We start from the raw sequence: 57,671 nt of genomic DNA on the forward strand, positions 1-57,671 counted from the left end.
ATCTGTATTAAGGACGCTAAAGTAAGAAATTTTTAACACTTCCCCCCAAGAATTCAGCGTGATCCATTTAAGGATTGGCGGGATCATGCTCATCTTTTAATTCTTCCTTTCCTGGTTTAAGACAAACATCAAAAATCAAAGATCATCTTTTCTTATTAATTCTTCCCTTACAAGGAAAAACAGGGCGCAAAAAAAGGCGCCTTATCGGCGCCCAACTCTAATATCTAATATCTAACGGTCTAATATCTAATTTGACTCTTCCTCATCTTCATAGAACTCCAGAAGGGATTCCACATAGGTTTCTGTCCATCCGGCTACAATATCATCATAAGCTTCGTCAGGGATGTTGATATGGTTAACTTCGAAGGAAGTGCCTTTTTTATGCTCATGTAGTTTTAGGGTCACTATGGATGGCTCCTCCTGTTCTCCAAAATACCATTGCTGTACGATTTTACTGAATGGTTCTAAAGCGATGAACTTTCCTTCTATTGCGCCGTCCCATAAAGAGAATTCTCCGCCTACTGTTGGATCGATTGTGACAAGGTCTCCGGTCCATAATCGTATGGTTATTTCGGTCGTCAAGGCACGATAGAGCTCCTCAGGGCTAGCCGGGATAATATAATATTTCTTAAAATCTTTCATTGTTGTTTTGAAAAAAGACAATTTCCGTAAATTTACGCAGATTTATTAGCAAAGCATGAGTAATTTCCTCCCAAATTCACTGATACAACGACTTGGGGTCAATCCGACCTTCGACAAAGACGCGTTTATTGCTGCCCACGAAGATGGAAACCAAATAACTTCCATCCGATTAAATCCATTCAAACCTACTGAATTGGATTTTTATCTTTCAGAGCAGGTTCAATGGTGCGATAGCGGATATTATTTGGCGAATAGGCCACAGTTTACTTTAGATCCGCTCTTCCATGCCGGCGCATATTATGTGCAGGAAGCTTCTTCGATGTTTATTGCACATATTATTCAAACTTTGGGTTTAGATAAGGAAGCCCTGTTTGCTGCGGATGTCTGTGCGGCCCCCGGAGGGAAGTCCACCTTGCTCAATTCTTATTTGCACCCGGATAGTTTGCTCCTATCGAACGAAATCATAAAAAGCCGATCAATTATACTGCAGGAGAATTTAACGCGCTGGGGACCTTCAAATGTTGTTGTTAGTAATAATGATCCTTCAGCATTTAGACGTTTGCCTGGCTTTTTTGATCTCTTGCTTGTGGACGCGCCTTGTTCGGGGTCTGGCATGTTCAGAAAAGACGAGGATGCTATTGATGAATGGTCTGAAGCGAATGTCAAGCTATGTAGCGAGCGTCAGCAACGTATTCTATCTGAAGTGCTGACAGCGCTTAAAACGAATGGCTATCTGATCTATTCTACTTGTTCCTATTCGGAAGAGGAAAATGAAGATATTCTCGATTGGCTGATGGATGAATTTGAAATGGAAACGGTAGACGTGGAATTGAAAGAGGAATGGGGAATCGTAAAGTCCAACTCACCGAAGCATCAAGCCACAGGCTTTCGGTTTTACCCACATCGCGTGAAAGGAGAGGGGTTTTTTGTTGCTGTGCTGCGCATGAAGCAAGTTCAGCCTTCATTCTCCCTCAAGAAATTGAAAGTGGAGAAGGCACCTCTACCAAAAGATGCGTTAAAGGGCTGGGTAAAAGATTATGCGGGCTTCGCAACACTAGTTCATCATGATACGATCCATATATTTGCTAAGGAACATGAATTAGCCATCAAAGCTTTCCAGCAAGTTCTTTATTTAAAGAATGCCGGCACAGCAGTAGGGAAATGGTTGGGAAAAGAGTTGGTCCCTAATCATGATTTAGCCTTGAGCATACATCTTGATGAGGCGATAAATTCTATCGATCTTACTTTAGATTTAGCACAGGACTATTTGAGAAAAGAAGCCATGCCTCAGGAGCTTTTTGAGGGCGTGAAGAAAGGCTGGTGCATAGTAAAGTATAATAACTTACCGATTGGTTGGATCAAAATCTTAGAAAATAGGGTGAATAACTACTATCCAAAGGGAGTTCGGATAGCCAATTTATAGGCGAAGGGCCTATTTGAGCTCTCGGATGACTAGGTTGCAGATATCTGTTGCAACTTCATCCTTTGATTTCAGTTCGAAACTTTCGATATCGCCATTACGGCTTATTACTGTTACTTTATTGGTGTCGTGGGCAAAACCAGCACCCTTATCTTGCATAGAATTTAATACAATAAAGTCTAGATTTTTACGCTGTAGCTTATTTTTCGCATGCTCGATTTCATTATTAGTTTCGAGTGCAAATCCGATCAGTAGTTGATCCTCTTTCTTAGAACCGCCAAGTGTGGCTAGAATATCGGTCGTTTTTGTCAATGGAATAGAGAAGTGTTCCTCTTTCTTCTTGATTTTTTGTGGGGCTACTTCTTCAGGCGTGTAGTCGGCCACGGCAGCACTCATCACTGTAATATCCGCAGCAGGAAAATAGTGCTCGCAAGCGTCTAACATTTGTTTTGCGGAGGTGACATCCACTCGTTGTACTCCCTGAGGCGTAGATAAAGCCGTAGGACCACTTACTAATGTAACTTCGGCACCTAGCTCCTGTAATCTTTTAGCGATCGCATAACCCATCTTACCACTAGAATGATTTCCGATAAATCGTACCGGATCTATAGCCTCATAAGTAGGACCGGCAGACACTAAGGCTTTCTTCCCGGATAGCGGTTTAGGCAGTTCAAGATTTTGCTGGATAAACAGTAAGATGTCTTCCGGTTCAGCTAAACGTCCTTCTCCAATTAGACCACTCGCCAGTTCTCCATTTCCTGGGGGAATAATCTGATGACCATATTGTTTCAAAAGTGAAATATTATGCTGAACAGCCGGATGCTTCCACATATCTAGATCCATCGCAGGTGCGAAATATACAGGGCCCGTAGCCGATAAGTAGGTGGCAAGGAGAATATTATCGCATAACCCTAGGGCACACTTAGATAAAGTATTCGCCGAAGCTGGAGCGATTAAGATCAGGTCGGCCGACTCGGCAAGATGGACATGGTTATTCCATTCCCCGCTGTTTTCGTCGTAATAGTCGACTAAAACGGGGTTATTGGATAAAGTGGAAAGAGTGAGCGGAGTAATAAATGAGGTTGCTTCTTCGGTCATTATGACTTGTACAGAAGCGTTTTCCTTGCGAAGCAATCGTACTAAAGTTGCAATCTTGTAAGCGGCAATACTGCCGCTTACACCAATTACAATATGTTTTCCTTGCAAGGACATGGGATAAACCTATTTTTGCTCTTTAGAAGGGTTTCTAAAGTATACTTTATCGTGTAAGAATTCATCAATCGCTACTAGTGTAGGCTTAGGCATACGCTCGTAGTGTTTTGAGATTTCAATTTGCTCACGGTTTTCAAATACTTCCTCCAAATTGTCATTGCTGCTAGCAAATTCTGATAGCTTTTGGTTCAATTCTTCTTTAATATCAACCGCAATTTGATTTGCACGCTTGCTGATTACCACGATTGACTCGTATAGGTTGTCAGTACCTTTATCCAAATCTCTTAAATCGCGTGTTACCGTACTATTTGGAACTGAATTGTTATTTTGGCTCATATTTAAAATGATATTATGTACAAAGATGATTAATTGTTTGCTTTACTTTCTTCAGACTCGGTTTCTCCAGTTGTAGATGTAGAAATACCTAACTCTTCCTCTTGTTGTTTTCTTAGCTTTTTATCTGCTTCAACGCGCTTAATAGCAATGGCTATCTTACGTTCTGCACTAGATCTTAAACCTTTAAGCTCGTTGCCATACTTACTCTCCGGGAAGTGCTCTGCAAATGTCTCATAATAGTCCAACATTTGGTTGAAACGTTCTTCCTGGCGATGCGGATAGCTATTATCGGCAAATAGATACTGCGACTTGATTAGAAGATATTCTACGTCTTCTGCATGTTTTGTATCCGGATATTGTCTCAATACGTTCTCCAAGGCGATTACAGCAGCGCGGTAATCATCAGGAAGCCCCATGTTGTAATATAACTTCGCATTATCGAATGCTTTTTTCTCTAGTTTGTCGCGCAGATTTTGAATAAGGTCCGATGCCTCTTTTGCTCGCTCCGACTCTGGATAAAGATTCACGAATAATTGTAACTCTTCGATTGCCTTACGCGTATTTTCTTGATCTAAATTCGATCTTGGCGAATCTAGGTAGAAACAGTAAGCCGACATGAATCGACATTCTTCGGCACGCTGACTATTCGGATAATTTAATGCAAACTGTTTGAAGTGGTATCGAGCAGAGATATAATCCTTTAGTCGATAACTTGCATAGGCAGTATAGTAAGCAAGGTCTTCTGCATCAGAAGTACCTCGATAACGAGTTAACAGGTCTTCAAATAAAGTCAGTGCTTTTGAATACTTCTCGTTTTCGTAGTATTTGATAGCTTCCTGATACTTCATTTGTATATTATTGCTGGCGCGTAATTTCTCGAACTTGCTTTTGCAACTACCAAAAACAAATAATAAAGAAGCACCGACAATTAGGCTAAATACATGATTCTTTAAAAACATCCCACAAAGATACGTCAATTAAAACTAATTTTCAATTATATTTCCGCGCTAAAATACTGGAATTCGACGTAGAAGATGCTTTGTTTTCACGGTTTTAACAATCTTTAACTAAGAATATGCTTAAGTCAGTGAAATGTTGAAATCTCGGGCTTCCCCAATCTTTTGTGGAAAAAATACCTATATTTACTAATAAATTTTATTAGCTATTTAAAAATGACCTTATTAGAGAGAGTAGAGCAGGCTTTGGATTCAATCAGACCGTATTTGGAAACTGATGGAGGAAACGTTTCTATAGAGGAAATTACACCAGACAATGTAGTGAAGTTGAAGCTTCTTGGAACTTGCGCAAACTGTTCCATGAGCATCATGACCTTTAAAGCAGGGTTAGAACAAGCTATAAAGAAGGCTGTTCCTGAAATCGTATCTGTGGAGGCTATCAACCTAACAGACATTAATGATCCAAACGCCATTACTCCAAACCAATTGTAATTAAAATGATAGAAGCAGTTAACACAATTTAACAGCATCTTTTTCTCATTTTCGTTAGTTTTGTGAGTAAATGAAAGTATATCTGAAAATTTTAAGCATATGTATTCTTCTGTGTGTTAGTCTGTCGACTTTTGCGCAGCAGAAACGTATTGTACAATTTTCAGGAATTATCACTGCCGCAAATACCGACGTCGCGGTTCCTTACGTAACATTACGTAATACTTCTTATGCAAATGAAACCTTCACCGCGAACCATGAGGGGTATTTTACTTTTGTAGCCCATGTAGGCGATGAGATCGAACTCTCTTCCATTGGATATGCTAATATAAAGATTACCATTCCGCAAGTTGCTAGTGACAAATACACATTAAATATCGAGATGACCCCATTGGTGAAGGAATTGCCGGTCGTAACGATTGGTAGACCGCTGCCTTGGGCGAGTATTGAGGAGTTTAATAGAGAGTTTCTAGCGATGAATGTTGGAAATGACGATATTCTTTCGGCTCAGCGGAATCTTTCTCCGCAGGCGTTAGCTGCATTGTCGAAAGTAGTGCCTAGAAGCGCTGAAGAGATCCAGGCTTTTAATAATTTCCAGCGACATATCAATATGTCTAATAAAGCGATCAATCAGAATTTTGCTAATCCATTGTTGAACCCATTTGCTTGGGGTCAGCTTATCAATCAAATTAAAAGGGGAGACTTTAGTCGCGAGCGCCTGAAATACTAATTTGAGTCTAATTCCTCAACTTTCTTAAATCCTTGGATACTTAGTTTTGAGGCCACATAGGAAACTATGATGGAGACTAATAGTACCGTTAAGAAGATGATCAAGATGTCAGAATAGCGTATATCTACGGGATAGGCATCGAATAAGGATCCTTCGTTCGTTTGTACAAAGCCGTACTTTTCTTGCAATACGCAGAATCCCAAACCTAATGCACCGCCCACTATACTTCCGATAAGAGCAATCAATACACCCTGATAAAAGAAGATATTCTGTATAAGACTTTTGTTGGCTCCTAAGCTGTTCAATACCACCATATCCTGCTTCTTATCGATAACCAACATCGTTAGTGACCCAATGATATTGAAAATAGCGATTATCCCTATAATCGTCACGATAAAAAAGACGATCCACTTTTCAGAACGAACAGTTTTATAGAGCGTTGGATTTTGCTGCTCACGATTTTTTACAATATAGTCTGAACCCACCAATTCCTGGATTTCCTTTTGTAAGGCTGTTGAATTATCGTTCGCACCATAGAGCTCTATGGCAGAAATATGTTCGTATTCGTTCAAGAGATCCTTTGCAAAGTCAATGGGCACTAAAATGAGATCATCGAAACCCGGTTGGAACTTCAAAATGGCACTGGGGGGGATATTTCTAGTGCGGATATCATCCAATGGATTAATACTGCTCGCGGAGGCATTCTTATCAGGTATATGGAGGCTTAATAGGTTGTCATATCCTTGAAGTGGCACTTGCAGATTGGCTTGCACCTGCGCTCCTAAAATAGCGTAATCGGCGCTATCAAGTCTAACATCGAGTTTTCCTGCAAAGAGCATGTCTTGGGAGGCATGGCTATGGATGCTTTCAGGCTCAATGCCTTTGATACGACCGATAAACTGCTGGTGATTATATTCTACGAGAATTTTGTCTTCCAGTACTTCGGTATAGGAGTTGATTTTCGGGTTAGTGCGTAAGGTTTTGAACGCCTCACTTTTCGTTGAGAATACTTTGCCCTTTGCCGGCTCGATACGCAGCTCAGGAGAAAAGATACTATATTGTGAGAGGATAAACTTTTCTAATCCATTGTAGAAGGATAGCACGATAACCAACGCCGCTGTACTCACTAAAACTCCGATAACACTAATAGACGAGATAATGTTAATCGCATTAACGGATTTTTTAGAAAACAGATAACGTTTGGCGAAGAATAGTGCTAATCTCATGAATTTATCCTCTAATAAATGGATTACTTTGCTTCTCTTCCTTAATAGTCGTCGTCGGACCGTGGCCAGGATAAACTACGGTGTCTTCTGGTAGGGTATAGATATTCGTAGCGATACTGTTTAGAAGCTGTTGGTGATTTCCACCTGGTAAGTCCGTACGGCCGATACTTCCTTTAAACAATACATCGCCTCCGATTAGGAAGTTGTTGCTTTTGCTGTACAAGCAAAGATGTGCAGGGGAATGTCCTGGAGCCAATATTAGACGTATAGTCTCGTCACCCATTGTAATGGTATCATTCTCTGTAAGAAAGGTCTCCGGAATAGGAGATGGCTCATAACGAATGCCCATCTGTGGAGCATAATTTTGAACCTGTATAACCAGAGGCAGCTCCCCTTCATGAAATTGTGGGGTTAATCCATAAGTGTCAGCAACATATTTGTTCCCTAAAACATGGTCAATATGGCCATGGGTATTGATTAAATAAATAGGTTTTAAATTATGTTCTGCTATATAATCCGAAAACTGCTTCTCTTCAATATAATTATGCATACCTGGATCAACGATCATACAATCCTTGTTTTCATCAATGATGAGGTATGTGTTCTCCTGATAGGGATTAAATACAAAGGTTTTGATTTGCAACATGGTCAAAAATAGAAATTATTTCCATTTTACGCTATGTATTAAATGTTTTATATCAGACTTGATGAACTCAAGAACGGGTTGAATGGAGTCTAGGTGCGGTTTTTCGTTAAAATATAATGCACCCCGAAGATAATGCTCTGTGCTATCTGAAACAAAAAATTGATAGTTAGATGCTGTGTTTCCACCTATTAAATATTGAATCCCATAAACTTCATGTTCTGGGATACTTATACGCGATTGGTCTATTGCAGTCGCTTTTGTAGTATGTTTAAATGCGAAAGTTCGCGCATCTTCTGTCAGTTGTTGAAAGCTTGTGGATTTATTTATCGGGAAATAACTGAGATGTAAAGTCGCATTGAATTGTGGGAAATAGAGATTTTTCCAACATTCTTTGGCGTCTTCATTTGGGTCATCCAGCATTTGGGAGTATGAGGGTATTTCTAAGATAAAGGGACAACCAGTTTGTGCTTCCTGATAAGACTTAGTAGGAAAGTCAATGCGGAAAAAGCCCCGCGGCTTAGGGCTATAGTCTTGCTGTTGACATCCGACGATAGCTAGAAGAAGAATTATGACAAATACATACCTCATCGGTTCCAGATTTTCCAGTTTTCCTCAGCCTGCAGAATGAGCATTTCTAAGCCGTTTTTTATTGCGGCCCCACGTTCTCTACCTTTCTTTAGAAAAAGTGTTTCGGTAGGATTGTAAATGACATCATATAGCAAATGGGTATTGCCAATACCATCATAGGGAATATCCGGACACTGCTCGATATTCGGAGCAGTTCCTACCGGGGAACAGTTGATGATCAGCTTATGAGCCCGAATCAGATCAGTGTTTAAGTCTTCGTATGTGATATTCTTTTCCGACTTTGAACGGCTAACAATTTGATAAGCGACGCCCAGTTTCTCCAATGCATAGCATACAGCCTTTGTTGCCCCTCCATTTCCGAGGATTAAAGCAAGTTTGTGATCTTCAGTCAGCAATGGCGTTAAGGAGTTCATGAATCCAATAACGTCTGTATTATGACCGATCAAATAAGGCGCTTCTCCTGGCGTTTGAATAATCTGAATACAATTTACAGCTCCGATTGCTGCAGCTTCCGGAGAGAGTTCATCCAAATAAGGGATAACAGCCTGTTTATAGGGAATCGTAACATTGACACCATAAAACGCGGAGTCAGTAGTATATAATTCAGGGAATTCTTCAATAGTAGAAATAGGGTATAGATCGTAATCTATACCCTGTATATTTTCATTCTTGAATTTTTCTAAATAATATTTCTTGGAAAAGGAATGTCCGAGTGGATATCCTATTAATCCTAGTTTCTTCATTATTTTTCAGTGAATTTCTTAATGATATCTAAGATTACTTTGTTTCCTTGTAGCTGCGGAAGATACTCAAACAAGATATGATGTTTATCCGGATCGCTATCTAAGGCCACTTCTAGAAAATTTAAAGCTTCGTTGTATTGTCCCGCCGCGAATAGATAGGCAACAAGTCGATAATACAATAATGCTTCATCGGGGTTGCATTTAATAGCTTCAGAGATAACTTCGATGGCTTCGTTTAGTTTTGACTGCTCATACAATAGCGACGAGTAGTCCAACCAAGCCTCGATGTCGGTACTATTCAACTCCACAACTTTAGAATAAGCCTCTATCGACTCATCAAACTGCTTCAATTTATAGCGCGCATCTGCGATTGCAAACCAATAATCAGCATTCTCATCATCGATTTCTAAAGCCTTTTTATAGAAATGCAAAGATTCAAAGTATCGTTCTTCAAAATCTAAAGTAACTCCAATTCCAAACCAAGCATCGCTTTGGTTCGCATCTAGCTTTACCGCCTTTTTGTAATATTGGCGCGCTTCATCCATACGCTCAAGCTTTTCATAGCATTCTCCGATAGCACAATACGTGTCTGCGGTAGGAGGTTCATACTCGAATGTCTGCTTGTACACGTCGATTGCTTCATGATATCGATCCAGATTTACCAAGGCATTCCCTTTATTAAAATAGGCAGATGAGAAATTTTCCTTAATCAAAATAGAATAATCGTATGCATCGATAGCTGCATCGAATTGCTCTAACTTATGATAGGCATTTCCCAAGTTGTACCACGCTGTAAATGAATAGGGATCTGAGTCGATGTACTTGTTATAAAACGCGACGCTCTCTTCCTGTTTCTCTAAAACATCATAACAAAATGCGATCTCGTATAATGCATCTTGGTTTTCATGATTTAATGCTAAACATTTTTGAAGGTAATCAATAGCCTTTTGGTAGGACCCTTGCATTTGGTATAGACCAGCAATTTGATAATAGATCTCATCAGGACTATCGCTTAATTCTAGCGCTTTAAAAAAATTCTCTTCAGCAAGACTATGATCTTGTAAAGATGACAGAATCGTGCCTCTAATTAGATAGATGTCTGCTTCTGATGGTTCCAATAACTCGGCCTTTGATAGTGCTTCCAATGCCGGTTCGAACTGCATCGTACTGGCAAGAAGTTGTGCCTTCTTCAATAAGAACATCGTTTCGAATGGATGTTGTGCAGCGGCGAATTCTACTACCTGTAGGGCTTTTATTGGATCATTTTTAGTGATATAATAGTCGATGATGCTTTCAAATGCTTTAGCGTCGAAAAAATATTGGTCCTCATTCCGCAGCATTTCTTCATAACGATCAACAGAAATCTTTTGTTCTTCTGGTGATCCAAATTCAAAATCTTCTTCCATTATACTCCTCTCTTTATATTATTCAACCAATTACCACTAATCAATGATGAAAATAATGTTTTTTAACATCAATGGTTTAAATTATTTTCAACATATCCACATACATTGGACTTAATTAGTTAGCAAAGGTAATCTTATAATTGTTAAATGTGTGTAAAATAGAAAAGCCGATCCAAAGGATCGGCTTTCTTTATCGTCTAAATAACTGTTATTAACAATTATTTTTTGATCTCAACACGACGGTTTTGAACACGACCTTCTTCAGTATCATTTGACGCTACTGGGTTAGACTCGCCATTACCGTTAGCTGTGATGCTTGATGCAGATACTCCAGCGTTAACTAAGTATTGTTTTACTGCATTAGCACGGTCTTTAGATAAGTTTAAGTTGTAAGCTTCAGTACCTTCTGCAGATGCATAACCGTCTAAAGTTACAGATGCGTTGTTGTCACGCAATTCTTTAGCTAATTTATCTAAAGTTGAGTAAGATTCAGTTTTTAATACTGAGCTATCAAATTCGAATTGAATTGGAGCGTAGTAACCTGAACCATTTTCAGTTAAGTGTTGTGCTTCTGGGAATTTGATTGGACATCCTGAACCATCAACTACAGTACCTGCAGGAGTTCCTGGACATTTGTCAAATTTATCAGATACACCGTCACCATCAGAGTCTTTGCTTAATTGATCAACAGTACCTTCTAAAGTAGATACGCGTTGTTTCAATGCTTCAACTTCGTTACGTAATGAAGGATCTTTTAACTCATCATATAAAGTAGCAACTGGGTTTGTGAAAGTTAAGCTTTCTTTATCACGTGAGCCTAGAGTGAACTCTAAACCACCGTATACGTTAGAGAATTTACCTTTGTAGTCAGATCTAGCTGGTCCGTACAATAAGTTATCATCAGTGAAGTTCATTGTGTAACCTAAGTTCAAGGCAACAACTTCAGATAATTTAAATTTAACACCTACACCAACTGGAATAAATCCTGTTAAGCGGTTGTCACGATCTCCAGTAGCTTCGCGATCTCCGAAGATTTCTTCACCCCATTGTCCTTCTCTGTTGAAAACTTCATTACCTGTGAAGTCGTTATTCGAGAACTGAACTGGGTTGTGAGCCATAACACCTAAACCAACTTTAGCGTAGAAGTTAACAGCGTTTTCTCTTCTCATGAAGTCGATAGTACCTAATTGGAATACACCATTTAAGCTAGCAGCCCAGTTAACTGAAGTTTCAGCTGACTTAGCTCCTAATGAATTTTCAACACCACCGTTAGGCGCTAATTCATGGTTGTAAGTCTTGATACGACCACGGTTACCTTCTAATTCTAAACCGAATAAGTGAGAGAATTGTTTACGAATAGTTAAACCGTAGTACTCACCTACTTTATTTTGGAAGTAACCAACTTTTTGACCAAATGCGTTAGAACCGCCTAAAATTGTGTTAGGCGTAGTGATACCACCTTGAACACCGATTGACCAAGTTCTGTATTGTGATCTACCACCAAATACAGTTGGGGTTTGTGCTTGTGCAGTCTCTGCGAAACCTAAAGCGGCTACTAAAGAAGCTGCAACAGCTGTTTTTTTAATTGTAGAATAGTTCATACTCTTTTTTTTAAGGTTATTAAAATTTTTAATTGTTTCTAGTTATAAAATCAATTTAACAAAACTTAACAATAACGATGCCAAAAAATGTTAACTTGGTAAAACCTTGATTTTGTACACTTAAAACCTCAGTTTAGACGCGTAAAAATACTTATAAACTACTTATCACGCAAATTTTTTGTTAATTCTTTATTATTTAACAATAAATAGCATGCGATGTAGGGAATTCACTACAGAATGTAATGGATAATAGCTAACGTAAGCCCGCCCAATACCGCACTAACAGGGATTGTTAAAATCCAAGCCCATAGTAAGCTGATGGTTACACCCCAACGAACAGCCGATACACGCTTCACAACACCAACCCCGATAATCGATCCGGTAATCGTATGTGTCGTAGATGCTGGAATACCGAAATGTTCGGTGATACCCAAAGTAATCGCGCCTGCAGTCTCAGCACTCACACCTTCCAAAGGCGTCACTTTCGTAATTTTAGTTCCCATTGTTTTAACGATTTTCCAACCCCCGCTCATCGTACCTGCTGCAATCGCTACGTAACATGCTAGTGGAACCCACTCAGGCATCGCCTCAAAGTTTGGAATCACATTCTCTGCGATCAACGCAGTAGCGATAATACCCATTACCTTTTGCGCGTCATTACCACCATGCGCGAAACTTAATCCTGCAGAAGATATCAACTGTAAGATCTTGAACCATTTTTCAGCAATGCTTGGACGTGACTTCTTACAGATGTTGATAATAATCAACGTGATGATAATCGCGATGGTCATACCAATGATCGGCGCAAGAACGATAAAAGATAAAATCTTTAATGTCGCATTGATGTTAATTGCATCAATCGGATTTGTACCCATAAATAAAGCGTATGCCATACCGGAACCAGCGAAACCACCAATTAAGGTGTGACTCGAACTAGAAGGTATACCATAATACCAAGTAAATAAATTCCAAGAAATTGCGGCGACTAACCCCGCAAAGATGACCTCGAGGGTTATATATTCTTCAATGACCGTTTTTGCAATCGTGTTGGCGACTTTATGGTCAGTGAAAACGAAATATGCTACGAAGTTGAACAAGGCTGCCCATAAAACGGCCATAAATGGCGTTAGTACTTTCGTAGATACGATCGTTGCAATTGAGTTGGCGGCATCGTGGAATCCATTGATGTAATCAAAGGCAATTGCCAAAACAACAACAACAATCAATAATGTTGAAATTGAATCCATATGTTATAATATGTGTTGGAAGAATCGCGATTATGCGTTCTTAACTAATATACTTTCCAATACGTTCGCAACATCCTCACATTTGTCTGTTGCATCTTCCATGGCAGATAAAACCTCTTTGTATTTAATAAGGTTGATCGCATCCTTCTCAAACTCAAATAATTCTGCAACCGCTTTATCGAAAATATAATCAGCTTTATTTTCTACACTATTAATTCGTACACAGGAGTCCGTAATATTACGAATGTTCTTAAGATCTTTAAGCTCGTACAATGCTTTAGCAACATGTTCCGTAGCTTCTAGAATTAAACTAGAGATCTCCTTCATAGGTTCGCTAGTTTCAATGACTTTGTACAGTTCCATACGGTTTGAAGCACCGTGGATGAAATCTGCAACATCGTCTAATGAGCTCGCTAACGCGTGAATATCCTCTCTATCAAAAGGAGTGATGAAATTTTTCCCTAGTTCTAGGTGTATTTGGTGAGTTAGGTTGTCGCCTTTATGTTCCAAATCTTCCAACAATTTTGAATTGTTCTTTCTCAATTGTAAATCCGATGTATGAACACTTTCCTTCAAGAGCTTGGCCATCTCTATTAAATTTGAGCCAGCTTGCTCAAATAAAGGAAAGAATTTTTTGTCCTTAGGGACAAAATACTGAAAAATGCTGTTCAAAGACATATACTTTTAATTTTAGTAGCGCAAAAATATGGACTTAATGTTAAGTTAATGTTAAGTTTTCTGCAACAGCTCTTTCTTAGGCTTTCTCTAAGGTAAATGAAAACGTCGTTCCGATCCCTTCGGTGCTTCGCACATGGACGTTTTGTTGGTGGGCTTCTATAATATGTTTAACAATTGCAAGTCCTAAACCAGAACCTCCGATATCGCGTGATCGGCTTTTGTCGGTACGGAAAAACCGCTCAAATACGCGCGGAAGGTTTTTTTCTTCGATGCCTTGACCGTTATCGGTTATTTCGATAAGAATCTGATCAATTAAAGGGATGGTGCTAATTTGTGTTTCGCCTCCTTTATTGCCATACTTTATCGAGTTATCAATTAAATTTACTAAAACTTGCTGAATTTTTTTTCGATCCGCTTTCACCAGTATCGGATTGTTGTTCTTCGGCTGGAACTTTAAGGCGATATTGTTCTCTAGCGCTTTATCCTCCAAGTAATCAATTGTTTCGCGAACCAAAGTCTGAATATCGAACTTTTCCTTGCTCACGATCACTTGTCCAGACTCCAGTTTTGCAATTTCATCGAGGTCGTGAATCAAATAGCTCAACCGATCTAAGTTCCGAGCTGCTTTGTTTAGAAAAGACACCGCCATCTCTGGATTGTCATCGATCATACCGTCTTGAAGAGTCTCAATATAGCCTTGAATAGCAAATAGGGGAGTCTTAAATTCATGGGAGATATTCGATAAAAATTCCTTCCTGAACTTTTCTTGTGCTTTAAGCTGATTGATCTCGAAAGTTTTTTGTTTCGCCCAATCGCGAACTTCCTTTTCCGCGTCCCCAATTGGATCGTCAGATTTATGATCGCCGAGCGCATCTTTCAGCTCTTTGCCAAGTTTTAGGTTATGTATCAATTTATATACAGCTTTGATGCGCTCATAGACAAACTTCTGGAATACATAATTTAGGAGAGAAAATGAAAGAACAAAACTGATAATAGCGATAAAGGCGAACGTTGGTAAATGACGTTCATAATAATAATTCATCCCTGCTAACAACAGGGAGAATATTAAACTTATAATCAGTATCAGGGTGCGGAAATTCATAAGGAGCGCACGAATAAATGTTGAATGCTTATTTTAAATTTTTGCAAGAACCGACTTGCCGGAAATTACTTGGTCGCCTTTCTTTGCCATTAACAGCGCCGAAGCAGGTAAAATTACATCCACGCGACAACCAAACTTAACAAAGCCAAGTTCTTGACCTTGTTGGATTTCTTGCTTATCCCCTTTATCAAAAAAAACTGGGCCAGCGAAAATTCCACCATGTTGCCACAGCGTAATTTCAGCCCCGTCTTTGTTTTGGATGGATAAACCGTTTCCCTGCTGACCAATTGCATGAGAAAAAGAAGTCGTCTGACTCGCATTGATTAATCTTCCTTTTCCGGTTATCGGAGCTTTAGTCGATCGGATATTTAAAGGAGATACAGCTATGGACAATTTAACTCTTCTTTCTTCGCCGGATCCCATTTGATTTGTTTCTTCAATCTGATTAATTGTCCCATCAACGGGTGAGTAGACTTGAGCGCTGTCGAGCGTTATTACGCGAGAGGGGCTACGAAAGAAAAACAGTACAAATAATAGTAATAAGCCAGATACACAATAGATCAAGCCTTTAACAAAAGCACTTGCATCATAATAGTGTGCAAAGGCACTTAAAACGAAAAAGAACAAAACGACTATTGCTAAACTCGTATACCCTTCTTTATGAAATCTCATATATATGTATTTACGCAAATATATAATCTGGAAATCAAGTCTCCTAAACTCAATCAGATTAATTCTATTTCTTTAATTCATTCTCTCGATCAATGGTCAGCGAATGAAATCCAAGCGTTTTATCTTCAGCAATCGCGATTTTACCATTTATCGTTAATTTATCGGCAATATATTCACCATCCTTAAAAGATGCCGGATAATATGCTAAAGAAGAAACGACTTCTTCAAAAGCTTTGGCCATTTCCGTATTCGAAAGGAATGGATTCTCGATTACCAAGCTCTTCTTCTTCACACCATCATGCGTCAAATCGACCTCGTAGCTAAAATTCAATTCTTCTGACGCCGAAAATTGAATATTTGCAAATGAGTTATTGAAATAATCAATCAGATAAATAAGGAAACCAGAGAAATCATCATAATTACATTGCTTGGAAACGATGGCTTCCGCTCGCGTGAATTGTACGATTGGAATAATAGGAAACCGTTGAACAGCATAACGTTCGCCGGTATAATAATCTTCAGCACGCACCAGTCGATTGTTGTGATATTCTTCAACTGCCGCTAACTCGCTATTCTTCTCGTTTTCATAAAAAACGCTCCACAATCCATTCGGAATACCTGCTTTAAATTTCCCTTTAAAACGAATGAACGGGAAACCGTAGGGGTTGTATCCAGGATAGGGGACACGAAAGTTATAATTTCCATCACCGTCTTTCACACGCTGCACACCCCGCTGGTCATAGTAATGAACCATTTTTGAGCCGGCGCTACTATAATTAACAGTCATCAAAGGCTTGCCATCAGGATAGTAATACTCCCAATTCCCTTGAGGCGTATTATTAACAAAGGTCGCACGCCACTTAATCTGCATATTGGGATGATACGCTGTAAACACGCCCTCTTTGCTACCATCTTGATAGGAGCCTTCCAACATACGATGGCCATTAGGATAGTAATCTACAAACTTACCGACGAATTTACTTGTTCGCGCATCAAATGCCGCAACACGTTCGATGTTCTTAAATTCACAATTCTTATCAACAAGATAATAGTTCATATCGTAGTAAAAACGAATCAGACTATCATTACTGCGCTCAAAATACACGGGCTTAGTCTCTGTTTCTTGCGCAGCGACCATTAAGCCCTGAATTGTAAATAATAAAACAAGCAAATACTTCATGAATATCAATTAGTGTGCTTCTAGCCAGTTATTTCCTTGACCAATCTCAATTTCAATAGGAACGTTTAATTTCATTGCATTTTTCATTCTATTTGCAATAATTTCTTTAAACTGTCCAACCTCATGCTCAGGAACGTCAAAAACAAGCTCATCATGAACCTGCATAATCATCTTTCCTTCTAAGCCTTGCGCTTCTATATCCTTCTGTATATTGATCATCGCAATCTTGATCAAATCAGCGGCAGAACCCTGTATTGGCGCATTAATCGCATTTCGCTCCGCAAATCCTCGAACGGTCATATTCGCTGAATTGATATCTCGTAAGTAACGTCTGCGTTTCAATAAAGTTTCCACATAACCACGCTCCTTCGCAAAATCGATAATATCGCCCATATACTTGCGAATACCCGTGTACTGCGCAAAATATTGATCGATAATAGCTGCAGCCTCTTTTCGAGGGATTCCTAAACTTTGAGAAAGACCAAATGCCGATTGACCATAGATAATCCCAAAATTCACAGCCTTCGCATTTCTACGCATATCTGATGTAACCTCTTCGAGTTCCACGCCATAAACTCTTGCTGCGGTGGCGCGGTGAATATCTAAACCCTTTTGGAAAGCATCCAACATGTTCTCATCCTGGCTTAACTCGGCAATCAAACGTAATTCGATCTGGGAATAATCGGCAGATAGTAAGGTCCATCCCGCTTGGCGCGGAATAAATGCCTTGCGCACCTCGCGGCCTCGCTCCGTACGAATAGGAATATTCTGCAGGTTCGGATTCGTCGAACTTAAACGCCCCGTTGCTGCAACAGCCTGATTATAGGATGTGTGGATTAATCCTGTTGCAGGATTTACCAAGCTCGGAAGTGCATCGACATAGGTCGATTTCAACTTTTGCAACTGTCTGTAATCTAAAATATCTTTAACGATATCTGATTTATTGGCCAATGCCAACAAAACATCCTCGCCGGTCTTATATTGACCTGTCTTTGTCTTTTTCGCTTTAGGATCTAATTGCAGTTTATCGAAAAGAACTTCCCCCAGCTGTTTTGGCGAGGCGATATTAAACACTACACCTGCTTTTTCATAAATCGTCGACTCCAGCTTCGAAACCTCCGCTTCAATATCAACAGAAAACTGTCTTAGCGTCTGTTCATCAATCTTTACCCCATTCTTCTCAATCTCTGCCAATACATAAACTAACGGAAACTCTACCTCTTCAGCAAGCTTTAAAGTCTCCGTAGAAGTCAATAAAGGCTGAAAAACTTGTTTCAGTTGTAAGGTAATATCCGCGTCTTCACCCGCATACTCCTTTATTTTCTCCAACTCCACATCACGCATATTTCCTTGGTTCTTACCCTTGGCGCCGATCAGTTCCGTGATAGAAACGGGTGTATATTTCAAATAGGTCTCCGCAAGGATATCCATATTATGACGTGTATCAGGATCAATCAGATAATGCGCAAGCATCGTGTCGAACAATGGTCCTGCGACCTTAACCCCATAACGCGCTAAGATTAATAAATCGTACTTCAGATTTTGCCCAATCTTTTGCACAGAAGTGTTTTCTAATGCCGGCTTAAACAGATCAACTGTAACTTGTGCCTCCTCGCGAATGGCTGAAACAGGGACATAGTAAGCTTCAAAGGGACTAATAGAAAAGGACATGCCCACTAATTCGGCAGTCATGGCATCTAACCCTGTAGATTCGGTGTCAAAACAAAAAGACTCGGCTTGATTGAGTTTCTCTACCAGTTCTTTTTGTTGTTCAATCTGATCAACTAATATATATTGATGCTGAACGGTAGAAATCGTATTCAATGTGGTTGGAACTTCCTCAACAGTAGCCTGGCCTAAAGAAAGCTCATTCTCCGGAAGTGGGGCAAATAAATCCATCTGTGCTGATTTGGATACCGGCGATTCACCAATCGAGAAATCGTCGCCAAATACACGCTTGCCTAGTGTTCTAAACTCCAATTCGGCAAATAAAGATTCCAAAACCTCGCGGTTCGGATCTACTAGCTCTAGCGCCTTCTCGTCTAAATCAACTGGCACATCCAATAAAATCGTTGCAAGTTTCTTGGAGATTAAGCCCTGCTCGGCAAAATTTTCCACGTTTTCTTTTAGCTTCCCTTTTAGTTTGTCGGTGCTCTGGATTAAATTTTCTATGGAACCAAATTCCTGGATAAGTTTCTTCGCTGTTTTTTCACCAATACCAGGGATACCAGGGATATTATCCACGGCGTCCCCCCAAAGGCCTAAAATGTCTATAACCTCATGCACATTATTTATTTCCCATTTTTCTAAAATCTCCGGCACACCTAAGACCTCCGCACTGTTGCCCATGCGCGCAGGTTTGTATATGAAGATATTATCCGATACTAATTGTCCGAAATCCTTGTCTGGGGTCATGCAATAGACTGTGAAGCCCTCTTTCTCTCCTTTTTTTGCAAGGGTACCGATGATGTCGTCGGCCTCAAATCCATCCATCGTGATGATGGGAATGTTGAACCCTTCGATCAGTCGATTGATATAGGGGATGGAAGCGGCTAAGTCTTCAGGCATCTGCTCCCGCTGTGCCTTATAGCTCTCAAATTCTAAATGTCGGTTGGTGGGAGCTGCTGTATCAAAAACAACAGCGATATGCGTGGGCTTTTGGTTTTTTAAAACATCCAATAAGGTATTCGTAAATCCCATTATAGCGCCTGTATTCAATCCATATGACGTTAATCGCGGTGTTTTGCTCAACGCAAAATACGCACGGTATATTAATGCCATTCCATCTAAAAGGAATAATTTCTTCAAAATCGTTTTTTATTTATGCTCTAACAACAAAGTTAACAAATTCAAATAGACGTAAAGATTAATAAATTTTTTCCATTTTTGCGTAGAATAATGACAGATTTAACAGGAAAGAGGGATTTTGTATGCGCGGTTTAGTAACTAAATCTACAGGCAGTTGGTATCAGGTTCTAGGACCCGATAATGTACGTTATGAATGTAGAATTAAAGGTAAATTTAGAACACATGGTATAAAAAGTACCAATCCTGTTGCCGTGGGCGATTGGGTAGAATTTGAATTGGAACCTGGACAACAAAACGGCGTAATCAACGAATTAGAACCGCGAAAAAATTATATAATTCGAAAATCTGTCAATTTATCCAAACAGACACAAATAATCGGTGCAAACCTCGATCAGGCAATTCTCGTTGTTACATTGGCCTCGCCAGCAACCTCCACCGGATTTATTGATCGGTTCTTGGTTACTGCGGAAGCTTATGGCATCCCGGCTGTTCTGATATTTAATAAACTCGATCTATTTAGCGAGGAAGGATTAGAGCTGCTGGCCGAATTTATGGCACTCTATGAAGACCTTGGATACCCTTGTTATGCCGTTTCGGCTCTAGAAGGCGAGCATATTGAGGAAGTGAGAGCCTTATTAAAAGATAAGACGACCTTAGTTTCAGGCCACTCGGGCGTAGGAAAATCAACTTTTGTGAATGCTGTAGTTCCTGATGCAGATTTGAAAACGGGAGAAATATCAGACTGGTCAGACAAAGGCAAACATACCACGACCTTTGCCGAAATGATCGATCTCCCTTTCGGAGGCAAGTTGATTGATACCCCTGGGATACGAGAACTCGGAATAGTCGATATAGAACCCCAGGAATTGTCGCATTTCTTCCCCGAAATGCGCGCCCTTATGAATCAGTGTAAGTTCCACAACTGTAGACACATAAACGAACCTGGATGTGCCGTGCTGCAGGCCGTGGAAGAAGGAGAAATTGAACCATCGCGTTACGACAGCTATATCAGTATCTATAACAACGAAAATAATCGCAATTAACTAAACATCTTTACTATATTGTTGTTTCTGCTTAAGGATATTATGGTAAAAACCGTATAGAGAAATATGAAACCTGTTTGGAAATGGATTATTGGAGTGTTGCTTGCGCTGATACTGATAGTATTGGGCGTGGCTTGGTATTATAGCAGAAATTGGAAACCTATCGTTGAAACTAAACTCAAGGAAACTGTAACAAATGCGACAAATGGTTTGTATTCACTACGGTACGACGATCTGGATTTGAATGTCGCCTTAGGAAATGTAACGCTCAAAAATGCGGAACTGATCCCCGATTCCGCTGTCTATAGGCAGATGGTTGCCAATAAACTCGCCCCCAATAGTCGTTACCATATCAAGCTGGCCTCTTTAAAAGTTAGAAGCTTTAACCTTTGGGATGTTATAAAAAATAGAACCCTCTTTATCAAGACCATTAACTTTGAGTCGCCGGATATTCATATGATACAGGAGTATCACGCTTACAATGATACCATTGTCGATCAGAAATCAAAAACACTATACGATAATATTAAAGATGTCTTTAGCGCTGTCAATGTAAGAGATATTAAGATCGAAAACGTCAAGTTTAAATTTTCTAAGATCGAACAAGGAAAGTCGAGTGACATCGTATTGGATAGTATCGGTATTAATGTTCATGACGTATTAGTCGATGAAACCTCAATTGATGACTCGACCCGCTTGTTCTATACCAAAATGGTGGAAATTGATGTGCCTGGATTTACCTACGATTTGTCGAACGGAATCTACAAAGCGAAGTTCGATCGGTTAAAGATCAATACGCAGGAAGAGAATGTCCTCTTGACGAAAGTGGAGTATTCTCCAAAGATGAGCAAAGCGGCATACTTCAAAACAAGGGGTCAAAATGTGACCATGGCAGTCCTGAAATTTGATACGCTTCGTTTTGAAAAGCTCAATTTTAAGCAGCTCATTGATGATCAGCAGACCATCGCCAAGCATGTGCAGATCAAAAACGGATCCGTATCCCTGTATAACGATAAGCGATATCCGAAGAAGACCGTATCCAAGGTCGGAAGCTCGCCCCATCAGCAACTGATGAAAGTGCAAAAGCTCATTCGTATTGATACGGTATTTGTTGATAATATCGACGTCCTTTACGGTGAACATAGTGCAAAATTTAATAGAGAAGGGGTGATTACGTTCAACAACGCTAAAGGTACAATCACCAACTTGACCAATGATAGCTTACATTTACAGCAACAAAAGCAAATGAAGGCGAATCTTTCGGCGAAGATCATGAATGCCGGTAGTCTGAATGTACAATTTGGGTTTGATATGCTAAGCAAGGATGGTGCACATACTTACAAAGGGACATTAGGACCTATGCAAGCCACTTCTTTCAATAGAATTTTAAAACCACTATTAAATGTGGAAATCGCTTCGGGCAATATCCGGAAGGTTAGCTTCAATATGTCGGCAAATGATCACCGTAACTGGGGTGATTTTAGATTCGATTACGACCATCTAAAAATTAGCCTGCTCAATGCGCCAGGTTCGGATAACGAGAAAAAAGGTATCGCGTCATTCTTAGTTAACCAAATTCTGATCAACGACAGTAATCCGGATGCCAACGAAAAGTATCATATAGGAAAAGTAAACTACCGTCGTGTACCTGAGCATACTTTCTTTAAAACACTTTGGCAGAGTTTGCTAGAAGGCATAAAACAGTGTGCCGGAATTAGCAAAGAAAGAGAAGCTAAATTGATGGGGACAGCCGAGGGAGCGAAGAATATCGTGGATGCATCCAAAAACGTCATTAAGAAAACAGGAAATTTCTTTAAGGGTATCTTCAAGAAAAAAGATAAGGACCAGAAAAAAGAGAATTAGTTTCACGTGAAAAGGGAGCGTGTATTTCAATGCTTATTCCTAAGTTTGTAGCGAATGGATTCTGTTTTTAGTTTTCTTAGATTCGTATTTAGGTACCACAACAAAGCGGTAGATCAAGTCTTGTTCTACGTGAGTTTGATCTGCGCTATTACTATGGTGGTTCACGTAGGATACATAACCGATCCTGCGATCGCGGAAATCACTAAAGAGGTTGTTGTATTCATGTATTATGGTCTGTTTCTATTCGAAACCATTCGAACCGTATCTTCCATATTGGTAACGCGTAAGATCAATGTTTCCCATTATTCCGGCGTTGTCATCACGGCTTATTTTCTGCTCGTTACAATTTCCCGGCACTCAGGAGGCCTGATAAGCACCTTCGCTAAAGACGAATGGCTCTATATGGGTATTGCTATCATGTTTCTTTCGGAACTCTCCCGAAGTAGCCTCTTCTTCGATAATTTCTACTTCAACCCAACAATTCTATTCGTTGTCAGTTTTTTAGGCCTTATTATTTTAGGCGCCGTATTGCTGATGCTGCCGCGAACAACAATCGAAGCCCCATTGAGCTTTATCGACGCTTTCTTTATGGCGACAAGCGCCGTCTGTATTACAGGGCTAACCGTGACAGATATTTCTACTAATTTCTCGCTATTTGGACAGGGCGTTATTATGGCACTGATCCAAGTCGGTGGACTGGGGATCATGACCTTTACGGGCTTCTTCGGATACTTTTTCTCGGGTGGCTTTTCCTTCAAAAACCAATTGATGTTCGGTGAAATACTGGGTGAAAACAAGTTGAATTCGGTTATATCGACGTTGATTACCATTATTCTGATTACCTTCCTCTTCGAGTTTATTGGGGGGCTGCTCATCTTCTTCTCCCTAGATCCAAAACTCTTCGAAAGCTTCGGAGAACGTGTTTTCTTTGCCGCTTTCCATGCGATATCCGGGTTTTGTAACTCTGGCTTCACCATTATCAAGGAAGGAGTAAACAATGAGAACTATCGTTTCAACTATAACTTCCAGCTCGCGGTATCATCCATGTTTATCATCGGAAGCCTTGGTTTCGGAACAATATTCAACTTCTATACGCTGATCAAAACGCGCATAGATGCGCTGATCTGCAAATATATCCTGCAAAGAAACTACAGGCATAAACCTCAAGTTTTCTCTTTCAACTCACGGTTTATCGTTCTCTGTAACCTTGTCGTTATCGTGCTTGGAACAGTATCTTATTTTTTATTGGAAAAAAACCACAGCCTTATAGATGATAAAACAGTCTATGGAGATTGGGTCACTTCGCTCTTTATGGCGAATTCAGCGAGATCTGCCGGCTTCAATAGCGTTGATCTAAACTTTATCAATATCCCAACGCTCATTATGATTGTTACATTAATGTGGATAGGGGTGTCCCCAGGATCCACAGGGGGAGGTGTGAAAGTAACGACGGTCGCTATTGCACTGATGAATATCGTTGCCCTGGCTAGAGGAAAAGAATCTATCGAAATTTTTAAAAGAAAGATTGCTTCCGAGTCGGTCAATAAGTCCTTCGCAATTATCCTACTATCGGTATTAACGATCATGCTGAGCTTTGTTTTGCTGAACTTCTCCGATCCAAATCAGCAGATGGTACCGCTTTTGTTCGAAACCATATCAGCCTATACCACTTGTGGTCTATCATTGGGAATTACAGCTTCCTTATCATCAACAAGTAAGATTATCCTTATGCTGACCATGTTTGTTGGACGCGTGGGGATGTTAACTTTACTCGTGGCCTTTATTAAGAATACAAAGAACAAGAGTTATATTTATCCAACTGAAAAAATTCTGTTTTAATCATGAAATACATCGTACTGGGACTTGGACATTTTGGAAGATCATTGGCTGTTCACCTCACCGAATTAGGCCATGAAGTGATTGCTGCAGACAAGAACTTGAGTATTGTAGAGCAAACAAAAGATAAGATTACCCATACGGTCTGTTTAGATTCAACGGATAAAGAAGCCGTTAGCTCACTACCATTGCGTGACAGCAATGCCGTTATTGTGGCCATAGGGGAAGAAGAAGGTGCCAGTTTACTAACGGTCGCTTTGTTGAAGCAACTCAAAGTAAAGCGAATCATCGGTCGCGTAGTTTCCGACTTGCAGAAAACGGTACTGGAGGCCATGAATATCGACGAATACATCATGCCAGAAGAAGAAGCAGCAGAGCGCTTAGCGATGCGCTTAGACAATATTGACATTGTCGACTCCTTCAAGGTCTCCGATAAATACAGCATTGTAGAAACAAAAGTTCCCGCAAAATATGTCGGCATGACCCTAAAAGATGCTGATTTAACCAATAAATATAAAGTAATCGTGCTGACGACTGTACAAGTCGAAACCGGCACTACTACCGAAGGTTCGACAAAAATACTAAAGGAAGCATCCGGGATAGCAAAATCCGATACCATACTGCGCGAAAACGATTTACTTGTGCTCTTCGGCGAACTTTCCAATATTAAGAATTTGATACAGAAGGGGTAGTCCTGGGATTGGACCTTAGATAAAAGATACCGGTGTTAGCTCTGTTATCACCCATCTATTCTTAACGTTTGACGTACATCGTGAGTTTACCTACAAGAGTTTCTGGTAAACTTCCTGCTTACTTAACAAATGTAAAGCGGGATAATCCCGCTAGGGCATGGCCCACTGTCTATCGTATAAAACCTAATGCAATCTTATACCAAAATTAGTTCTCAATAATTGAAATCAATTCTATATTTTTGGGGCTATATCAATAATCCTATATAGTAAATGAAAAATTGGTTTAAGGAAAACGCGAATCACCTATCTGTCATAGGGATCTTCCTTCTGTTGGTTGTATTCTACTTTACACCGGTGTGGCAAGGGAAAACATTGTTACAGCATGATGTGATGCAAGCTAGAGGCAGCCAGAAAGAAATCTTCGATTACAAAGAAAAGGATGGGAAGACACCTTTGTGGACGAATTCCATGTTCGGCGGTATGCCGACTTACCAGATATGGTATGATCATGCAAACAACCTGACAACTCATATCGGACCGGCTATTCGTGCGGTTTTTCCTCCTCCATCGGATGTGTTATTGCTCTTTTTACTGGGGGGATATTTCCTATTTAGTGTATTGAAGATACGGCCTTGGCTCGCCGCCTTAGGTGCCATAGCCATTGCCTTTTCGTCTTATAATATTATTTATGTCGAAGCGGGGCACCTCAGTAGGGCCTATGCTATCGCCTATATGGCGCCTATCATAGCGTCTGTTATTTTATGTTACCGCGGGAGCCGCTTTTGGGGCCCTTCGCTCTTAGCCTTATTCTTGGCATTGGAGCTTCGCGCTAATCACGTGCAAATTACATACTACCTGTTCCTTTGTATTTTAGTGTTAGTAGGCTTTGAGCTGTACTATGCTATTCGCGATAAGAAATTAAATAAATTTGTACAGGCATCGGTATTGCAGTTAATCGGTGTTGTGCTGGCGGTATTGGTTAATGCGTCAGTATTATTTCCTACATACGAGTATGCGAAAGAAACCATCCGTGGTAAATCGAACTTAACGAAAACCGACGATTCAGGAAATACAGGATCCGGATTAGATAAAGAATACGCTTATGCGTGGAGTCAGGGAATCGGAGAGAACATCACTTTCCTAATCCCGAATGCCTATGGCGGTCGCTCATCTGGTGTATTGGATGAGAAATCAAATGTGGTTAAAGCCTTGACGAAAGTTGGCGCGCCACAAGCGGAAGCTGTTCAGATGGCAAGAAGCTATTTCCCGACCTATTGGGGCGAGAAATCCTTTACCTCAGGACCTTGGTATTTTGGTGCAGGTATTGTATTCCTAGCGATCTTAGGTTTGTTTATCGTTAAAAACCGCTTAAAATGGTGGATATTAACAGCTACAGTCTTAGCGATATTGCTATCCTTTGGTAGACATTTCCCATTGATCTCCGACTTATTCTTCGATTATTTCCCGATGTACAATAAGTTTAGAGCAGTAGAATCTATCTTGGTGATTCCGGCAGTGTTGATTCCGATACTAGCAGTATTGACAATCAACGAACTGATTGTTCGCGGAAATGAGATCCCGAAATTAGATAAGACTATTCTTTACACCGGTGGGGCTGTTGCTGCGGTTTGTTTAATCGTGGCATTGATGCCTAGTATCCTAGATTTACGTACTTCGCAGCATCAGCAATACGTTGCGCAGCTTCAACAAATGGTGCAAGACCAAAATATTGCAAACGAATTGTCGAATGCCCTATTGAAAGACCGTGCGGACTTAGCATCGAAAGATGCTTGGCGTTCGTTCCTAATCGTTGCTTTAACGATTGGTTTGGTTTGGGCATTCGTGAAGAAAAAACTTTCAGCAAGCATCTTAATTGCGGCAATCGCAGTTATTACCTTGGTTGACTTATGGACGGTAGATAAGCGTTATTTAAATAACGATGCTTTTGTTGACAAGAGCATTTACGACAAGCCTATTCCTGAGCGTGAAGTAGATCAATTGATCCATATGGATAAGGATTTGTCATACCGTGTATTCGATTTGACGACTAGCCCATTCCAGGACGCGAGTGCGTCTTACTTCCATAAAAGTATTGGTGGATACCATGCGGCGAAATTGATGCGTTTCCAGGAATTGATTGAAAATCAATTTAATAATACGCTCAACGAGGATGTCTTGGATATGTTGAACGTTCGTTATGTAATCACAAAAGACCCTTCTAATAATTCAGATCGTATTCAGCGCCGTAGCTCTGCATTAGGCAATGCTTGGTTCGTAGATAAGGTAACTTTCGTCAAGAGCAATAATGAGGAAATGAGTACTTTAGGAAACATCGACCCTCGTAAAGAGGCGGTGGTGAATGAAGGATTTAAAAACCAGTTTAACGACAAAGGAATTGCCAATTCGCCAAATGCGCAAATCAACTTGGTATCTTACCATCCGGATACGTTGAAGTATGAGTACAGTACCCCTACAGAAGGATTCGCGGTATTTTCGGAAATCTTCTATGATAAAGGTTGGAAAGCTTATATCGATGGCGAGGAAGCTCCGATCATTCGTGCGGATTATGTTTTACGTGGATTAAAACTTCCGGGCGGAAATCATAAAGTAGAATTTGTATTTGCGCCGGAATCGATGCGTATCTCGAACATCATCTCTTTAATCGCATCGATTATTTTGGTGATCGGTTTAGGATTTGCGGCATGGATGGGCTATAATCACAACAAAAAGAAGCCTGCCGTTAAAGCAAGCTAATTAATATCATAAGAAGTTTTATAAAACCTTCAGAATAAGGCCAATTGCGGATCCGAAACTCTGAAGGTTTTTCTATGGTGTGGAGTCAAGCCTAGGCGAATTACTGCTTCTCGATGCTTCACCGTAGGATACCCCTTGTTCTGCAACCAGTCGTAATCCGGGAAATCGCTTGCTAGATTGTCCATATACTCATCGCGGTAGGTTTTCGCTAAGATAGAAGCAGCAGCAATAGAGAGGTATTTTCCATCGCCCTTTACGATACAGCTATGTGGAAGGTCAGGATATGGAATAAACTTATTCCCATCGATAATCAGGTATTGAGGTTTCAACTTTAATAAGTCGATCGCTTTATGCATCGCTAAGTAGGATGCTTTGTGGATATTGATCTTGTCAATCTCAGCTGCCGATACAGAAGCAACCGCAAAGGCTAGCGCCTCCTGCTCAATAATAGGCCGTAAGGCCATGCGCTTTTTTTCAGATAATTTCTTCGAATCGTTTAATACCGCATTGTGATAATCCGGCGGAAAGATCACTGCCGCTGCAAAAACCGGCCCTGCAAGACATCCTCGTCCAGCCTCATCACATCCAGCCTCTATGAAATCCCGCTGAAATGTCGATAGTAAGCATGAAGCATTTTCCATGGGGTAAAGATAAGGAAATAGACATAAGATTTTAGACAATAGATATTAGAGTAGGTCTAAAATTTAATGTTTCGTGTCTGCTATCTAGTCTGAAACAAAAAAATAGAAAATACGAACTATTTTAGTCCGCCTTAGGTCTAATGTCTTAAATCTTATATCTAAAATTCAATATCTATCCCCAAGTGTAACTTCTCTGTTATCCATCTTCGTTTACATTTATTTACACTTCTTATAATTTTCTTTGCATTGAAATATAGGTAGAGTAAACTATTTTGAGTATTCTAATGTCCAAAAGCTTACAAAATAGACTCATGAAAAGAACGATTATTTGTACCCTGTTAGTTTTCGTATGTGCAAGCGTTTTTGCGCAAAAGAAGCAGAAAAAGGATGAATACGGCTTAGTGCCTACATTTCCTGTTACAATAGATGCTGATCTGGCGGAATGGAGGGATAAATTGACACCGATGGACCAGGACTCTAGTTGGAGTTTTGCCATCAGCAATGATGCGGATTTTATTTATGCAGCGATCAAAGTGAAGAACGAAATGCTGCAATATGAAGCCGTCCGGAACGGCTTTATTATCAACATTAATAAGGACGGGAAGAAGAAAGATGGAGCGGCATTAATTTTTCCGATACCTGATAGTGAATCTCGTCGCGCGATGCGTCAAGATGACAATTTTGGGAATATGAATGTCCGCGAGGAATTGATCAAACGTAGCCGTGGCTACGGGGTCAAAGGATTTCAACGTATCGTTGATGGTCTTTTGTCTTTCCAGAACACGTACGGCGTGCAGGCGATTGCGAAATTGACCGCGGAAAATGAACTGATTTATGAGGCGAAGATACCTATTGATGCGATTGGCTTAAAAGATCCGAAGCAGACCGTAGCGATTCAAGTTCAGCTGAATAATCAATATGCAATATTGCAGAAGGCATTGCGCAATAGACCCCAACAGAATCGGGGTATCTATGGTGCACCTTCGGCACCGACGGTTCGAATTCCTTATTCCGTAAAAACGGAGGTTTGGATTGTCGGCCCACTGAATGAGATTTAGAAAAACATAATATATGGATAGAATTGTAAGAGCCTTTTTATTTATTTGTTTGCTTGTTATGGGCCCAACAGGCTATGCACAAACAAAAAGGGTCGTGCAGGGAATGTTGCTCGATACCGAGTCGAGACCTATTTCCGGTGCTTCAGTAAGATTGATCGCGGATGGTGATTCAATAGGAACGAGTTCCTCACAGGCGGGGTTTTATACCTTCGAAAATGTTAAAGCACAAAAATTTAAGATACGCGTAAGCAGTCTTGGGTTTGACGCTTCCGAGAAAGAAGTGGACTTCCCGGAAGGACAGACTGAGGTTCGCGTTCCGACCTTCATGTTGAAAGTGAATTCTAACATGATTGAGGAAGTTGTTGTACAAGGTGTGTTGACCGTGCAAGTAAAGGGAGATACGGTAGAGTACTCTACAAAAGATTTAAAACTTCGCGAGGGATCTGTTGCCGAAGATGCTTTGAAGAAATTACAAGGAGTAGAGGTTGATAAAGATGGAAACGTAACGGCTCAGGGCGAGCAGGTGACGAAAGTTCGTATCAATGGAAAAGACTTCTTTGGCGGTGATGTGAAAACTGCAACGCAGAACCTTCCAGCGAATATTATTGAGAAAATCCAAGTGGTAGACGATTATGGTGATATGGCAAATATCACGGGTAATAAATCGGGCGATTCGGAGAAGATCATCAATATTCAAATTGACCCTAAATATAATAAAGGTTACATGACGACGCTTCGTGCAGGTTATGGTACGGAAGATCGTTATCAGGCTACCGGTATGTGGATGGGCATGACTGACAAATCTCAGGTTTCTGTCTTAGGGAACTTAAATAATATCAATGCCCCATTATTTGATTTCAACACCATGGGCGGCGGTGCACGTCGTCGTATGGGCGGTGGTGGTGGCCGCGGGGGCGGTATGTTTGGTGGTACTTCGGGACTTACCAATGCAGGTTCTATCGGGGTCAACATTCGTCACGACTTCTCGGATAAGCTGAAAGTATATGGTAGCTACTCATACGGTCGCGATGATAACGACCTTTTGACAAATAGCTTGACGCAATATTTTGTAGAAAATGGAACGCAGGATCAATATTCTGATTCTACGGCGAACAACATTTTTTCGAGCCATCGTTTCGAAGGTAACTTGGAATGGAATATCTCAGATAATGATTATGTGAAGGTTACGCCACAATTCGGGTTCAATGGCACAGATGCCAACTCTTCTTCCTTCGGTAAATTTTTCGACGAAAATGGTGTTCTGGACAACTCTGATACGCGCACTGAAGGCTCGCTCAGCGATGCACCGCGCTTTGGTATCAGTGGATTGTACAATCGTAAATTAAGCGATAAAGGGCGCAACTTGTTCATGAACTTTAACTACGATAATGCGTCGACTACCAAAGACTATCAAGGTATACTTGAGCGTTTGATCAATGATCCGAATGAACAGGGCTCGACACTTGGCGAGATCTATGAGCGCACGGTTCAGGAATTGAAAAACAAAAGCTGGAATGCTGGGGCTAGTCTATCTTATCTAGAGCCCGTTTCGGAGCATGGTAAAATCGAGCTTTCTTACGATTTTAACAAGAACAATTACGATAATAAACAATATCAAGATGCTTTTGATGCGGCTGACAATGTATTGCCAAACACGGCAGAGCGCATGTTGAACTATCACTACGATCAGGATTACTCCTTTACAACACACCGTTTTGGCGCAAGCTATGCCTACGAGAATGATAAGATCAAATATTCCTTAGGTGCTGCAGTACAGCCTTCCAAAATGTTGGGCGATGCTTCCAGCGATGATGCTAGTGCTGTAATCGATCGAACCAACTTGAATTGGATGCCGATTGCGCGATTCGAATATAAGTTCTCCCGTCAGAAAAATATCAGCATCAATTATTCGGGTCAATCAAATGAGCCTACTTTAAACCAGATTCTACCCTATGCCGTCGGAAATAGCTCAACGAATATTACCTATGGTAACCCGAACTTGAATCCGGAGTTCAGACACCGTGTCATGATGAGATACCGTTCAGGCGACTTCCAAAAAGGGAATACCTTCTTTGCGATGATAAATGGTAACTTGACCACGGATCGTATCGTCTCCTATGTGAAAAGACAACGTGTTGAGAATGTAGGTATGGTTTCACAGACGCAGTATTTGAATGAATCGGATCCTGTTTACAACCTGAGTTCATTCTACCACTATGGAAAATCCTTGAAAGAAAAGACCTATAACATCATGTTGATGGGGGGCGTTTCGTATAATAAGAACATCTCTTATATCTCTCAAGATCTAGAAGAAACCTCTGGAACAAAGAATATCGCCAATAACTGGGTATTCAATCAAGGTTTGATGTTCCGTTATAATCCTTCTGAAAATCTAGAGATCAACCCAGGAGTTCGTTATGCCTTCAACCATACTAGAAACAGCATGGGTACTAATAACAATAATGTATCAACATGGACGCCTACACTTATCGGATCGGTGAATCTTACGCCGACTACGATTTTCGGAGCAGACTTATCGAAGTCTTTCAATTCGGGCTATGGTCCACTAACAAGTGCAAATCCTTTCATCATCAATACGTATATCGAGCAGAAGTTATTGAAAGGGCAACGCGGTACGGTTCGCCTGCAAGCATTTGACTTATTAAATGAGCAAACAAACCTATCAAGAACTGTTCAAGAGAGCATGTTATTGGATAGACAAACGAACCGCTTAGGTCGCTACTTTATGCTGACCTTCACATTTAAGCTACAGAAATTCTCAGGTATTGCCCCCGTCGAAGACAATATGGGCCACGGCGGTATGCGCAGACCTAGAATGTAAACATATCGATTATCTGTAAAAACAGGCGGCTTCCGAGTAAATTGGGAGCCGCTTTTTATATAGACATTAGACGTTAAACTTTCTACCCCATCAAATGTTCTTAATTGAAGCAGTAAAGTCGCAAATCCTAAATCAATTGTCTAACATCTCAAATCTAATGTCTAATTCCTACCTTTGCACTAACTATGGATCATAAAATTTTCCAGCTTGATAACGGTTTGCGGATATTACTACATCCGCAGGCTTCGCCTATTACTCATGCATGTCTGATTGTAGATGTGGGGTCGAGGCATGAGCAGATGGGGAAGTTCGGTACCGCGCATTTTATTGAACACCTTTTATTTAAGCGGACGGAACGCCGTTCGACGAATCAGATATTAAATCGTTTGGAGGCAGTCGGAGGCGACCTCAATGCTTACACGACGAAAGAGTATACTTGTATACAGGCGTCCTTTTTGAATCCGTATTTGGATAGGGCCTTGGATTTATTTGAGGATATCGTTTTCCATTCGCTTTTTCCGGAGGACGAGATGGAGAAGGAGAAAGGGGTGATCTTAGATGAGATGGCTTCTTATCTGGATAGTCCGGAGGAATCGATTATGGATGATTTTGAAGACCAGATTTTTAAGGGGTCTGGCTTAGGACATAATATTTTGGGGCTTGAGGACGATTTGAAGGGGATTGTACAGGATGATATCAAGACCTTTATCGCGCAGCATTATGCGACTTCGAAAATGGTTATCGCCATCGCGGGGGATTATGATGAAAAGAAGGTTTTAAAGTTGGCGAACAAGCTTTTTGGCCAAGTGCAGGTATATGAGTGGGATCATGCCAGGGAGGATCTTTCTTTTGCCAAAGCGGCGAAAGTAGAACTGCAAAGACCGATCAATCAAGTACACTGCGTTTTGGGGAGCAATGCTTACAGCATCTACGATAATCGAAAGACTGGTCTCCTTTTATTAAATAGTCTCTTAGGGGGCTTTGGAATGGCCTCTATTTTGAATCTTAATATTCGTGAGAAGTACGGTATTGCTTACACTATTGAGTCGAACTATAGCCTCTACAGTGATACGGGGCTTTTTAGTATATATTTTGGGACGGACGAGGAAAAGGCCGAGCGAGCATTGAAGTTGGTTCAAAAAGAATTGAATAAACTTAGAGAGCAGCCTTTGAGCGCCAGTTTCCTCGATCGGGCTAAGACAAAATTCAAAGGACAAATTGCCCTGGCAGAAGAGAATCGCATGAGCATGATTATCGCTGAAGCGAAAAATCTCTTGGATTACGATCGTGTCATCTCGCTGCAAGAGGTGTTTGCTAAGATTGATGCAGTCACTGTGGAAGAGATTCATGGCATTTCGCAAGACCTATTTGCGGCGGATAAATTATCCTCCTTGACTTTTGTGCCCGAAGATTAACTTATTTTTATATTTGCTAAATAAAGAATTCCATATGAAAACAGCTTATATTTTCCCAGGACAGGGAGCTCAGTTTGTTGGCATGGGCCAAGACTTGTACAATTTAAATGAAGAAACGAAAGCCTTGTTCGAAAGAGCTAATGATATTTTAGGTTTCCGCATTACGGATATCATGTTCAATGGAACAGAAGAAGACCTTAAACAAACCAAAGTAACCCAACCTGCTATTTTCTTGCACTCGGTTATCTTAGCTAAAGCGTTGGGCGCCGACTTTCAACCTGCTATGGTTGCTGGACACTCCTTAGGTGAGTTTTCTGCATTGGTTGCTGCCGGTGCATTAACTTTTGAGGATGGTCTGCGTTTGGTTGCAAAGCGTGCTAATGCGATGCAGAAGGCTACCGAAGCTGAGCCCGGCACGATGGCTGCGATCTTAGGATTAGAAGATATTATCGTTGAGGAAAAATGTGCAGAGGTCGGCGATATCGTAGTTCCTGCAAATTACAACTGTCCAGGCCAATTGGTGATCTCGGGTTCTGTATCCGGTGTTGATAAGGCTTGCGAATTGTTATTAGAGGCAGGTGCGAAACGCGCGCTTAAGTTGAATGTTGGTGGGGCATTCCACTCTCCATTGATGGAATTAGCGAAAAAAGAATTACAGGATGCTATTCTTGACGTTGAGATTCAAGTTCCTGTTTGTCCGATCTATCAAAATGTGGATGCGCTTCCATATCAAGATCCGGTTGCTATTAAAGAAAACTTAATTGCACAATTGACAGGCGCAGTACGTTGGACTCAAACGGTACAGACGATGCTGGCCGACGGTGCCGAAAGCTTTGTAGAAGTTGGACCTGGTACTGTTTTACAAGGTTTAGTAAAGAAAGTTGATCGCCAGATTCCTACGGCGTCAGCGAAAATTGGAGAATAGTAATTCCTATATAAATAAGAAAGGCTGCACATCATGCAGCCTTTCTTATTTATTGTTATGCTTCTTTTAGATTCCAAAAGCAGCTTTTACTTTATCAACATAATCTAACTTCTCCCAAGTGAACAACTCAACTTCCATCGTTTTGGAGTCACCATTAGAGTTTTCGAAAGTTTTGGTTACGGTTTTTGGAGTTCTTCCCATGTGTCCATAAGCAGCAGTTTCCGCGTAGATAGGGTTTCTTAATCCTAATCTCGTTTCAATGCCGTATGGCGTCATGTCAAATAACTGAGCGATTACTTCAGCAATTTCGCCATCCGTTTTGTTTACTTTCGATGTGCCATACGTATTTACATAAATACCCATTGGGTCTTTTACGCCGATAGCGTAGGAAATCTGAACTAAGATTTCGTCTGCAACACCGGCAGCAACTAAGTTCTTAGCGATATGACGGGTAGCATAAGCGGCAGAACGGTCTACTTTGGAAGGATCTTTTCCAGAGAATGCACCACCACCGTGCGCACCTTTACCACCGTAGGTATCTACGATGATCTTTCTACCTGTCAAACCCGTATCACCATGAGGTCCACCGATTACAAATTTGCCGGTTGGGTTGATATGGTATTTGATCTCAGCATTGAATAAAGCTTGAAGTTCTGGTTTCAATTGTGCTTTAACACGAGGGATCAAGATATTGATGATATCTGTTTTGATTTTTTCCTGCATTTCCGATTCGGAGGCGAAGTCATCATGTTGTGTTGAGATAACGATCGTGTCGATTCGGATAGGTTGGTGATTGTCGTCGTATTCCAAAGTAACTTGCGACTTGGCATCGGGGCGTAGGTAGGTGATTTCTTTGTTTTCACGACGTAGTGCTGCAAGTTCGTACAACAAGCGGTGTGAGATATCTAATGCTAAAGGCATATAGTTTTCTGTTTCATTGTTCGCATAACCGAACATGATACCTTGGTCGCCTGCGCCTTGCTCTTGTTTATTGATGCGGTCTACTCCTTGGTTAATATCTGCCGATTGCTCATGAATCGCCGATAGCACGCCGCAGGAGTTCGCCTCGAACATATATTCGGACTTAGTATAGCCGATTTTCTCGATTACTTGTCTAGTGATCTTTTGTACATCTAAATAAATTTTAGATTTTACCTCACCAGCTAAAACTACCTGACCAGTAGTTACAAGGGTTTCAATTGCTACACGAGAATCTTCATCCCATGCTAAAAAGTTGTCGATTAGAGCGTCCGAAATTTGGTCTGCGATTTTATCTGGATGTCCTTCAGATACAGATTCGGAAGTAAATAAATAAGCCATAAATATTCAAACGAATTGGGGGAAAAAGACTTTACAGCGAGTGGAAAAACACGGTTAAAGATAGTTTTAGCACTTTTTTACTGTGGTTGCAATCTCCCATTTACATTATAATAATGCAAAATGCAAATCAGTCCACATTTTGTGTGGCACAAAGCTACGATACTTTGCAATATTTAAAAAGTATTTCGTTCAAATTATTATCTTTAGCGGAATTTAGATATTGAAATGACAAAAAAACGCATTCTGTTTGTAGTGAACCCAGTATCAGGAGGTAAGAAGAAAACAGCGTTCAATAAACAAGTTTTAGAGGTGCTAGATCTCTCCCGATTCGAACCTACTTTTAAGACCACCAATCATGTAAATCACGCCTATGAACTAGCGATTCAAGCCATCGAAGAAAAGTACGATGCAGTGATCGCTGTGGGAGGAGATGGAACGATAAACGAGATAGGTTCTGCCTTGGCTGGCACAGCCACGCCACTGGGGATTATTCCGGAGGGATCGGGAAATGGACTGGCATTGTATTTAGGGATTCCGATGAATGAATCGGCGGCATTACGTCGTTTAAATCGCTTTGATTCCGTTGCAGTTGATTGCGCAAAAGTGGGGGAGGATCGTTTTTTCAATATTGCCGGTTTAGGGTTTGATGCTTCTGTCAGCGATAAATTCGCGAATGAGACCTTCCGTGGACCGGTTGGCTACTTAAGAACGGCAATCAATGTGCTCAGTAATTATAAACCCAAAAAATATAAACTGAAGATTGATGGCAAAGAATATGAGCGCGAAGCGTTTATGATTTCAGTTGCCAATTCTCCGCAATATGGCAATAATGCGTATATCGCGCCTAACGCTTCGATTACCGATGGTTTGTTGGATGTCTGTATTGTGCATAAGTTTCCACTCTATACTTTGCCGATGATGATTTTTCATCTTTTCAATAAAACTGCAGACCAGTCGGAATATGTGGAAATCATACCCGGGAAGCATATTATTATCGAGCAGGAGGGTAAAGATCCGGTGCATTTAGATGGAGAGCCAAAAGAATTAGGGCAGCGAATTGAAATAGAAGTGATGGAACGAGCGTTAAATATAATATGTTAAGAGATGAGTAAGCAGAAAAAGCAGCGTTTTGAAGGAATAGTATATTCTACATCGGATGATTTCTCCTACGTCGAGTCGGATGATCAAGAGAAGGTGGAGACTTTGCCGAATGGGAAGCAAAAGTTGAAAGTGGGCTTAGATCGTAAAGCGCGGAAGGGAAAAGTCGTTACTTTAATTACGGGATTTATAGGTACGCAGGATGATTTAGACGTTTTAGCGAAGGTTTTGAAGCAGAAATGTGGTGTTGGGGGTAGTTCGAAAGACGGTGAGATATTGATACAAGGTGAATTTAAGGATAAAATAATCCAATATTTGCAGGCGGAGGGATATCAGGTAAAGGGTTTTGGTGGCTAAGGGAATGAATCTGTGCTAAATGACTAAAAAACAAAGAAATAGTTTAGATTTCTGTCGTGATGACAATGATTTGACACTGACTCTTTGTGAGTGAATGCTCACTTAATTTTAACATTTAACGATTTGATAATTTGCATATCAAAAAAAAAATGGTTTTCATTGTAAAAAATATGACAGGAATATTCAACCGTTATGTAATACAAAGGAGTAGGCATTGATTGGAGACTGCTGAAGCATATCAATGAAAACATAACAGACCCCAAAAAGGTGTACAATCAGATATCTTCAAATTAATTTTGTTTTTAACATAAAATGCTATATTTGTTTTGAATTAATGTAATATAACGGCATTTGGATTGCATTAAATTGAATTTAACTTAATAATTAAACAACAGTAAAAAATCTAAAAATTAGTAAAAATGGCAAACGCACCAAAAACTACAACAGCCCCAGCTAAACAAGACAGTGGCAATGCGGGTAATTTATTTGCGAGTTTAGCAATTATCATTTGTTTAATCATTGGTTTCTTGGTTTACAAGTTTGTAATGGGTGATCCTAACAACTTTATCGACAACAACCCAGACAACCAACCAAAACCAGGTAACTATTTCGGTATGGTTTACCACGCTGGTTACGTAGTACCAGTACTTCTAGGATTATTCTTAATGGTATGGGTGTTTTCAATCGAGCGCTTCATCGTTATCGGTAAAGCTTCTGGAACTGGAAATGTAGGAAACTTTGTAAGAAAAGTACAAGGTTTATTAAGAGCTGGTAACATTGATACAGCTATTCAAGAGTGTGACAAACAAAAAGGTTCTGTTGCAAACGTAATCAAAGCTGGTTTATTAAAATACAAAGATGTTGAAGCACATCCAGGATTAGATACTGAAAAATCAGTATTAGCAATCCAAAAAGAAATCGAAGAGGCTACAACATTAGAGATGCCTATGTTAGAGAAAAACTTAACTGTTATCGCAACATTAGTATCTATCGGTACATTAACAGGTCTATTAGGAACTGTAACAGGTATGATCAAGGCCTTCTCGGCATTGGCAACAGGTGGTGCTCCAGATTCAGCTAAATTAGCAAACGGTATCTCTGAGGCCCTAATCAACACGGCAACAGGTATCGGTACATCAACTATCGCTATTATTTTCTACAACATCTTAACTTCTAAGATCGATACATTAACTTACTCTATCGACGAGGCTGGTTTCTCAATCGTACAAACATACGCTGCGAACCACAAATAAGATGATTTAAAAAAGTTGAAAATTTTTTATGGAATGTTCAACTTCTAATCATCATTATAATAGAACGAAATAGAGTATTCATTTAAAGAAGTAAAGAAATGGGAAAAGCAAAAGTAAAAAGAGCCAGTACCACCATCGACATGACGGCGATGTGTGACGTGTCTTTCTTACTTCTTACTTTCTTCGTATTGACTGCAACTGCGCGTCAGCCAGAAGTAATGCCAGTAGATACGCCAGCGTCGACTACACTGGACAAATTGCCAGATGATAACTTATCGGTAATTACAGTGGGTAACAAAGGAAAAGTGTTCTTTGGGGTGAAAAACCCGGAAGTTAGAAAAATAACTTTGAAGAACATGTCTGCTAAATACGGCATCGGATTCTCGGACGAAGATTATGAGAAGTTTAAAGCATTAGACGAGTTCGGTGTTCCTATCAAGAATTTGCGTGCCCTACTTTCGCTAGAGAATGACAAACGTACGGAAGATATCCAACCAGGTATTCCTGTGGATAGTACGGAAGCGAATTCAAACGAGTTGTACCAATGGGTACAGCAAGCTCGTCTAGCAACAGTAGAATTCAATCGTGACCAAGAGTCTAAGGTTAAAAACTGGACGGATCCGGGACCGATGAAAGTCGCAATCAAGGCAGACGCTGAGGAGAAGTATTCAATAATGAATTTGATCATTGAAACCCTGAGAAATCAAAAGCAGAACAAATTTAGTTTTGTTACCGGTTTACGTCAGGAAAATTAATAAGGTAAAATGGCAGAATTAAATCAAGACTCCGGTGGTGGCAAAAAAGGTGGTAAGGTAAGGTCGAAGAAAAACGGAGGCCGTGTAGATTTAACCGCGATGGTGGATCTAGCGTTCCTTCTAATTACCTTCTTCATGCTTACAACATCTTTGAACAAGCCACAAGCAATGGACGTTGCGATGCCTGATAAGAACAAAGACTGGAATGAAAAACAGCCAGAGATTGACATCGCGGATAACCGCTCAATCACTTTGCTATTAGGCTCAGATAACAAAATTGCCTGGTATTATGGTCAATTGGAAAAACCGATTACCCCTCCAACTGTAGTTGATTACAGTAAAGAAGGAATTCGTAAGATTCTTTTAGAAAAGAAAGCACAAGTTCCAAAGGTAGCGCAGGGTAAGGACTTAATCGTCGTTATTCGTCCAAGTGATCAATCAGTTCAACGTAACCTCGTTGATATATTAGATGAAATGAAAATCACGGATATTAAACGTTATATGATTTCTAAAATCAAGCCTGAGGAGGTTGAAGTTTTAAAATCTAATGGAATCTATAACGACTAATATTCAGGATAAAAAAATTGGAAAAACATGATAGGTTCAAAATTAGATTTATTTAAGAAAGAATGGCTAGATGTCGTTTTCGAGAATAGAAATAAAGAATATGGAGCTTATGCATTACGTAAGTATGCACCAGTTGCAACAAATATCGCTTTATTCTCCGTTTCGGCAGTTGTTCTTTTATTCGTAGCCGTAAAGGCTTTCGATATCAAGATTTTTCCTGAGAAACAAGTTGAGGAAGCTCCTGTAGTTACTGAGGTAACCTTGGAAGACTTAGAGATTCCTGAGCCTGAGGAAGAGGAAGAGCCAATTCCTGAAGAAGAAACACCTCCTCAACGTATTGCTGAAGAGCCACCTGCGGAAGACTTAATCCGTTTCCCAGAGCCAAAGGTTGTTGATGCCAGACAAGTAAAAGAGGAAGTTGTATCTCAGGAAGAGATCAAAGAGAAAAACGCTACTCCTGCGCGTATCACGTTGAAAGGTACACCTGGCGCTGCTGGGGTTCCTACAGGTGAGTTCGGCCCGAAAAAAGTTGAAGGTGCGATTACAGGTAGTACAAAAGGTGTAGAAGGTGGTGATGCGAATCGTGTATATGATTTCGAAGCTATCGAAGTACAACCAGAATATCCAGGAGGTGTTAATGCCTTCCGTTCATGGGTACAAAACAATTACTCTTATCCACAAGCTGCGATTGATGCTGGGGTAAAAGGAACAGTTGAAGCATCCTTTGTAATCGATAAGTCTGGCAATGTAACAGACATCAAAATTAACAGAGATTTATCTTACGGTACTGGTCAAGCATTGATCAATACACTTAAGAAATCTAAAAAATGGAGCCCAGGTATTCAGAACGGTCGTCCAGTTCCTGTACGCTATTCAATTCCTTTGCGCTTAGACTTGTCACAAATGTAGTTCGATATGTCGAATCATTCAACAAGAAATAATTTTAGACAGAAATCGCCCACACAGCGATTTCTGTCCATTTTAGGACTAGTCATGTTCGCCTTTTATTTCGTATTGGGCATCCTGATTATTTTCTGGGACAACTTCCCGATTCCAATCGACCCTACGTATAAAACGCTATTTGGCGTGCTCCTAATTGTTTATTCATTTATGCGTTTTGCTCGTCTGTGGCAAAATAACTTTAGGAATTAATTAATCCTTAGCGCATTTTTTCAATCTAATTGTTATATGAGAAAGCATAGCATATATCGTATTATTATGCTTTTCTTAGGACTAGCTTTGGTTGTATCCTGTTCGCAGAAAAAGTCGAACGAAGGGGGAGACGAGGCTACTAAGGAAGCACCTGTAGCGAAAGATGATATCTTGACGGGTGAAATGTCTGTAATTGTCGATGAAGCGATTTATCCGATTATGCTGGAGCAGGTGGAGGTGTTTAAAGATAGCTACGTCAATGCGAAAGTTAATTTGATACCCTTGCCGGAGCGCGAAGCGATCAATGCCTTATTAAAAGGTGATGCGTCGTTGGCCGTATTGGCTCGACAGTTGACCAAGGAAGAAGGAGCTGGGTTTGACCAACGTTCGATCAAACCGAGAATTTATCCGGTGTTCTACGATGGCGTAGTTTTTGTAAATAATATTGCAGAGGCCGATACTTCAATGGACATAAAAACGTTATCTTCATTGTTGACAGGTGAGTTAAAGTCCAAGACATTAGTTTTTGACAATGTAAATTCAAGCACATTGAGACGTGTGAAAGAATTAACAAACATTGATAAGGTTTCTGGTGTTTCAGTAAAGGGGCTAAAGAATACAGAAGAAGTTTTCGAATACCTATTGACGAATAGTAATGCGATAGGGGCGATGTCTTATGGTCAATATTTAGATTACCGTAGGAAGTTTGGAGAAGAAAATAAAATTCGTATCTTAAGCCTTCAAAACGACGAAAAACGGGGTGTAGGTGGTTATTTCAAGCCATCGCAGACAACATTTGCCACTGATGAGTACCCACTTAAGTCGGAGTTTTACGTTCTGAATTATCAGCCCAATTTGGGATTAGGAATAGGGTTTTCGGCATTCTTAACAGGTGATCGTGGGCAACGTATCGTGTTAAAGTCGGGGTTACTGCCCGCGACTATGCCAGGTAGAGAAATTATTATTAGGGATAATATAAATTAGTTTATAACAAAGAGTAAATAATAGATTATGACAAACAGCAAATTATTTTTAAGTCTTTTGTTAGCGGGTGCTGTAGGTACAGTGAGTGCGCAAAGTTTAAAAGACGCAAAAGCTGCTATCGAAGCGGAGCAATATGATAAAGCCAAGGGCATGCTTCAGCAACTAGTAGAGAAAAAAGCAAAAGATGGTGAAAACTATTTTTATTTGGGTCAGATTCACCTAGTGAATGATAAAGTTGATTCGGCTGCTTATGTTTTTCAACAAGGTGTAACAAACGCTCCAAAAGAGAAATTAAACGTTGTCGGATTGGGTATTGTTGAGTTGGAGAAAGGTAATGTTAGTGGCGCTGAGTCAAAGTTTACTGAAGCTACAACTGGTCTTCGTAAGAAGGATTATTTACCCTTGTATTACATCGGTAGAGCGTATATTGATGCGCCAAAACCGGACTACAAAAAAGCGGTTGAGTATTTGACAAAAGCTAAAGAAGGCGGTCCTAAAGACGCGTTAATTCCGACAGCTCTTGGAGATGCATATGCAGGTTTGCGTGAGAGTAGCCCCGCGTATGTAGCGTACCGTGATGCTTTGACTTTAAATGATAAGTTATTGGCGCCTAAAATTGGTCAGGCAATCATCTCCCGTCGTGCGCAGGCATATGACGTGGTATTGGAGCAATTGACTACATTGGCAGCAGAAAACCCTGAGTATGGTCCAATCTACCGTGAATTAGCGGAGACATATTACTTATCGTCTAAAAAAGCTCCAGAAGAGCAATATCGTGAGATCAACCAAAAGGCAGTGGAAAACTATAAAAAGTACTTGTCTTTAACAGGGGATGCATCTCTTGACGCTAAAGTACGTTATGCTGACTTCTTGGTTTATTCGGGTAACTATGACGAATTGAAAACAGTTTCTCAAGAGTTATCGAATCAAGCTGGAGTAGATGCGAAAGTATTCCGCTACTTAGGATACATCTCTTTCTTGCAAGATAAAGACTATCCGAAATCATTGGAGTACATGAATCAGTTATTCTCTAAAGTCGATACTAGTCGTTTGATCGCGCGTGACTATTTGATCAAAGGGATGGGCGAAATCATCGCAGGTAATGAGGCTCAAGGAAATGCAGATCTAAAGATCGCTATCGCGAAACAAAGTGAAGATGAGAACTTAGATGAAGAAGTAGCAGAAACTGCATTCGCTAAATTACAAGATGGTGAAGAAGAAGTTGCTAGAAAGTTATTTGCTTTCCCAGCTTCAAACCCAGAGTCTGATTACTACTACGATTCTAACTATTACCTGGGTACTGGTGAGTACGGTGTAGGATCGAAATTAGTTTCTGTTCCAGAGGGTGAAGCTACTCCAGAAGTAGTTGCGGCTAAATTCCAAGAAGCAAAACCTCACTTAGAGTCGGCTGTTAAATCGTTGGATTTGGTAGCTAAAGCAACAAAGCAAGAGGTTATTGACAAGTATAGAGTGAATGCATTATACTTCAAAGGTTTATCTGAGTTAGCTTTAGACAACGTGATTCACGATGCTGAAAACGCTAAAGGATTGTTCGTTGGTTCTTTCACTGAGTTATTAGCAGCTATTGCATCGAGCACAAACTTGACAGATGCCCAAAAAGCATACGCAGCCGACGCTCATAACTACTTAGGTTACTATGCATACTTGAAAGGTGATACAGCTAAAGCGAAGACTCACTTTGCGGAATCATTGAAAATCAATGCAGAAGATCCATTCGCAAAACAAATGGTTGATGTACTAAATCAATAGTAATTTATAATCATTCAAAATAAGAAAAAAGGGGCTTTTGGTGACAAGAGTCCCTTTTTTTTATGACTTATTTTTCTATTTTTGTTAGACTACTAATAAACTTTAAACTGAATGTATGAATGAGCTAGCAGGTCAGAGTACACCAATTGATTATCTACCCATATTAATTCAATTAATTGTAGCAGTGGGCTTTGGGGTTACCACGATCATCGGAACGCACCTTATTGGTCCGAAGGTTAGAACTGAAAATAAACTCGGCTCATTTGAGTCGGGCGTAGAGGTTGTTGGGAATGCCAGACAACCGTTTTCCATTAAATACTTCTTGGTCGCAATTCTATTCGTGATTTTTGATATCGAGGTTATATTCATGTATCCTTGGGCTGTGAACTTCAGAGAGTTCGGATGGCAAGGTCTTGTGGAAATGTTTGTTTTCATGGGCTTGCTGTTATTAGGGTTTATTTATATCATCAAGAAGAGAGCCTTGGATTGGGATTAATCCAAACTTTCCTTTAAAAATAACTGAAATGAGCAATATTACCTTATCAGATGCGCCTCCGGGTGTTGAAGGTGCGGGATTTTTCGCAACGACCTTGGATAAAGCTATTGGATTAGCACGTGCTAATTCGCTTTGGCCACTTCCTTTTGCAACTTCCTGCTGTGGGATCGAGTTTATGGCTACAATGGGTTCTACATACGATTTAGCGAGATTTGGCGCGGAAAGGCCAAGTTTCTCTCCACGCCAGGCGGATATGCTTTTGGTGATGGGTACTATCGCAAAGAAAATGGCGCCCGTATTAAAGCAGGTATATACGCAGATGGCAGAACCTCGTTGGGTTATTGCTGTCGGAGCATGTGCATCTAGCGGCGGTATCTTTGATACCTATTCCGTATTACAAGGGATTGACGAGATTATTCCTGTCGATGTATATGTCCCGGGTTGTCCTCCGCGTCCTGAAGCAATCTTAGACGGCGTGTTGCGTCTTCAGGATATCGTGAAAAATGAATCGTTAAACAGAAGGAATACTCCAGAGTACAAAGCGCTCTTGGAGAAATACGGAATTGCAACAGACAATGGATAAGTTGACCAATCAGCAAGTATTAGAAAAGCTACAGGCACAGTTCGGTGATAAGATTCTGCATGTAGCAGAGCCGAAAGGCCTACTGACCATAGTAACAGATAAAACAAGTATCATTGATGTCCTTCGTTTACTGAAGGAGGATAATGCCCTGCAATTTATCTATCTGACCGATATCACGGCTGTGCATTATCCAGAATTGGAAAAGGCATTTGCTGTTGTTTATCATGTTCATAGTTTGATATTCAATGTCAGAATTCGTATTAAAGTGTTTTTAGACAAGCAAAGTCTAAGCATTCCTTCGGCAACTATATTGTGGAATGGTGCCAATTGGATGGAGCGTGAGACATACGATTTCTTTGGGATTGATTTTGAAGGTCATCCGGATTTAAGAAGAATATTGAATATGGATGATTTAGGTGTTTTTCCTATGCGTAAGGAATATCCGTTAGAGGATCCGAACCGTGTAGATAAGAAAGACTTTTATTTTGGACGTTAAGTGAATTCGCTATCATGAGTAAACCAATAACCCGTATTTCATCAAACAGCCCTGTCTTTGAAGATAATGATCCTCAAGATGAGTTGATAACCCTGAATATCGGTCCTACTCACCCTGCAACACATGGGGTGTTTCAAAACGTCGTACAGATCGACGGAGAGCGAATTGTTAGTGGTGTGTCGACTATTGGCTATATACATCGTGCATTCGAGAAAATCGCGGAACATAGACCATTTTATCAGATTACACCTTTAACCGACCGTCTGAACTACTGTTCCTCGCCCATCAACAATATGGGCTGGCACATGACGGTAGAGAAACTGTTAGATATTGAGATTCCAAAACGAGTGCAATATATGCGCGTTATCGTGATGGAACTTGCCCGTATTGCCGACCATATCATTTGTAATGGTATTTTGGGGGTTGATACAGGTGCTTTCTCGGGCTTCTTGTATGTGATGCAGGAACGCGAGTTTATTTATGAGATATATGAGGAAATCTGTGGCGCTCGTTTAACGACAAACATTGGTCGAATCGGCGGTTTTGAGCGGGATTTCAATGATGTAGCATTTGCGAAGATCAGAGAATTCTTAAAGCGCTTCCCTCCGGTACTAAAAGAGTTCCAAGAGCTTTTCGATAGAAATAGAATTTTCGTTGAACGTACTTCTAATGTAGCTGCTGTTACTCCGGAAGAGGCGTTGAGCTATAGCTGGTCGGGCCCTATTTTAAGAGCTACCGGCGTGGATTATGATGTGAGAGCACATTCGCCATATTGCTCGTATGAGGAGTTTGATTTTGATGTTCCTGTAGGAACCAACGGAGATGTGTATGATCGCTACATGGTTCGTAATGAAGAGATGTGGCAATCGATGCGGATTATCGAACAAGCTTTAGAAAAAATCGAAAAAGAACCGAAGGGCGTATTTCATGCGGATGTGCCAGATTTTTATCTGCCACCAAAAGAGCAGGTGTACACCAATATGGAAGCATTGATCTATCACTTTAAGATTGTGATGGGTGAGTGGGATGCTCCAAAGGATGAGGTTTATCAGGCTGTAGAAGGCGCAAATGGTGAACTTGGATTTTATCTGGTTCATGATGGTGGTAGAACACCCTATCGCTTGCACTTTAGAAGACCATCTTTTATCAATTACCAAATGTTTGCTCCCATGAGCAGCGGGATGTTGATTTCGGATGCGATTATTAATATGAGTAGTTTAAATGTTATAGCAGGAGAATTAGATGCTTAGTGTTAAAGAAAACCTTATTGTCGAGTTTTCGGCAGAACTATTGAACCAGTTTTCAGATGTAGTGAGCCGATATCCAGCAGATAAACAAAAGTCTGCTCTTCTGCCTATACTTCATTTAGTTCAGGAAGAATACGGATGGTTGAGTGTGGATGCTATGGATAAAGTAGCGTTATTTTTAAATATTCAACCGATTGAAGTTTACGAAGTAGCGACTTTCTATACCATGTTCTTGCTTCAGCCGCAAGGGAAATACTTATTAGAAATATGCCGTACGGGACCTTGTTGCCTAGTAGGAGCAGAAAGAATAATGGGACATCTCGAAAAGACCTTGGGTGTTAAAGAAGGGGAGATCACTGCGGACGGCCTTTTCTCATGGAGAGGTGTAGAATGTTTGGCTGCTTGTGGTTTCGGACCAGTATTACAAATCGGTCCTTCCTACACATTCTATGAAAACCTGACGGAGGAAAGTGTAGATAAGCTTATTAACGAATTAAAAGAAAAAGCGAAAAGCGAGGCTTAACAATATGGGACGTAAATTATTATTAGAACATATTCAGGTACCAGGTATCAACACCCTTGCCGTTTATCGGGAAAAGGGGGGATATCGTGCTGTTGAGAAGGCTTTGAAAACGATGTCTCCGGAAGATGTTGTGGAAGAAGTAAAGAAATCAGGGCTTCGTGGACGTGGTGGCGCAGGATTCCCAACCGGGATGAAATGGAGCTTTTTGGCAAAACCAGAGGGTGTTCCACGTTATTTGGTGTGTAATGGTGATGAGTCTGAACCAGGTACTTTTAAGGACAGATTCTTAATGACACATATTCCTCACGCTTTGCTTGAGGGGATGATTGTTTCCAGTTATGCATTAGGCGCAAATATATCATATATCTATATCCGTGGTGAGATGATGCCGCAGATTCGCATTATGGAAAAGGCGATTCAAGAGGCAAAAGAAGCGGGTTGGTTAGGAAAGAATATCCTTGGAACGGGCTATGACTTAGAAATCTATGTTCAACCGGGAGGAGGTGCTTATATATGCGGTGAAGAGACCGCTTTATTAGAGTCATTAGAGGGGAAACGTGGTAATCCACGGATTAAGCCTCCATTCCCTGCGGTAGCAGGTTTATATGGATGTCCGACAGTAGTAAATAACGTAGAGTCTATCGCTGCGACCGTGCCTATCGTTAATGATGGCGGCGAGGAGTATGCGAAAATAGGTATTGAAAGAAGTACAGGAACCAAATTAATATCGGCGTCCGGAAACTTGGTAAAGCCTGGTGTGTATGAAATCGAGATGGGACTTCCTGTTGAAGAATTTATCTTCTCGGATGAGTACTGTGGAGGGATTGCAAATGGCAAGCGCTTAAAGGCGGTTGTTGCGGGAGGATCTTCCGTGCCTATTTTGCCAGCAAATCTAATAACCAAGACGATCAATGGTAATCCTCGTTTGATTACTTATGAATCCCTTGCCGATGGAGGTTTCGTTAGTGGAACAGCCATGGGATCTGGTGGATTTATTGCATTCGATGAAGATCAATGTATCGTAAGAAATACTTGGAATTATACACGATTCTATAGACATGAAAGCTGTGGACAGTGTTCACCATGTCGCGAGGGAACGGGGTGGATGGAGAAACTGCTTTACAAGATTGAATCGGGTAATGGTAGTTTAGAGGATATTGATCTATTGTGGGATATTCAACGTAGAATCGAAGGTAATACCATTTGTCCATTGGGTGATGCAGCAGCGTGGCCTGTGGCGGCTGCAATTCGTCACTTTAGAGACGAATTTGAATGGCATATCCTTAACCCTGGGGAGTCTCAGCAAAGAAACTATGGTTTAGCACATTATGCTGACCCATTGGAACCGGTGACTCAGTAGCAGCTATTTTAAAGATCGAGACGATGGCAGAAGAAATTCAAAAATTTAAAGTTAGTATCGATGGAATCACTATTGAAGTGGATCCCGGAACGACTATATTGAATGCAGCACGTCAAATTGGTGGGGATATTGTGCCACCAGCGATGTGTTACTATTCAAAATTGGAAGGTAGTGGAGGTAAATGCCGCACATGCCTGGTAAAAGTAAGTAAAGGTTCAGAGAAAGACCCTCGCCCTATGCCTAAGCTTGTTGCTTCTTGTAGAACAACGGTGATGGACGGAATGGAAGTACAAAACATTACGTCTCCCGACGTGGTAGAGGCGAGAAAAGCAGTCGTTGAGATGCTTCTGATCAATCATCCGTTAGATTGTCCGGTTTGTGATCAGGCTGGAGAATGTAAGTTACAGGATTTAGGTTATGAGCATGGTTCGGTCAATACACGTTATGAATTCGAAAGAAGAACATTCGAACGTGTAGATTTGGGCGATAAGATCCAACTTCACATGAATAGATGTATCTTATGCTACCGTTGTGTATACACAGCCAACCAATTGACTGGTAAACGTGAGCATGGTGTCATCTACCGTGGCGACCACGCGGAAATCTCTACTTTTATTGAGAATGCTTTAGACCATGACTTTATTGGGAATGTAATTGACGTGTGTCCTGTTGGGGCATTGACGGATAAAACCTTCCGTTTCAAAAACAGAGTATGGTTCACCAAACCCGTAGATGCACATCGCGACTGTCCGACCTGTTCTGGAAAAGTAACCCTTTGGTACAAAGGAACCGATGTAATCCGGGTGACGGGCAGAAAAGATGAATATGATGAAGTAGATGAGTTCATCTGTAATACATGCCGCTTTGAGAAGAAACATACAGATGATTGGGTTTTAGAGCATCCAACCGATGTGAGCGATCAGTCCGTAATTGCCTCAAACCATTATTATGCATTTAATCCACCAGCTGTAATCAAGGACAATCCTCAATTGAAGGAAGCCAACGTGGAGCAGCTAGCGAGGTCTGAAAAATTAAAGTAATAGGAAGGGAAGATGGAAACAGCCTTTATTTTAGAAAAATTAATTTTAGTGGTTATTATTTTCGTAATCACTTTGGTCATTGCCATGTACTCTACCTTAGCCGAACGGAAGATCGCGGGCTTTATGCAGGACCGTTACGGACCGGATCGAGCGGGTATTGGTGGTATTCTACAACCGTTATGTGATGGCGGTAAATTCTTCTTTAAAGAAGAGATTATTCCTGCCGGTGCTCATAAAGCATTATTTATATTAGGGCCAACCTTGGCCATTATAACGGCCTGTATTAGTTCGGCAGTAATACCGTGGGGACAAAACCTAACCATCGGCGATAATACAATCACGCTTCAAGTGGCGGATGTTAATATCGGGATATTGTATATCTTCGGTGTAATTGCATTGGGTGTTTATGGCATTATGTTGGGTGGTTGGGCATCGAACAACAAGTTCTCGCTGATGGGGGCAATTCGTGCAGCATCGCAGAGTATATCCTACGAGATTGCTATGGGACTTTCGATCATTGCTCTTTTAATGGTCACTCAGACCTTGTCGATAGGGGAGATTGTCGCTCAACAGTCAGGTTTTGTTAATTGGAATATTTGGGCTCAGCCGTTAGGATTTCTGATCTTTATGGTCTGTGCATTTGCTGAATGTAATCGCGTGCCTTTTGACCTTCCTGAGTGTGAAACGGAGCTGGTTGGTGGTTATCATACGGAGTATTCTTCGATGAAGCTCGGTTTATATATGTTCTCGGAATATATTAATATGTTCGTGTCTTCTTCATTGATGGCAGCATTATACTTCGGAGGCTATAACTTCCCATTCATGTATGACTTGGGACTTTCTGAAAATTGGATTACCATTATCGGTGTTTTGGTATTCTTTTTAAAGATTTTCGGATTTATCTTCTTCTTTATGTGGATTAGATGGACCTTGCCAAGGTTCAGATATGACCAATTAATGAATTTAGGATGGAAAATGTTAATACCTCTTGCGATCGCGAATATCGTATTGACAGGGGTAGTGACCATTGTTGTTGATGAATATTTTAAATAATTTGGTATGCAATCCTTATCGAATAGAAAGAAAGTATTAGAACAAAAGCCGATGAGCTTTTGGGAAAGAATATATTTGCCGGCGATCGCGAAGGGTTTGTCGATTACGATCAAACACTTTTTCAAAAAGATCCCGACAGTTAAGTACCCTGAAGAGATTCGACCGTACTCCAAGAACTTCCGTGGACAGCATTCGCTGAAGCGCGATGAGCTTGGGAGAGAACGTTGTACAGCTTGCGGATTATGTGCATTATCATGTCCAGCAGAAGCCATCACAATGACAGCAGGCGAGCGTAAGAAAGGTGAAGAGCTTATGTACCGGGAGGAAAAATATGCGGTAGTATATGAGATCAATATGTTGCGCTGTATTTTCTGCGGCTTATGTGAAGAAGCTTGTCCTAAGGAAGCTATTTACTTAGATGGAAAGCATGTAACAGCGGACTATCTACGTAAAGACTTTATTTATGGAAAAGATAAGTTGTTGGAACCAAAGTTCGATATCACGAAATTAAATCAACAACCAATTACTAACTAAGAGATGACGATATTTTATTTTGTAGCATTCCTATCCATATTCTTTGCGTTGATGACCATCTTCACAAAGAATCCGGTACATAGTGTTTTGTACTTGGTGATAACATTTGCGACTTTTACCGTTCATTACATTTTACTTAATGCACAGTTCCTTGCCGCGGTAAACTTCATAGTGTACATGGGTGCCATCATGGTATTATTCCTTTTTGTGCTCATGCTGTTGAATTTAAACAAGGATACCGAGCCGATGCGAACTAATCTGGTAAAGATTATGGGAGTAATCGCAGGAATGTGCCTTATCGTAACATTCCTAGGCGCTTTTCGTCTGTTGGAATCCAACAATGAGATAGTACAGGGACATGAGAACATCGGTTTAGTGAAGAACTTAGGGAAAGTTCTTTTTAGAGATTTCCTATTACCATTTGAGATTTCCTCGATCCTGCTATTGACAGCGATGGTAGGGGCCGTATTATTAGCGAAAAAAGAAACACGAGTTAAACAAAATGGATAGTCTTATTCAAAATATGCAGGGGATACCCCTAAATCATTATTTGATTTTCTGCAGTATTATTTTTGCGATTGGAGTAACCGGGGTACTCATTCGTCGTAACGTCATCATCATCATGATGTCGATTGAGCTCATGTTGAACTCAGTGAACCTATTATTAGCTGCTTTTTCTGCTTATCGCGGAGATCCCAGCGGACAAGTATTCGTATTCTTTATTATGGCATTGGCGGCAGCAGAAGTAGCCGTAGGGCTTGCCATCATCATTATGGTATATAGAAATACGAAATCGGTGGATATAGAATCCTTAAGTAAATTAAGGTGGTAATTAGAAAAGCATTTAGATAGAAACTAGCTATGATAGAATTAATTTGGGCCATACCATTAATTCCCTTTTTAGGATTCGTGATTGTGGGATTGTTGCGAAATACTTTCCCAAAACCATTGATTTCAATAATTGGTTGCGGCGTTATATTAACGTCCTTCTTGCTAAGCTGTGGTGTATTTAAAGAAGTATACGAAGCGAGGCAGTTAGGGGAGGACGGCATTTTTGTAAAAGAGATTTTCAACTGGTTTACCGTTGGAAACTTTAGTGTAGACATTAAATTCTTAGTGGATCCCCTGAGTGCGATCATGTTATTGATCATCACCGGTGTAGGGTTTCTGATTCACTTATATTCTGCTTGTTATATGGATGGTGATCCAGGCTATGGCAAGTACTTTTCCTATTTAAACCTCTTCGTGTTCTTCATGTTGCTTTTGGTCTTAGGATCCAATTATCTCGTGATGTTTATCGGATGGGAGGGCGTCGGGCTTTGCTCTTACCTATTGATTGGGTTCTGGTATAAGAACAGTTCTTATGCTAAAGCTGCGAAGAAGGCCTTTGTGATGAACCGAATCGGCGACTTAGGGTTTCTGATCGCTATGTTCTTTATCATCTTCAACTTTGGTTCTTTAGAATACGGAGCCGTGTTTACAGAGGCAGGCAAATTACCGATGGGCGATATTACCTTGTTGACTATCACTTTATTGTTATTTGTCGCTGCTACAGGTAAATCGGCCCAGATTCCGTTGTTCACCTGGTTGCCGGATGCGATGGCCGGACCCACACCGGTATCTGCCCTTATCCACGCAGCGACGATGGTGACAGCGGGTATTTATATGATCGCGCGTTCGAACATCATGTTTACGCTTTCACCAGTAACCATGCAGATCATTGCAATCATTGGTATTGCCACCGCTTTAATTGCTGCCTTTATTGCAATTACACAAAACGATATTAAGAAAGTATTAGCTTATTCAACAGTATCCCAATTAGGATATATGTTCTTAGGCTTAGGGGTAGGAGCTTTTACAGGAGCATTCTTCCACGTATTAACGCACGCATTCTTTAAAGCGCTATTATTCTTGGGTGCAGGATCGGTCATCCATGCGATGAGCAATGACCAGGATATGCGCTCCATGGGTGGGCTGAAAAAAGCAATGCCGATTACTTACGTAACGATGTTAATAGGAACAATCGCTATTGCGGGAATTCCTCCATTATCAGGTTTTTTCTCCAAGGATGAGATCTTAGCGCACGCCTTCCTCGCGAACCCTATTTTTTGGGTATTAGGATTTTTAGGCGCATTGTGTACCGCATTTTATATGTTCCGCTTATTGTATCTAACGTTCTTCGGCGAATTTAGAGGAACAGCCGATCAAAAGAATCATTTACACGAGTCGCCATGGCAGATGACTGTACCATTGATCGTATTGGCTATATTATCCGTAATCGGCGGTTTATTGAATATTCCAGAAGCATTAGGCGGTGGACATTGGTTAGCCAATTTCCTAAGCCCGGTATTTCAACAAACCAACGCGATCGTTGAGCCATTCCACATGGAACATTCCACAGAATTTATCCTGATGGGAGCTTCTGCAGTGGGAGCTATCGTGATGGCATTCTTTGCTTATAATAAATATGTGAAGAAAAATGATATCCCTGCAGCGGATGCCGAAGCGCCTACAACAGGCCTATACAACCTTTCCTACCAGAAACTATACATCGATCAGATTTATAATAGTGTGTTTGTTCGCCCTTTAAATGGCTTGTCGAAGTTCTTATACCGTATCGTCGAGCTATCAGGTATTGACAGTCTGGTGAATGGAATAGGCGAATTGTTTGTCTCTTCTGGAAAAGGAATCAGACAACTCCAAAGTGGTCATGTTGGGTTTTATATTTTCATGATGGTAATAGGCGTTATTGCAATCATGTTGTATGGATTATTTACCGTCTAGTAAAAGAATTTAGGAATCAATGGATAACCTTTTTATACTGCTGCTATTACCTGTTATAAGTGCTATAATCCTAGCATTTATCAAGTCCTCGTCTGCAAGATGGGCAGCATTGCTTTTGTCTTTATTACAACTGGGATTAACTATCCCATTCATATGCAATTTCATTCCGGATGCCAGCATTCAATTTGCACAATCCTTTTCTTGGATTGAAAGTCTTGGGATAAATTTTCAAATCGGACTCGACGGAATTAGCCTACCGATGGTTATCTTAACCAATGGGTTGATTCCATTAATCATATTAGCGAGTTTTGCACATAACAAATCAGGGAATTTCTATGCCCTGATATCCTTCATGCAAGCCGGATTGGTGTTGGTATTTGTTTCATTGGATGCTTTCTCTTTCTATGTCGGATGGGAAGCAGCGCTTATTCCAATTTATTTTATTTGTGCTTTATGGGGTGATGGCGATCGCATTCGTGTCAATCTAAAGTTCTTCATCTACACATTCTTCGGAAGTTTATTGATGTTGATCGCGATTATTTATTTATATCAACAGACAGGAACGAACGATCTTTCATGGGCAACACTTACGAAGCTATCGCTAACAGAAGGTTCTCAAACTTGGGTGTTCTGGGCATTCTTTATTGCATTTGCAATCAAGATTCCTTTGCTCCCGGTTCATACTTGGCAACCCGATACTTATACACATGCGCCTGCTGCAGGAACGATGCTTCTTTCAGGTATCATGTTGAAAATGGGACTCTTCGGACTGCTCAGATGGTTACTTCCGCTTGCACCGCAGGCAGTAGCGCAATACGGTACATTCGCTATGATATTAAGTATCATTGGCGTGGTATACGGTTCATTGATTGCCTTTAAGTTGAATGATGCAAAGCGTCTAATTGCCTATTCATCTATTGCGCACGTAGGATTGATCTCCGCCGGGATTTTCTCCTTGACACAAGAGGGATTGCAGGGTGCCATCATTCAAATGATAAACCACGGTATATCCGTTGTCGGACTATTCTTCGTCATTGATATTATTCAACAACGTACCGGATCAAGAAACTTTGCCGATTTAGGCGGTCTTGCATCGCGTATGCCGATTCTAGCAGCATGCTTTCTTATCATCATTATGGGGGCAATCGGTTTACCATTGACAAATGGATTCATCGGCGAATTCCTATTATTAAAAGGGATCTTCAGTTATACCGACCATGGAGTTTGGTTTGCTGTATTTGGCGGGACGACACTCATTTTAGGAGCGGTTTATATGTTGCGACTATTTCAAAAAACAATGTTGGGGAATATCTCCGAAACCAATATGGTTGTAACAGACATTAAAGGAGTAGAAGTATTAGTATTGGTACTAATTGTTGCATTGGTTATTCTTATCGGTATATTGCCGAATATGTTACTGAATATTTCCGAAGCATCGGTGAATCAATTATTACAACAGATTAAATAGAACAAGTTAACAATATATTATGGGTGCGATTATTACGCTTTCTTTATTAGGTATTCTTATTTTGTATTTGGGCTTGTTCAAAGCAAAGAATGCATTGTTGCCTGTAAGTATCTTAGGATTACTGGGAGCATTGGCGTTTGAGGTGTATTATTGGAATGTTGAGGCAGTTACTTTGTATAAAGGAATGGTTCTATTTGACCATTTTGCGCTATCCTTCTCCATCGTGTGTATCTCATTGACCATATTGATCTTATTTCTTTCCAAGGATTATTTCAACAGTTTCTCAGATAACATAGCTGAATACTATACACTTATCATTTTCTCTTTAACAGGAGCATTGTTGGTCAGTGCATACCATAATTTCGCTATGTTGTTCATCGGCTTAGAAATCATGTCTGTGGCACTATACATCCTTGTAGGTATTCGTCGAAAAGATAAAGCATCTAACGAGGCCTCTTTGAAGTACTTCTTAATGGGAGCTTTCTCTACGGGCTTCTTATTATTCGGAATAACCCTCATGTATGGAGCAACAGGGACGTTCGATCTAACAGCCTTAAAAGAGTATATTATCAGCAATCCGACGGGCATATCACCACTGTTTTACGGAGGTATCCTTTTGATGTTGGTGGGACTATGCTTCAAAGTAGGTGTTGCACCTTTCCACTTCTGGACACCGGATGTGTATGATGGCGCGCCAATCCTGATCACCAGTTTTATGAGCACGGTGGTTAAGATAGCTTCCTTCGCAGGGTTCCTTCGTTTGTTCAGCACTGTGCTAATCCCACTGAATGAATTCTGGACGCCAATTTTATTGACGATTGTAATCATTACACTTTTCGTCGGGAATATCACCGCATTGATGCAGACCAGCTTTAAACGTATGATGGCATACTCGAGTATCTCTCATGCTGGGTATATGTTGTTTGCTATCCTTTCCATTGGAGCGACTTCTGCATCCGGTATTTTAACCTATGCGGTCGCATACGGACTTTCTTCGATTATCGCGTTTGGAGCCTTGATTCTAGTGAAACGCCATATTGGATCTGATCAATTTGAATCCTTTAACGGTTTAGGAAAGAAAAATCCAGGTCTAGCATTTGCGATTACCATTGCCATGCTATCTCTGGCTGGTATTCCTTTAACTGCAGGATTTATCGGTAAGTTCATGATGTTTAGTACCGTGATGAACGACTATCACACCGTATTATTGATCTTAGCAGCAATCAACGCTGCAATTAGTATCTTCTATTACTTCCGCATTATCGTGCATATGTACTTTATGAAGTCTGAAGAAGAGACCAAGCTACAGCTTCCGATGAACTTTCAGGTCGTATTCGGATTAGCTGTCATCTTAACCATTTTGATTGGTATTTATCCTGATCTGATTATTCGATTGATCTAAGAATTATATTAAAATATTTAGCCCCGATAGTTTATCTATCGGGGCTTTTCTTTGAAAAGTATTTATACGGGAGGCTATGGGTAAAATACCCCTTATCATCATTTTATCAACAATAGCGCAATAAACCTGTTTACCCAGCAAGACAATCATTACAAAACAAGCATGAAAGCATTTTCGATATCATTAATAGCACTTGCCATCTTTTCTTTATCTGCCTGCCAAGAGAAAAAGGTAGAAACTGGTTCTACGACTGCTCAAGATTCCGTGACTTTGGATCCGAACTTAGCACCAACTGACACATTATCAAGCGATAGCAGCGACATCATTCTGCCAACTGAACCGGCACAATAAAAAGAATAACAACTTCTTAACAATACAATCCCAACGGCTGCGGTAAACTTGTGGGCGGTAATCGGCAATAATCTTACATTATTGTACTGACAGGCTATATAATTTCCGCTACTTTTCTCGTTAAATAATTTGAACTTTCACAACAAATTGTATCTTTATAAACATTCAATGTTGATTATGCGGATTGTTAAATTAGTATGTTTATTGTTCTTCGGATTCCTTTATGCCCTAAGTAACAATACCGTATTATATGCACAATCTCCAATTCGAGGAAAGGTCATCGATCGAGAAACCAAGAGGGCACTGCCCGGTGCGACTATACTCTGT

At 40.5% G+C, this 57,671-nt stretch carries 54 protein-coding genes (1 of these 54 running past the window's edge); 36 read left to right on the forward strand and 18 right to left on the reverse strand.

The window, feature by feature from the left end; genetic code table 11:
• Positions 1-246: 246 nt before the first annotated feature.
• Entirely contained in the window at positions 247-642 is a 396-nt protein-coding gene (locus tag B2400_RS17280; RefSeq protein WP_293935303.1) for an SRPBCC domain-containing protein, read from the reverse strand.
• A gap of 55 nt (positions 643-697) precedes the next feature.
• Between B2400_RS17280 and B2400_RS17285 the strand changes: the two genes are divergently transcribed.
• Complete coding sequence (locus B2400_RS17285; RefSeq protein WP_293935305.1) at positions 698-2,065, forward strand: methyltransferase RsmF C-terminal domain-like protein; 1,368 nt, start codon at positions 698-700, stop codon at positions 2,063-2,065.
• Positions 2,066-2,074: 9 nt separating this feature from the next.
• Here B2400_RS17285 and coaBC read toward each other — a convergent pair whose 3' ends face one another.
• The 3 genes from coaBC to B2400_RS17300 are packed head-to-tail and all read right to left on the reverse strand — an operon-like array spanning position 2,075 to position 4,569.
• Positions 2,075-3,274: a bifunctional phosphopantothenoylcysteine decarboxylase/phosphopantothenate--cysteine ligase CoaBC gene (coaBC, locus tag B2400_RS17290; RefSeq protein WP_293935308.1), complete on the reverse strand. Its 1,200-nt coding sequence runs from the start codon at positions 3,272-3,274 to the stop codon at positions 2,075-2,077.
• A 9-nt stretch (positions 3,275-3,283) separates the two neighbouring features.
• The gene (locus B2400_RS17295; RefSeq protein ID WP_293935311.1) at positions 3,284-3,610 is read right to left on the reverse strand and encodes a DNA-directed RNA polymerase subunit omega; all 327 of its coding nucleotides are present in this window, start codon (positions 3,608-3,610) and stop codon (positions 3,284-3,286) included.
• A 29-nt stretch (positions 3,611-3,639) separates the two neighbouring features.
• Positions 3,640-4,569, reverse strand: a complete 930-nt coding sequence (locus B2400_RS17300; RefSeq protein WP_149527515.1) for an outer membrane protein assembly factor BamD — start codon at positions 4,567-4,569, stop codon at positions 3,640-3,642.
• Between the two features lie 213 nt (positions 4,570-4,782).
• Here B2400_RS17300 and B2400_RS17305 point away from each other — a divergent pair, with 213 nt between their 5' ends.
• Positions 4,783-5,058, forward strand: coding sequence for a NifU family protein (locus B2400_RS17305; RefSeq protein ID WP_149527514.1), 276 nt, complete (start codon positions 4,783-4,785; stop codon positions 5,056-5,058).
• Positions 5,059-5,128: 70 nt separating this feature from the next.
• Positions 5,129-5,785 (forward strand): carboxypeptidase-like regulatory domain-containing protein, encoded by a 657-nt coding sequence (locus B2400_RS17310; RefSeq protein ID WP_149527513.1) that lies wholly within the window; start codon positions 5,129-5,131, stop codon positions 5,783-5,785.
• On the opposite strand, the gene B2400_RS17315 is transcribed toward B2400_RS17310, so the two are convergent.
• The 12 genes from B2400_RS17315 to polA all read right to left on the reverse strand — a co-directional run bounded on the left by B2400_RS17315 (position 5,782) and on the right by polA (position 19,682).
• Complete coding sequence (locus B2400_RS17315; protein ID WP_293935317.1) at positions 5,782-7,011, reverse strand: ABC transporter permease; 1,230 nt, start codon at positions 7,009-7,011, stop codon at positions 5,782-5,784. The two genes, B2400_RS17310 and B2400_RS17315, sit on opposite strands and share 4 nt — an antisense overlap.
• Before the next feature lie 4 nt (positions 7,012-7,015).
• Positions 7,016-7,657 carry an MBL fold metallo-hydrolase gene (locus tag B2400_RS17320; RefSeq protein ID WP_293935320.1) on the reverse strand — a complete coding sequence of 214 codons (642 nt, stop codon included), beginning with the start codon at positions 7,655-7,657 and terminating at the stop codon, positions 7,016-7,018.
• Between the two features lie 15 nt (positions 7,658-7,672).
• Positions 7,673-8,245 (reverse strand): gliding motility lipoprotein GldD, encoded by a 573-nt coding sequence (locus B2400_RS17325; RefSeq protein WP_293935323.1) that lies wholly within the window; start codon positions 8,243-8,245, stop codon positions 7,673-7,675.
• Complete coding sequence (locus B2400_RS17330) at positions 8,242-8,988, reverse strand: shikimate dehydrogenase family protein (RefSeq protein ID WP_293935326.1); 747 nt, start codon at positions 8,986-8,988, stop codon at positions 8,242-8,244. The genes B2400_RS17325 and B2400_RS17330 overlap by 4 nt, the downstream gene beginning before the upstream one ends.
• A complete protein-coding gene (locus tag B2400_RS17335; protein ID WP_286650860.1) occupies positions 8,988-10,394 on the reverse strand; it encodes a tetratricopeptide repeat protein in 1,407 nt (468 codons plus the stop codon). The genes B2400_RS17330 and B2400_RS17335 overlap by 1 nt, the downstream gene beginning before the upstream one ends.
• 218 nt (positions 10,395-10,612) lie before the next feature.
• Positions 10,613-11,995: an OmpA family protein gene (locus B2400_RS17340; RefSeq protein WP_293935330.1), complete on the reverse strand. Its 1,383-nt coding sequence runs from the start codon at positions 11,993-11,995 to the stop codon at positions 10,613-10,615.
• Between the two features lie 230 nt (positions 11,996-12,225).
• The gene (locus tag B2400_RS17345; RefSeq protein WP_286650858.1) at positions 12,226-13,242 is read right to left on the reverse strand and encodes an inorganic phosphate transporter; all 1,017 of its coding nucleotides are present in this window, start codon (positions 13,240-13,242) and stop codon (positions 12,226-12,228) included.
• 30 nt (positions 13,243-13,272) lie between these two features.
• The gene (locus B2400_RS17350) at positions 13,273-13,920 is read right to left on the reverse strand and encodes a DUF47 domain-containing protein (protein WP_149527506.1); all 648 of its coding nucleotides are present in this window, start codon (positions 13,918-13,920) and stop codon (positions 13,273-13,275) included.
• A gap of 76 nt (positions 13,921-13,996) precedes the next feature.
• Positions 13,997-15,022 carry a sensor histidine kinase gene (locus tag B2400_RS17355; RefSeq protein WP_149527505.1) on the reverse strand — a complete coding sequence of 342 codons (1,026 nt, stop codon included), beginning with the start codon at positions 15,020-15,022 and terminating at the stop codon, positions 13,997-13,999.
• A gap of 33 nt (positions 15,023-15,055) precedes the next feature.
• Entirely contained in the window at positions 15,056-15,694 is a 639-nt protein-coding gene (locus B2400_RS17360; RefSeq protein WP_293935336.1) for a phosphatidylserine decarboxylase, read from the reverse strand.
• Between the two features lie 64 nt (positions 15,695-15,758).
• Positions 15,759-16,874, reverse strand: a complete 1,116-nt coding sequence (locus B2400_RS17365) for a toxin-antitoxin system YwqK family antitoxin (RefSeq protein WP_293935338.1) — start codon at positions 16,872-16,874, stop codon at positions 15,759-15,761.
• A gap of 9 nt (positions 16,875-16,883) precedes the next feature.
• Entirely contained in the window at positions 16,884-19,682 is a 2,799-nt protein-coding gene (gene polA, locus B2400_RS17370; RefSeq protein WP_293935341.1) for a DNA polymerase I, read from the reverse strand.
• Positions 19,683-19,804: 122 nt separating this feature from the next.
• On the opposite strand from polA, the gene rsgA reads away from it, so the two are divergent.
• The 5 genes from rsgA (at position 19,805) to B2400_RS17395 (ending at position 27,870) form a co-directional block, all read left to right on the forward strand.
• Entirely contained in the window at positions 19,805-20,725 is a 921-nt protein-coding gene (gene rsgA / locus B2400_RS17375; protein ID WP_293935343.1) for a ribosome small subunit-dependent GTPase A, read from the forward strand.
• Between the two features lie 66 nt (positions 20,726-20,791).
• On the forward strand, positions 20,792-22,588 hold the full coding sequence (locus B2400_RS17380; RefSeq protein ID WP_293935346.1) for a hypothetical protein: 1,797 nt from the start codon (positions 20,792-20,794) through the stop codon (positions 22,586-22,588).
• Between the two features lie 54 nt (positions 22,589-22,642).
• Entirely contained in the window at positions 22,643-24,427 is a 1,785-nt protein-coding gene (locus B2400_RS17385; RefSeq protein ID WP_293935349.1) for a TrkH family potassium uptake protein, read from the forward strand.
• A 2-nt stretch (positions 24,428-24,429) separates the two neighbouring features.
• A complete protein-coding gene (locus tag B2400_RS17390; protein WP_286650851.1) occupies positions 24,430-25,116 on the forward strand; it encodes a potassium channel family protein in 687 nt (228 codons plus the stop codon).
• Positions 25,117-25,386: 270 nt separating this feature from the next.
• On the forward strand, positions 25,387-27,870 hold the full coding sequence (locus B2400_RS17395) for a YfhO family protein (RefSeq protein WP_293935352.1): 2,484 nt from the start codon (positions 25,387-25,389) through the stop codon (positions 27,868-27,870).
• Positions 27,871-27,899: 29 nt separating this feature from the next.
• Here the strand turns inward: B2400_RS17395 and B2400_RS17400 are convergent, their stop codons facing one another.
• A complete protein-coding gene (locus B2400_RS17400) occupies positions 27,900-28,511 on the reverse strand; it encodes a ribonuclease HII (RefSeq protein WP_293935354.1) in 612 nt (203 codons plus the stop codon).
• Positions 28,512-28,822: 311 nt separating this feature from the next.
• Between B2400_RS17400 and B2400_RS17405 the strand changes: the two genes are divergently transcribed.
• From B2400_RS17405 to fabD, 4 genes are all read left to right on the forward strand, one after another.
• A complete protein-coding gene (locus B2400_RS17405; protein ID WP_293935357.1) occupies positions 28,823-29,569 on the forward strand; it encodes a hypothetical protein in 747 nt (248 codons plus the stop codon).
• A 13-nt stretch (positions 29,570-29,582) separates the two neighbouring features.
• Positions 29,583-32,411 (forward strand): outer membrane beta-barrel protein, encoded by a 2,829-nt coding sequence (locus B2400_RS17410; protein WP_293935360.1) that lies wholly within the window; start codon positions 29,583-29,585, stop codon positions 32,409-32,411.
• A 185-nt stretch (positions 32,412-32,596) separates the two neighbouring features.
• A complete protein-coding gene (locus B2400_RS17415) occupies positions 32,597-33,826 on the forward strand; it encodes a M16 family metallopeptidase (RefSeq protein ID WP_293935363.1) in 1,230 nt (409 codons plus the stop codon).
• A 34-nt stretch (positions 33,827-33,860) separates the two neighbouring features.
• Positions 33,861-34,751: an ACP S-malonyltransferase gene (fabD, locus tag B2400_RS17420; RefSeq protein WP_293935365.1), complete on the forward strand. Its 891-nt coding sequence runs from the start codon at positions 33,861-33,863 to the stop codon at positions 34,749-34,751.
• 66 nt (positions 34,752-34,817) lie between these two features.
• Here the strand turns inward: fabD and metK are convergent, their stop codons facing one another.
• The gene (gene metK / locus B2400_RS17425; protein WP_286650844.1) at positions 34,818-36,071 is read right to left on the reverse strand and encodes a methionine adenosyltransferase; all 1,254 of its coding nucleotides are present in this window, start codon (positions 36,069-36,071) and stop codon (positions 34,818-34,820) included.
• Between the two features lie 225 nt (positions 36,072-36,296).
• Here metK and B2400_RS17430 point away from each other — a divergent pair, with 225 nt between their 5' ends.
• The 24 genes from B2400_RS17430 to B2400_RS17545 form a co-directional block, all read left to right on the forward strand.
• Entirely contained in the window at positions 36,297-37,172 is an 876-nt protein-coding gene (locus B2400_RS17430; protein WP_286650843.1) for a diacylglycerol/lipid kinase family protein, read from the forward strand.
• A gap of 3 nt (positions 37,173-37,175) precedes the next feature.
• A complete protein-coding gene (locus tag B2400_RS17435; protein ID WP_293935369.1) occupies positions 37,176-37,526 on the forward strand; it encodes a translation initiation factor in 351 nt (116 codons plus the stop codon).
• A gap of 419 nt (positions 37,527-37,945) precedes the next feature.
• The gene (locus B2400_RS17440) at positions 37,946-38,779 is read left to right on the forward strand and encodes a MotA/TolQ/ExbB proton channel family protein (protein WP_293935371.1); all 834 of its coding nucleotides are present in this window, start codon (positions 37,946-37,948) and stop codon (positions 38,777-38,779) included.
• 98 nt (positions 38,780-38,877) lie between these two features.
• Positions 38,878-39,534 carry an ExbD/TolR family protein gene (locus B2400_RS17445; RefSeq protein ID WP_293935373.1) on the forward strand — a complete coding sequence of 219 codons (657 nt, stop codon included), beginning with the start codon at positions 38,878-38,880 and terminating at the stop codon, positions 39,532-39,534.
• A 9-nt stretch (positions 39,535-39,543) separates the two neighbouring features.
• Positions 39,544-40,101, forward strand: coding sequence for an ExbD/TolR family protein (locus tag B2400_RS17450; RefSeq protein ID WP_149527488.1), 558 nt, complete (start codon positions 39,544-39,546; stop codon positions 40,099-40,101).
• Between the two features lie 27 nt (positions 40,102-40,128).
• Positions 40,129-41,010, forward strand: a complete 882-nt coding sequence (locus B2400_RS17455) for an energy transducer TonB (protein WP_149527487.1) — start codon at positions 40,129-40,131, stop codon at positions 41,008-41,010.
• Between the two features lie 279 nt (positions 41,011-41,289).
• Positions 41,290-42,237 (forward strand): PstS family phosphate ABC transporter substrate-binding protein, encoded by a 948-nt coding sequence (locus tag B2400_RS17460; protein ID WP_293935377.1) that lies wholly within the window; start codon positions 41,290-41,292, stop codon positions 42,235-42,237.
• A gap of 27 nt (positions 42,238-42,264) precedes the next feature.
• A complete protein-coding gene (locus B2400_RS17465; protein WP_293935379.1) occupies positions 42,265-44,007 on the forward strand; it encodes a tetratricopeptide repeat protein in 1,743 nt (580 codons plus the stop codon).
• Between the two features lie 115 nt (positions 44,008-44,122).
• The gene (locus B2400_RS17470) at positions 44,123-44,503 is read left to right on the forward strand and encodes an NADH-quinone oxidoreductase subunit A (RefSeq protein WP_293935381.1); all 381 of its coding nucleotides are present in this window, start codon (positions 44,123-44,125) and stop codon (positions 44,501-44,503) included.
• A gap of 28 nt (positions 44,504-44,531) precedes the next feature.
• Complete coding sequence (locus B2400_RS17475) at positions 44,532-45,086, forward strand: NADH-quinone oxidoreductase subunit B (protein ID WP_149527482.1); 555 nt, start codon at positions 44,532-44,534, stop codon at positions 45,084-45,086.
• Complete coding sequence (locus B2400_RS17480) at positions 45,079-45,582, forward strand: NADH-quinone oxidoreductase subunit C (RefSeq protein WP_149527481.1); 504 nt, start codon at positions 45,079-45,081, stop codon at positions 45,580-45,582. Before B2400_RS17475 ends, B2400_RS17480 begins: the two co-directional genes overlap by 8 nt.
• A gap of 14 nt (positions 45,583-45,596) precedes the next feature.
• Positions 45,597-46,832: an NADH-quinone oxidoreductase subunit D gene (locus B2400_RS17485; RefSeq protein WP_293935387.1), complete on the forward strand. Its 1,236-nt coding sequence runs from the start codon at positions 45,597-45,599 to the stop codon at positions 46,830-46,832.
• Positions 46,825-47,352: a complex I 24 kDa subunit family protein gene (nuoE, locus tag B2400_RS17490; RefSeq protein WP_293935389.1), complete on the forward strand. Its 528-nt coding sequence runs from the start codon at positions 46,825-46,827 to the stop codon at positions 47,350-47,352. The genes B2400_RS17485 and nuoE overlap by 8 nt, the downstream gene beginning before the upstream one ends.
• Before the next feature lie 4 nt (positions 47,353-47,356).
• The gene (gene nuoF / locus B2400_RS17495; RefSeq protein ID WP_293935391.1) at positions 47,357-48,712 is read left to right on the forward strand and encodes an NADH-quinone oxidoreductase subunit NuoF; all 1,356 of its coding nucleotides are present in this window, start codon (positions 47,357-47,359) and stop codon (positions 48,710-48,712) included.
• Positions 48,713-48,735: 23 nt separating this feature from the next.
• The gene (locus B2400_RS17500; protein WP_293935394.1) at positions 48,736-49,752 is read left to right on the forward strand and encodes a 2Fe-2S iron-sulfur cluster-binding protein; all 1,017 of its coding nucleotides are present in this window, start codon (positions 48,736-48,738) and stop codon (positions 49,750-49,752) included.
• 12 nt (positions 49,753-49,764) lie between these two features.
• Positions 49,765-50,805 (forward strand): NADH-quinone oxidoreductase subunit NuoH, encoded by a 1,041-nt coding sequence (gene nuoH, locus B2400_RS17505; protein WP_149527477.1) that lies wholly within the window; start codon positions 49,765-49,767, stop codon positions 50,803-50,805.
• Between the two features lie 6 nt (positions 50,806-50,811).
• Entirely contained in the window at positions 50,812-51,339 is a 528-nt protein-coding gene (locus tag B2400_RS17510) for a NuoI/complex I 23 kDa subunit family protein (protein WP_260039800.1), read from the forward strand.
• Positions 51,340-51,342: 3 nt separating this feature from the next.
• Positions 51,343-51,849 (forward strand): NADH-quinone oxidoreductase subunit J, encoded by a 507-nt coding sequence (locus B2400_RS17515; RefSeq protein ID WP_260039798.1) that lies wholly within the window; start codon positions 51,343-51,345, stop codon positions 51,847-51,849.
• A complete protein-coding gene (gene nuoK, locus B2400_RS17520; protein ID WP_153512829.1) occupies positions 51,842-52,171 on the forward strand; it encodes an NADH-quinone oxidoreductase subunit NuoK in 330 nt (109 codons plus the stop codon). The genes B2400_RS17515 and nuoK overlap by 8 nt, the downstream gene beginning before the upstream one ends.
• 29 nt (positions 52,172-52,200) lie before the next feature.
• Complete coding sequence (gene nuoL / locus B2400_RS17525; RefSeq protein WP_293935404.1) at positions 52,201-54,123, forward strand: NADH-quinone oxidoreductase subunit L; 1,923 nt, start codon at positions 52,201-52,203, stop codon at positions 54,121-54,123.
• Positions 54,124-54,142: 19 nt separating this feature from the next.
• Complete coding sequence (locus B2400_RS17530; RefSeq protein WP_293935406.1) at positions 54,143-55,591, forward strand: complex I subunit 4 family protein; 1,449 nt, start codon at positions 54,143-54,145, stop codon at positions 55,589-55,591.
• 19 nt (positions 55,592-55,610) lie between these two features.
• Positions 55,611-56,993 carry an NADH-quinone oxidoreductase subunit N gene (locus B2400_RS17535; RefSeq protein WP_293935409.1) on the forward strand — a complete coding sequence of 461 codons (1,383 nt, stop codon included), beginning with the start codon at positions 55,611-55,613 and terminating at the stop codon, positions 56,991-56,993.
• A 162-nt stretch (positions 56,994-57,155) separates the two neighbouring features.
• A complete protein-coding gene (locus tag B2400_RS17540) occupies positions 57,156-57,344 on the forward strand; it encodes a hypothetical protein (RefSeq protein ID WP_149527470.1) in 189 nt (62 codons plus the stop codon).
• Between the two features lie 177 nt (positions 57,345-57,521).
• On the forward strand, positions 57,522-57,671 hold the start of the coding sequence (locus tag B2400_RS17545) for a DUF5686 and carboxypeptidase-like regulatory domain-containing protein (protein WP_293935413.1). It continues 2,370 nt past the right edge of the window; 150 of the gene's 2,520 nt are visible here — the first part of the coding sequence; it begins with the start codon at positions 57,522-57,524; its stop codon lies off the right edge, out of view.

The sequence above is a fragment of the Sphingobacterium sp. UBA6645 genome (assembly GCF_002455685.1).
Lineage (GTDB): Bacteria > Bacteroidota > Bacteroidia > Sphingobacteriales > Sphingobacteriaceae > Sphingobacterium > Sphingobacterium hotanense.

What these genes read in the sequence shown, in the direction of transcription:
- B2400_RS17280 (WP_293935303.1), bottom strand. Translation starts at nt 642, where the DNA reads ATGAAAGATTTTAAGAAATATTATATTATCCCGGCTAGCCCTGAGGAG.
- B2400_RS17285 (WP_293935305.1), top strand. Translation starts at nt 698, where the DNA reads ATGAGTAATTTCCTCCCAAATTCACTGATACAACGACTTGGGGTCAAT.
- coaBC (WP_293935308.1), bottom strand. Translation starts at nt 3,274, where the DNA reads ATGTCCTTGCAAGGAAAACATATTGTAATTGGTGTAAGCGGCAGTATT.
- B2400_RS17295 (WP_293935311.1), bottom strand. Translation starts at nt 3,610, where the DNA reads ATGAGCCAAAATAACAATTCAGTTCCAAATAGTACGGTAACACGCGAT.
- B2400_RS17300 (WP_149527515.1), bottom strand. Translation starts at nt 4,569, where the DNA reads ATGTTTTTAAAGAATCATGTATTTAGCCTAATTGTCGGTGCTTCTTTA.
- B2400_RS17305 (WP_149527514.1), top strand. Translation starts at nt 4,783, where the DNA reads ATGACCTTATTAGAGAGAGTAGAGCAGGCTTTGGATTCAATCAGACCG.
- B2400_RS17310 (WP_149527513.1), top strand. Translation starts at nt 5,129, where the DNA reads ATGAAAGTATATCTGAAAATTTTAAGCATATGTATTCTTCTGTGTGTT.
- B2400_RS17315 (WP_293935317.1), bottom strand. Translation starts at nt 7,011, where the DNA reads ATGAGATTAGCACTATTCTTCGCCAAACGTTATCTGTTTTCTAAAAAA.
- B2400_RS17320 (WP_293935320.1), bottom strand. Translation starts at nt 7,657, where the DNA reads ATGTTGCAAATCAAAACCTTTGTATTTAATCCCTATCAGGAGAACACA.
- B2400_RS17325 (WP_293935323.1), bottom strand. Translation starts at nt 8,245, where the DNA reads ATGAGGTATGTATTTGTCATAATTCTTCTTCTAGCTATCGTCGGATGT.
- B2400_RS17330 (WP_293935326.1), bottom strand. Translation starts at nt 8,988, where the DNA reads ATGAAGAAACTAGGATTAATAGGATATCCACTCGGACATTCCTTTTCC.
- B2400_RS17335 (WP_286650860.1), bottom strand. Translation starts at nt 10,394, where the DNA reads ATGGAAGAAGATTTTGAATTTGGATCACCAGAAGAACAAAAGATTTCT.
- B2400_RS17340 (WP_293935330.1), bottom strand. Translation starts at nt 11,995, where the DNA reads ATGAACTATTCTACAATTAAAAAAACAGCTGTTGCAGCTTCTTTAGTA.
- B2400_RS17345 (WP_286650858.1), bottom strand. Translation starts at nt 13,242, where the DNA reads ATGGATTCAATTTCAACATTATTGATTGTTGTTGTTGTTTTGGCAATT.
- B2400_RS17350 (WP_149527506.1), bottom strand. Translation starts at nt 13,920, where the DNA reads ATGTCTTTGAACAGCATTTTTCAGTATTTTGTCCCTAAGGACAAAAAA.
- B2400_RS17355 (WP_149527505.1), bottom strand. Translation starts at nt 15,022, where the DNA reads ATGAATTTCCGCACCCTGATACTGATTATAAGTTTAATATTCTCCCTG.
- B2400_RS17360 (WP_293935336.1), bottom strand. Translation starts at nt 15,694, where the DNA reads ATGAGATTTCATAAAGAAGGGTATACGAGTTTAGCAATAGTCGTTTTG.
- B2400_RS17365 (WP_293935338.1), bottom strand. Translation starts at nt 16,874, where the DNA reads ATGAAGTATTTGCTTGTTTTATTATTTACAATTCAGGGCTTAATGGTC.
- rsgA (WP_293935343.1), top strand. Translation starts at nt 19,805, where the DNA reads ATGCGCGGTTTAGTAACTAAATCTACAGGCAGTTGGTATCAGGTTCTA.
- B2400_RS17380 (WP_293935346.1), top strand. Translation starts at nt 20,792, where the DNA reads ATGAAACCTGTTTGGAAATGGATTATTGGAGTGTTGCTTGCGCTGATA.
- B2400_RS17385 (WP_293935349.1), top strand. Translation starts at nt 22,643, where the DNA reads ATGGATTCTGTTTTTAGTTTTCTTAGATTCGTATTTAGGTACCACAAC.
- B2400_RS17390 (WP_286650851.1), top strand. Translation starts at nt 24,430, where the DNA reads ATGAAATACATCGTACTGGGACTTGGACATTTTGGAAGATCATTGGCT.
- B2400_RS17395 (WP_293935352.1), top strand. Translation starts at nt 25,387, where the DNA reads ATGAAAAATTGGTTTAAGGAAAACGCGAATCACCTATCTGTCATAGGG.
- B2400_RS17400 (WP_293935354.1), bottom strand. Translation starts at nt 28,511, where the DNA reads ATGGAAAATGCTTCATGCTTACTATCGACATTTCAGCGGGATTTCATA.
- B2400_RS17405 (WP_293935357.1), top strand. Translation starts at nt 28,823, where the DNA reads ATGAAAAGAACGATTATTTGTACCCTGTTAGTTTTCGTATGTGCAAGC.
- B2400_RS17410 (WP_293935360.1), top strand. Translation starts at nt 29,583, where the DNA reads ATGGATAGAATTGTAAGAGCCTTTTTATTTATTTGTTTGCTTGTTATG.
- B2400_RS17415 (WP_293935363.1), top strand. Translation starts at nt 32,597, where the DNA reads ATGGATCATAAAATTTTCCAGCTTGATAACGGTTTGCGGATATTACTA.
- fabD (WP_293935365.1), top strand. Translation starts at nt 33,861, where the DNA reads ATGAAAACAGCTTATATTTTCCCAGGACAGGGAGCTCAGTTTGTTGGC.
- metK (WP_286650844.1), bottom strand. Translation starts at nt 36,071, where the DNA reads ATGGCTTATTTATTTACTTCCGAATCTGTATCTGAAGGACATCCAGAT.
- B2400_RS17430 (WP_286650843.1), top strand. Translation starts at nt 36,297, where the DNA reads ATGACAAAAAAACGCATTCTGTTTGTAGTGAACCCAGTATCAGGAGGT.
- B2400_RS17435 (WP_293935369.1), top strand. Translation starts at nt 37,176, where the DNA reads ATGAGTAAGCAGAAAAAGCAGCGTTTTGAAGGAATAGTATATTCTACA.
- B2400_RS17440 (WP_293935371.1), top strand. Translation starts at nt 37,946, where the DNA reads ATGGCAAACGCACCAAAAACTACAACAGCCCCAGCTAAACAAGACAGT.
- B2400_RS17445 (WP_293935373.1), top strand. Translation starts at nt 38,878, where the DNA reads ATGGGAAAAGCAAAAGTAAAAAGAGCCAGTACCACCATCGACATGACG.
- B2400_RS17450 (WP_149527488.1), top strand. Translation starts at nt 39,544, where the DNA reads ATGGCAGAATTAAATCAAGACTCCGGTGGTGGCAAAAAAGGTGGTAAG.
- B2400_RS17455 (WP_149527487.1), top strand. Translation starts at nt 40,129, where the DNA reads ATGATAGGTTCAAAATTAGATTTATTTAAGAAAGAATGGCTAGATGTC.
- B2400_RS17460 (WP_293935377.1), top strand. Translation starts at nt 41,290, where the DNA reads ATGAGAAAGCATAGCATATATCGTATTATTATGCTTTTCTTAGGACTA.
- B2400_RS17465 (WP_293935379.1), top strand. Translation starts at nt 42,265, where the DNA reads ATGACAAACAGCAAATTATTTTTAAGTCTTTTGTTAGCGGGTGCTGTA.
- B2400_RS17470 (WP_293935381.1), top strand. Translation starts at nt 44,123, where the DNA reads ATGAATGAGCTAGCAGGTCAGAGTACACCAATTGATTATCTACCCATA.
- B2400_RS17475 (WP_149527482.1), top strand. Translation starts at nt 44,532, where the DNA reads ATGAGCAATATTACCTTATCAGATGCGCCTCCGGGTGTTGAAGGTGCG.
- B2400_RS17480 (WP_149527481.1), top strand. Translation starts at nt 45,079, where the DNA reads ATGGATAAGTTGACCAATCAGCAAGTATTAGAAAAGCTACAGGCACAG.
- B2400_RS17485 (WP_293935387.1), top strand. Translation starts at nt 45,597, where the DNA reads ATGAGTAAACCAATAACCCGTATTTCATCAAACAGCCCTGTCTTTGAA.
- nuoE (WP_293935389.1), top strand. Translation starts at nt 46,825, where the DNA reads ATGCTTAGTGTTAAAGAAAACCTTATTGTCGAGTTTTCGGCAGAACTA.
- nuoF (WP_293935391.1), top strand. Translation starts at nt 47,357, where the DNA reads ATGGGACGTAAATTATTATTAGAACATATTCAGGTACCAGGTATCAAC.
- B2400_RS17500 (WP_293935394.1), top strand. Translation starts at nt 48,736, where the DNA reads ATGGCAGAAGAAATTCAAAAATTTAAAGTTAGTATCGATGGAATCACT.
- nuoH (WP_149527477.1), top strand. Translation starts at nt 49,765, where the DNA reads ATGGAAACAGCCTTTATTTTAGAAAAATTAATTTTAGTGGTTATTATT.
- B2400_RS17510 (WP_260039800.1), top strand. Translation starts at nt 50,812, where the DNA reads ATGCAATCCTTATCGAATAGAAAGAAAGTATTAGAACAAAAGCCGATG.
- B2400_RS17515 (WP_260039798.1), top strand. Translation starts at nt 51,343, where the DNA reads ATGACGATATTTTATTTTGTAGCATTCCTATCCATATTCTTTGCGTTG.
- nuoK (WP_153512829.1), top strand. Translation starts at nt 51,842, where the DNA reads ATGGATAGTCTTATTCAAAATATGCAGGGGATACCCCTAAATCATTAT.
- nuoL (WP_293935404.1), top strand. Translation starts at nt 52,201, where the DNA reads ATGATAGAATTAATTTGGGCCATACCATTAATTCCCTTTTTAGGATTC.
- B2400_RS17530 (WP_293935406.1), top strand. Translation starts at nt 54,143, where the DNA reads ATGGATAACCTTTTTATACTGCTGCTATTACCTGTTATAAGTGCTATA.
- B2400_RS17535 (WP_293935409.1), top strand. Translation starts at nt 55,611, where the DNA reads ATGGGTGCGATTATTACGCTTTCTTTATTAGGTATTCTTATTTTGTAT.
- B2400_RS17540 (WP_149527470.1), top strand. Translation starts at nt 57,156, where the DNA reads ATGAAAGCATTTTCGATATCATTAATAGCACTTGCCATCTTTTCTTTA.